The organism is Bacillus sp. NPDC093026 (assembly GCF_044754665.1).
In the GTDB taxonomy this organism is placed as follows: domain Bacteria; phylum Bacillota; class Bacilli; order Bacillales; family Bacillaceae; genus Bacillus; species Bacillus maqinnsis.
In genome coordinates this window covers 122,968-180,638 of record NZ_JBIVPN010000004.1, presented here as the reverse complement: position 1 = coordinate 180,638, position 57,671 = coordinate 122,968, and the positions used below count along the sequence as shown (strand labels likewise).

Below are 57,671 nucleotides of genomic sequence, written 5' to 3'. Positions count from 1 at the left end.
AGAGTAAGTAAGGAGACTTTTATTTAAAAAAAGAAGGAATCATTTGATCGAAAATTCAAAAAATGACAAAAATAGTTAATACGACTTATGTGAAAATGATTCCAATGCATCAAGATTGTTTCTAGGTCATTCACATATAATGGAAGAAACAAGCTTTTTTTCTTCGTTAGAGAGAATAGACCTTTTTACATGGATTATGACGGAACAGCAGAATGGCATTACAGGGGGCTGGACAGCCTGAAGTCGCTTTACTATTCTAAGGGCTTTAGGAAGGTGATGAAAATGCTGCAACAAGTCATTATTGCTTGTGCCATTGGAGGGGTCATGGGTATTCTCGGTCACGTAAAGAAAAAAGGCAGGCTAGAGAAACCCAGAATGACAAAGAAGTTTATTTATCTAGGGTTTATTGAAGAGTGGCTCGTTGGGATGATTGCCGCTACACTGCTTGTATTATCCTCAAATCCCGATTCAAGTCTGCACTTAGTCATTTTATCAATCATTTCAGGTTACGGAGGAGAAGCAGTTCTGCGAAGCTTTGATTTTGTTAGAGAACAGCGTTCACAGTATGCAGACTCCAACCGTCAAAATGGATCTCCACACGAATAATATCCTCTACTTTACCCTAGTCTAGGGTACATTCCCATTGTATACAAACCTGCTTGCACTTATGATCATAATTCTATAAAATACTACTTAGATGACGGTTACGATAAGAACAGTGAAGAGGAGTAGTAAGAAAGCAGTATTTGTCTTTAGAGAATTGACGGCTGGTGAAAGTCAATCAAATCTGTTTCTGAACTCGCCTCAGAGTTGCAGTTGCGTTAAAGCTTCTGTCGCATGTCTGCGTTAAAGATATTAAGTGAGCGTACAAACAACAAGTTACGCTAACAAGGGTGGTACCGCGGGAAACAAAAAATCTCTCGTCCCTTTCTAGGGATGAGGGTTTTTTGTTGATTTTAGAAAAGTCTGAATTCTTGCAGTGGTCACTTTAGCAGATAAAGCCGTACATATTAAAGGAGGTTTTTACATTGAGTTTTCAGCATCGGGAAATTGAAAAGAAATGGCAGGATTATTGGCTTACTCATAAAACATTTGCCACTTCTGATTCGGAAGATAAACCAAAGTTTTATGCGCTTGATATGTTTCCATACCCATCAGGAGCTGGATTACATGTAGGGCATCCTGAAGGCTACACAGCAACAGATATCCTTTCACGTATGAAGAGAATGCAAGGGTATGATGTTCTTCACCCAATGGGATGGGATGCGTTTGGTCTTCCAGCGGAACAGTATGCACTGGATACAGGAAATGATCCGGCTGAATTTACAGAAGAGAATATCAACAATTTCCGCCGCCAAATTCAATCACTAGGTTTCTCATATGATTGGGATAGAGAAATTAATACAACGGATCCGAATTATTACAAATGGACACAATGGATTTTCTTGAAATTGTATGAAAAAGGATTGGCTTATATTGATGAAGTACCAGTCAACTGGTGTCCAGCTCTCGGTACGGTTCTTGCAAACGAAGAGGTCATTGATGGAAAAAGTGAACGCGGAGGACATCCTGTTGAAAGACGACCAATGAAGCAATGGATGCTGAAAATCACTGCTTATGCGGACAGGCTGTTAGAGGATTTAGAAGAGCTTGATTGGCCTGAAAGCATCAAAGATATGCAACGCAACTGGATCGGACGTTCTGAAGGTGCTCATGTTCACTTTGAAGTAGAAGGACATGACGAACAGTTCACCGTTTTTACAACACGCCCTGACACTCTATTTGGTGCAACGTATGCCGTTCTTGCACCAGAACATGCACTTGTTAAAAAAATCACGACAGCAGACCAAAAAGAGGCGGTTGATGCGTATATCAAAGAAATTCAATCGAAGAGTGACTTAGAGCGGACAGATCTTGCTAAAACGAAAACAGGAATCTTCACAGGTGCTTATGCGATCAATCCATTAAATGGTGAAAAAATGCCAATTTGGATTGCGGATTATGTCTTAGCAAGTTATGGAACAGGTGCGATTATGGCGGTACCGGCCCATGATGAGCGTGACTATGAATTTGCCAAAACATTTGACTTGCCAATTAAAGCGGTTGTGGAAGGCGGAGACATCGAAAAAGAAGCTTATACAGGTGATGGAAAGCACATTAACTCTGACTTCTTAAACGGTTTAGGTAAAGAAGAAGCCATTGAAAAAGCCATCGCATGGCTCGAAGAACATAAAAAAGGCGAGAAGAAAGTCACATATCGTTTAAGAGATTGGCTATTCAGCCGTCAGCGTTATTGGGGTGAACCAATTCCAATCATTCATTGGGAGGACGGGACATCTACAGCTGTTTCAGAAGAAGAACTTCCACTCATCTTGCCAAAGACGACTGAAATTAAGCCAAGCGGGACAGGTGAATCACCACTAGCAAACATTCAAGATTGGGTAGAGGTAGTAGACCCAGTCACAGGTAAAAAAGGGCGACGTGAAACAAACACAATGCCACAATGGGCAGGTAGCTGCTGGTACTTCTTACGTTATATTGATCCGCATAACTCTAAAGAACTGGCATCACCTGACAAGCTAAAAAAATGGCTACCTGTTGATGTTTATATCGGCGGAGCTGAACATGCCGTCTTGCACCTTCTTTATGCTCGTTTCTGGCATAAGTTTTTGTATGATATTGGGGTTGTCCCAACAAAAGAACCGTTCATGAAACTGTTCAACCAAGGGATGATTCTTGGTGCAAATAATGAAAAAATGAGCAAATCAAAAGGAAATGTTGTCAACCCTGATGATATTGTAGAATCTCATGGTGCAGATACATTGAGACTATATGAAATGTTCATGGGGCCTTTAGATGCTTCTATCGCTTGGTCTGAAACTGGACTTGATGGGGCTCGCCGTTTCCTTGATCGTGTATGGCGTCTATTTATAAATGAAGATGGTACACTAAGTGAAAAAATAACAGAGCAAACAGACGGTGCGTTAGAACGGAGTTATCATGAAACGGTGATGAAAGTGACTGATCATTATGAAGGTTTGCGTTTCAATACAGGTATTTCGCAGTTAATGGTGTTTATCAATGATGCTTACAAGGCTGACACATTACCTAAAGAATATGCAGAAGGCTTCGTCAAACTTCTTTCTCCGATTGCGCCGCATTTAGCAGAAGAGCTTTGGAATAAACTTGGACATGAAGGCTCTATTTCTTATGAAGCATGGCCACAATATGATGAGTCAAAACTTGTCGACGATGAAGTAGAAATTGTCATACAGTTCAATGGAAAAGTGAAAGCGAAATTAATGGTTCCTGCTGATGCAACAAGAGAGCAGTTAGAAGAGCTTGCTAAAAATGATGTGCGAGTCAAAGAGCAGCTTGAAGGAAAAACAATACGTAAAGTGATTGCGGTTCCTGGCAAGCTTGTCAATATCGTCGCTAACTAATGAATCACCCATCGGTATAAGCATAAGCCGATGGGTTTTTTTATTTCCCGGGACATCATTTTGTCGAAAACAAGGTGATTGCTTGTTCGATCTCGTATTTCTAAAGTTGATCAAGAAAATTGAGGAGTGACAGCAATGGAAAAGCAAAGCAAACGTGAACAACTGCTTAGCCTTTTAGGAGAAATGCCAGATCGAACACCGGTTGAGGCATATACATTGAAAATCGAAGAACGTGAATCTTTCTTATTAGAAACACTTGTATTGTCGATCAATGGAGTGGAGGAAGTTCCTGCATATTTTGTAAAACCAAAGGATAAGGTGAAAAAAAGGCCTGTCGTATTGTTCCAGCACTCTCATGGCGGGAATTTCATCGATGGAAAGGAAGAGCTTGTCAGCGGAGCTCATTATTTGCAAGCGCCTTCATATGCGAAGGAATTTACGTCTAAAGGTTATAGTGCCCTAGCTATTGATCATACAGGCTTCGGCGAAAGAAGGGGCAGAACTGAAAGTGAAATTTTTAAGGAAATGCTTTTAACAGGAAAAGTCATGTGGGGGATGATGCTGTATGACAGCATGTGTGCCATTGATTATTTGTGTACAAGACCGGATGTGTTGAGAGACCGGCTAGCTGTTTTTGGGATGTCGATGGGTGGTTTGCTTGCTTGGTGGACGGCAGCTCTTGATGAGAGGGTCAGTGTTTGTATCGATCTTTGTGCACAGGTCGATCATCATACATTGATTGAAACGAACAATTTAGACCGGCACAGCTTTTACTATTATGTACCGAGTTTAGCAAAGTATTTTACAGCAGCCGATATACAGAAGCTGATTTTTCCAAGACCTCATTTAAGTTTGGTCGGGAAGCTAGATCACCTGACGCCTGCACAGGGAGTACACCGTATTCAAAAGGAATTAAGTCCTATGTACGATGCAGCATCATTAAAGGAACGATATCAGCTTGTTGGTCTCAATGCAGGGCATTTTGAAACGGCAGTTATGCGCCACGAAGTCACTCGTTTTTTGAAAAAATGGCTGTAATCAAATAAGCGCTAGGATATACTGCGTCAGAGGGAGGAGACGTATGAAAAAGATCACCATCATTGGCGGCTGCGGTGTCATAGGGAGTCTTTTAACGAAAGGGTTCTCTTCGGAGTATGACATCACCATTATCGATCAATTTAGATATGTAGAAGAAGTGATTCAAGCAGATGCAACAAATGAACAGGCACTATTTCAAGCCATCCCACCGCCACATACGGAATATGGATATGACGCATGACGTGATGCATTCAGAGGAGTTTACGAAAATGAATGACATTTTTTTGAAAAGCCCTTATCATATGTACCGGTCAGCCGCTCGTTTGGGTATTCAAAAAGTGATATTTGCAAGCAGTAACCATGTGACAGACCGATATGAGAAGGATGGTCATTCATTACTTGGACGAGAAATAACGACAGATGATGTGCCTGCTACGAAAAATGTGTACCGCATCTTAAAATTTGCTTCCGAACAGTTAGGTTCCTTATTCCATGATTAAGCAGGCATATCTGTGGTCAATTTACGGATTGGTACTGTCGCCTCAAATGAATTGAAAGAATTATTACAAAAGGAAAGAACGAAAAAAACACTTCTTTCACATGAAGATCTATTCGCTATCACAAAGGCTGCAATTGAAACGGAAGTCTTGTTTGGGACTTATTATGCAGTATCAGATCATGAAAAGAAGCCTTGGTCAACTGAGAACACGAAGCAGGATTGGGGCTATAGACCAGATTTGAATACAAAAGAATGACTTGAAAAAAATGATTAGACATTAGGCATAATCATCATATTAGCTCATGCTCTTATTCTTTTGTTTTATCAGCATAAAAGCACTGGTGGCATAGTTATCTTTTTAGACTGTAAAGATGATTATAGACGCTTTCTTTCCCTATTTGTTACATTTTAATCACGATATCGTCACAGGCTGCAGCTTATTTTCGGATAAAATGATAACGCTTTCAAAGGAAGGACGTGATGAACATAGATCGTTCTATTAAAGGCCGATTGTTCCATTTATTTAATTACTCTTTTCTACTCATGTTCGCATTCATATGTGTGCTTCCGTTCATCCATGTCATTGCCGCCTCTTTTGCTACGGTGGATGAGGTCATCACGAAGAAATTTATTTTGTTTCCAACGACGTTTTCACTAGAGGCATATGAGTATATTTTTTCAACAGACATTGTGTATCGCAGCCTCATTGTGTCTATTCTCGTCACGCTCGTTGGAACATCTGTCAGTATGTTTTTGTCTTCACTGATGGCATACGGGCTGTCTCGTCAGGAGTTAAAAGGTCGAAGAACACTAATGTTTCTTGTTGTGTTCACCATGCTCTTTAGTGGGGGAATGATTCCGACTTTTCTTGTCGTAAAAACGTTGGGTCTGCTTGATTCCTATTGGTCACTTATTCTACCGGTCGCCATCAATGCGTTCAATTTGATCATTTTGAAAAACTTCTTTCAAAACATTCCGGCAAGTCTTGAGGAATCAGCGAAGATGGATGGCTGTAACGATCTAGGGATTTTCTTTAAAATTGTGCTGCCACTTTCGTTACCAGCAATTGCAACAATTTCATTATTTTACGCCGTGACGTATTGGAATACGTACATGACAGCTATTTTGTATTTAAATGATTCAGTGAAATGGCCGATTCAGGTATTGTTGAGGCAAATCGTCATTGTATCTAGCGGAATGCAGGGAGATATGTCAGATATGGGATCATCCACACCGCCGCCAGACCAAACAATTAAGATGGCTGTGATCGTTGTTGCGACAATTCCGGTTCTGCTCGTCTATCCATTTATCCAGAAGCACTTCAATAAAGGCGCATTACTAGGGTCTGTAAAGGGTTAAAAAGATGGAACAACGGAGGGATCTTATGGGAAGAAAGAAATTATGGTTGATTGCGTTTGTCCTGCTGTTTGCAGCAAGCGGCATTCTTTCAGCGTGCTCAAGTAAAGGAGCAAGCTCATCAGATGAAAAGGTTGATTTAGATAAGAAAGTGAAGCTGACGTGGATGGCCATTTTGTATCACCAGCAGCCGCCGAAGGATACGGTGTTAAAAGAAATTGAAAAGTTAACAAATACAGAGCTTGATATCACTTGGGTTCCTGATGCTGTGAAGGAAGATCGTTTAAATTCAGCATTAGCCGCGGGGAATCTCCCGCAAATTGTGACGATTCAAGATATTAAAAATTCATCTGCCATTAATGCATTCAGATCAGGTATGTTCTGGGAAATCGGTCCATATTTAAAGGATTATCCAAATTTAAGTAAGATGAACAAATTGATCAATAAAAATGCCTCTATAGATGGCAAGCTTTACGGGATTTATAGAGAGAGGCCACTTTCAAGACAAGGGATTGTCATTCGAAAAGATTGGCTTGAAAATTTAAATTTGGATACACCAAACACGCTAGATGATCTTTATGAAGTAGCCAAAGCATTTACTGAAAAAGACCCGAATCAAAATGGGAAAGACGATACGATTGGTTTTACAGATCGAAATGATTTGATGTATGGAGCGTTTAAGACACTTGGTTCTTATGAAGGGATGCCAACAGATTGGAAAGAAGAAAACGGCAAATTCACGCCGGATTTTATGACAGATGAGTATATGAATACCATGAAATATATGAAAAAGCTACGTGATAATGGATACATCAATAAAGACTTCCCAGTCACAAGCAAAACGCAGCAGCAGGAATTATTTTCACAAGGAAAAGCAGGTATTTATGTTGGGAATATGGTAGATGCAGTGAACTTGAGAGATGATGCAACAGATAAAAACATAAAGGTTGATATCATTAACCGAATCAAAGGTCCAGATGGCAAAGAACGGGTGTGGGCCTCAGGTGGTCACAATGGCATCTTCGCATTCCCTAAAACAAGTGTAAAATCAGAAGCTGAATTAAAACGGATTTTGGCTTTCTTTGATCGCATTGCTGAAGAAGATGTGTATGGATTAATGACTTACGGAATAGACGGGAAGCATTATAAGAAAGAAGAAGGAAATACGTTTGTTCGTAAAGAAAGCCAGGTCAAAGCTTGGCAAACGGATGTACAGCCGCTGGTGAGTCTCGTTGGAATTGATAAGCGTTACTTGAAAAATAAAGGTGACCCCGTTCGTACAAAATATGAAGAGCTGGAAGAAGATAACAAAAACATTATTGTGGTCAACCCTGCAGAAAGTCTGTATTCAGAAACTGCATCAGAGCGTGGAAACGAACTGAAAAAAATTGTCGATGATGCAACCTATAAGTTCATTCTTGGAGATATGGATGAAGCACAATTTAAGAAAGAAGTAGAGAAGTGGAAGTCAAATGGCGGAAACAAAATCATTGAGGAATATGAGACTTCCTATGAGAAATCAAATTAAACAGAACACCCCCGCTCAGCCGAAAGAGCGGGGGTGTTTTCGTTAAAAGTCGAAATTGTCAGGGTCAGGTCCAATTCGTTTATTTTCATTTAAATCAGATAGACGCTTCATATCTTCATCAGAAATGGCAAAATCAAAGATTTGAGCATTCTCTTTTAAACGATGTGGCTTTGTTGATTTTGGAATGGTAATTACGTCTTGCTGAACATCCCAGCGTAAAATTATTTGAGCAGGTGTTTTGTTATATTTTTTGGCAAGCTCCTCAATGAGCGGGTGATGTAACAGTTCTCCTTGCATGAGCGGTGACCAAGCTTCCATTTGGATGCCATGGGCTTTCAAATACGCATGTACATTCTCTTGCGTGAGTTTTGGATGATATTCTACTTGGTTAATTGCAGGTATGATTTGAGCATCCTTTAATAATTCATCTAGATGATGTGGCTGGAAGTTGCTCACACCAATGGCTCTGACTTTTCCTTGACGATACAGTGTTTCAAGTGCACGCCAAGCTTCCTTAAATTTCCTCTCAACAGGCCAATGAATGAGGTACAAGTCAAGATAATCAAGCTGAAGCTTCCTAAGGCTTTCTTCATATGCTTTTAAAGTTGATTCATACCCAAGGTCGTCATTCCACACTTTTGACGTGATAAATAAGTCTTCGCGGCGAAGCCCAGTTTCTTTTAAGCCAAGTCGTATTCCTCGCCCAACGCCTTCCTCATTTCCATAAATAGAAGCTGTATCAATGCTACGATAGCCTAATGTGATTGCTGTTTTCACTGCTTCAATTAATTCTGCTCCGTCTTCTACTTGAAAAACACCAAGACCAAAACCTGGCATGTTGACACCATTGTTTAATGTTTTTGTACTTTGTAAGTTGTTCATATACATGACTCCTTTATATCATTTGAATGTTGTGTGATGTTTTCTTTTTGTTCAAGTTTAAAACTGATGATTGTGAGGATAGACGCCATGAGTACCATCGTGCCGCCAACCCATCCTGTATGAACTAATCCCAATGTATCTGTGACTATTCCGCCTAAAAAAGAACCAATGGCGATGCCGGCATTAAAGGCAGCAATATTAAGAGCAGAAGCCACATCAACAGCTCCCGGTGTATATCTTTCTGCAAAATCAACGACTGCTACCTGCAATCCTGGTACGTTCATGAAAGCAAACAGCCCCATGAGCATCACCGTACCGATTCCAAAGAAGGTGAACTCGGCAGTGAAGGGGAGGAGAAATAATATGATACTTTGGATGATAAACATATAAATCAGCGCCTTCATTGGCTGTCTGTTGGCTACCTTTCCGCCAATGACATTTCCAAGTGCGATGGTGATGCCGTATAAAAGTAGCATAAGGGTGACAGTTCCTGGCTGAAGACCTGTCACATGTTGCAACAGTGGTGATAAATACGTAAAGACTACAAAGGTTCCTCCATAACCTGTCGCTGTAATCACAAACAGAAGTAGAATTCTTTTGGTCTTTAATAAGGCAGCTTGATCTTTAAACGTCGTTTTCATCCCTTGTTTTAAATGAGACGGGACAAGAAAGTAGTTGGCAATCAGTGCGATTAGACCAATGATGACAATGACGCCAAATGAAGTCCGCCAACCGAATTGATGTCCGAGAAAAGTACCGAATGGCACACCAGTGACGGTTGCTACTGTTAAACCAGTGAACATAAAGGCAATGGCGCTTGCCCGTTTTTCTTTCACAACAAGGCTTGCGGCAATGGTAGAGCCGATGGACATAAATACGCCATGTGACAAGGCAGAAATGACGCGTCCTGCCAGCAACACTGAAAATGTCGGTGCAATGGTGGCAAGTGTATTTCCAACCAAGAAGACGAGCATAATGAGCAAAAGCAATGTCTTTCTTTTCATGGTTGAGGTGAGAGACGTCAGGATTGGAGCGCCAAAGGTTACACCAAGCGCATATAAGGAAACAGTCCAGCCTGCCTGACTTACGCTCACACCAAAGTCCTCTGAAATCATCGGTAGAAGGCCGACACTTATAAATTCAGTTGTTCCTATAGCAAAAGCACTAACAGCAAGTGCTAAAAGGGCAAAATGATTTTGTTGCTTTTTCATAGTAGGGTCACATCCTTCTTTTATGACATGTTGATAGACGAGCCGATCGGCAAGAGTTATTATCTAACATAGATGACGAAAAAAAAAGTACGTACTTTTTTGTAATATAGGTACTAAAAAGTGCCTATCAACATCAAGAAGGAGTGAATGGATAGATGGAAAAGAAAAAGTATAATATTTCCGTTGAAGCAACACTTGAGGTAATCGGGGGGAAGTGGAAGTGCGTGATCTTATGTCATTTGACGCATGGGAAAAAACGCACCAGTGAATTAAAACGTCTTATGCCGAATATCACACAAAAAATGCTTACACAGCAACTAAGAGAACTTGAAAGTGACGGCGTCATTAACCGCATTGTGTATGAACAGGTGCCGCCTAAAGTGGAATATGAATTAAGTGAGTATGGACAGTCGCTCGAAAAAATCCTGAATGCTTTATGTGATTGGGGAGCAGCCCATATTGAGCGAGTATACGGAGAACCGCTTTCAGTGCTGGAAGATAGCATCTTGAATGAACAATTTAAATAAAAGAATCCCGCTTCTTATGGAGAGCGGGATTCTTCCGTTATTTCTCTTTTTTCTGCTCACGATATTTGCCGGGAGTCGTGCCTTCTAACTTTTTGAATGATCGAATGAAGTTTTGCGGATTTTTATATTTCAATTTTTCCGAAATTTCTTTCACTGACATATCTGTTTCAATAAGCCAGTTTTTGGCAACATGATGCCTGTAGGACGAGAGATATTCACTAAAAGAGATGTCCATTTCCTTTCTGAAAATACTGCTTAAATAATTTGGATTGTAATGCAGGCGTGTCGCAATTTCATCCAGTGTGAGATCTGAGTCAAATTCTTGATGAATGATATGAATGATCTTCTCTGAGATATTTTTGTATTGTGAATCCTCGCGCGCACCGAGCTGATCAATAATCGGCATAATTATCTTATGTTTGAGCCATGCCTCCGTATCTTCAAATGTTTTAAACTCAAAGATCGTATCATAGAGCATTTTGTTGTCTTCTACTTCAAATAATTCAATCCCTAGTAGGTGCATCAGCTCAATTAAGTTATTTAAAAATCGGGCGAGGGCGATATGATATTCATGCGGTCCTGCATTTTTTGAGAAAATAGATTGTAAGAGCACATGTAAATAATGATCGGCTTTCCCTTGATCACCTGCTTTAATCGCATCAAATAGATCATGTTGCAACTGTTTTGGAAAATGGGTTTTAAACGTCTTCCCATGCTGGATATTTTGATAATAGATGATGGACTTTTTCTCGGCTTTGAGTCTATACTTTAAGGCTTCTTTCCCTTCGATATAAGCGTGTTTGGCCATTGTGAGGTCCGTAAACAGCCGGCTAATTCCAATACTAATGGACAGACCGAGCTCATCCTCGATACGCTGCTGAATGGTTTCAGCTAATTGATTTAAATATTCTGTAAATTCTTCTTCTGTCATCGATTGATTGAGTACAATGGTTGTTTGATGCTGCCCCACAACGGTTGGCTGCAAGTGCTCATCTTTTGGAATAATCTGCTCTATGAGCCCATTCATTGCAAATAAAAGCAAGTCTGCATCTTTTTTCTCATATGGTGTTCCTTTTAAAGTATCAATTTGTGTCACAAGCAAGGATAAATTGGACCATTGACGAGGAAAACCTAGACTTTGAAATCGGTTGTTAATTTCTTCTTCAGAAAGCTTTCCAAGTAAAAGCCGTACCATAAAATATTGCTGTAAGTGAGTGACTTGCTGTTCAATGCGTTCCTCTAAATCATTGTTTTGATCTTTCATTTGTTTAATACTCGACTCGATTAATTCAAATTCATTTTGGTAAGGTTGTTTATGCAAAGATGATTCATTACGGGCAAAGGACTCGTATAATAATCGGATCGGTTTATAAAAATGCCGGGAACCAAACCATGAACATAATAATGAAAGCGCTAACAAAAGAAAGCAGATAATAAAAGTGATCCACCCAATTGATTTCGTCTGCTGCTTCAGTTCAGGGATTGAGACAACAGATAGGTACGTCCATTCATTATAGTCTGACTTTTGAAAAGTAATTTTATAATTGAGTTTATTGATCTGCATGTCAAATTGTCCCGTTCTGTCTTCACGTGACAATACATGCTTGACGAAATTTTGGTTTTTCACGGAATCACCGATTTTTTCTTTGCGATTATGCAGCAACACTTTCCCGTTGGTATCAATTACGAACATACTATCAGATTGAGAGAAATTAGGCATATTGTCTGCAATCACGCAGCTTGGGATACTTGCGACCGCTATCCCCTTTTTTTGGACGCTGTTCATTGGAAGTTGTTTGATTAAGTTCACATTGTACTTACAAAAGGATGTTTTTCCTTCTTTTGTAGCGACGAGCGGATTATTCTCTTCAAGTGCCCAGCTAGAGTGGCTTGGAATATTGATATATGTTTTTAACGCTTTTTCTTGATCTCCAGTAGTTAAATGATAGAGACCTGAATTGTTCATGTACCATTCTTCTATCTCGCTGACGAGCGTAATATTGGATAGGTCTGTGTCGAAAGTTTGCAGGTAGTTAAGCTCCTGTTGTACTTGATTATAAAGCTGGAATTGATCTGGTTTTAAAGGTTCTGCCAGTGTTTGAAGGAGAGGCGGCGAACTGACATAGTGAGTGAGAGAATGATCAACCGTTTTTAAAATATGCTCAATATTGGATTGCGTTTGTTTGACGCTGTCCAGTTTTTCATTTGAGATATTTTCAAGTGCTATTTTTTGCGAATGCTGATAAGAAAAAAAACCGACAATGATAACAGGAATGGTGCTAAGCATGAAAAAAAACGTCACAAGCTTGTAATAAAATTTATACTGCCTTCTTTTCATAAAACCCCCCATTTCAAACGAACCCTCTTTTCCCCCCCTTAAGTTATTAATCCAAAAATCTGGTAGGTTTGTCAATAATCATTTTCTAAGATCAGGATCATAATCTTATGTTTTATGTAACATTTTGAGTAGCTCCGTATAAGAAAATATGATCTGATGATATGATTGTAGACGGATTTTTCATCCTTAAGATACATTTAACACATGCATCGTCATGAGGGGAGGCTTTATCAATGAAAACACAGGATGTCACTGCCAAGGGTGTGCCTGCGGCAGCTTTGAAAAAAGAAAAGAGAAAGCGCTTACTTAACCAATTACTTAGTCAAAAATTTTTGTATTTGATGATTTTGCCGGGGCTGATTTACTTTATCATCTTTAAATATGTGCCTATGTGGGGACTTATCATCGCCTTTCAAGATTATCAGCCGTTTCTCGGTATTCTTGGCAGTGAGTGGGTTGGATTTAAACATTTTATTCGTTTATTTACAGAACCGACATTTTTCATTTTGTTAAAAAATACGTTGATTTTATTTGCCATGAATGTTGTGATTTTTTTTCCGATTCCGATCATATTGGCACTTCTTTTAAACGAAGTCAGATTGGCTTTATTTAAGAAGTTTGTTCAAACAATGATTTATATTCCGCATTTTATGTCATGGGTGATTGTCGTGTCCTTATCTTTTGTTTTATTAACGGTAGATGGCGGTTTGATTAATGAATTGATTGCTTTTTTTGGAGGAGAAAAAATCAACTTCCTACTCAGTCAAGAATGGTTTAGACCAATGTACATTTTACAGGTCATTTGGAGAGAATCAGGGTGGTCTACAATTATTTATCTTGCTGCGATCACGGCGGTCGATCCGCAGCTATATGAAGCAGCAAAAATGGACGGCGCAGGTCGCTTAAGACAGATGTGGCATATTACACTCCCTGCAATTAAGAGCGTGATTGTCGTACTGCTTATTTTAAAAATTGGTGATACGTTAGAACTAGGGTTTGAACACGTCTACCTATTACTCAATGCAACGAATCGAGAAGTAGCAGAAATTTTCGATACGTACGTCTATACAGCGGGGTTAAAACAAGGACAATTCAGCTATAGTACTGCTGTTGGTTTATTTAAAGCAGCCGTTGGGCTTATTTTAGTCATGATGGCCAACCGTTTAGCAAAAAAATTCGGAGAAGAAGGTATTTACTAAAAAGGGAGTTGAGTGAGAATGAGTTTATCTACTGAAAAGACTTCACCACTTGAGCATGCAGAAAAATTAGCACAGACAATAATGAAAGCGTATACACCAAGTGAACTACCGCCTGCAGGAAGATGGCATTATCATCAAGGGGTATTCCTTTGCGGTGTCATGAAGCTCTATGAAGCCACAAGGAATGAGATGTATTTTGCGTATGTGAAAGCCTATGCGGATTCATTGATTGATGACTATGGGAACCTGTTATTTCGCAGGGATGAGCTCGATGCTATTCAGGCAGGGTTACTCTTATTTCCGCTTTACGAAAAAACTGGAGATGAGCGTTACGTTCGAGTAGCGGAGAAACTGCGCGGACTTTATAACACATTGAATCGTACCTCTGAAGGCGGATTTTGGCATAAAGACAAATATGCCTATCAAATGTGGCTGGATGGTCTCTATATGGGCGGACCTTTTGCGCTAAAGTATGCAAAGCTTAAAGGGGAAGAAGAGCTGATCGATATGGTCATCCATCAAGAACACTTGATGAGAAAGCATACAAAAGATGAAAATACAGGCTTATATTATCATGCTTGGGATGAACGAAAAGTGATGCCGTGGGCAAATCAAGAGACCGGCTGTTCTCCAGAGTTTTGGGCGAGGTCCTTTGGCTGGTATGTGCTGGCATTAGCAGATATGATCGAGGATTTGCCAGATCAGCATCAGGCTCGTCAAGTGTGGAAGGATACACTGGCTGCCATGCTGGAAAGTGTAGCGAAATATCAGGACGAAGAGTCAGGACTCTGGTATCAAATCATAGATAAAGGAAGTCATTCAGATAATTGGCTTGAAAGCTCAGGGTCTTGCCTGTTTATGTATGCAATGGCAAAGGCAATGAATAAAGGATATGTGAGTCTTCGTTATACTGATCAGATTGTGAAAGCCTATGAAGGATTGATCCAATATAAGACGGCGGTTAAAGAAAATGGCGATTTTGCTGTAAGTGATATTTGTATCGGAACTTCTGCTGGGTTCTATGATTACTACATTGGAAGAGATCAGAGTACAAATGACTTGCACGGGGCAGGCGCTTTTATTATGGCGTTAACTGAGCTGGAGAAGCTGTCTGTTGTTCAAAAGGCATGAGGAGGATACAAAGGGTTGCGGTGCTGATGATTGCTTTCATCGCTGTCCTTTGCATGGTCGCCTGTCAGAGAAATACAGATGGTATCAACGTACTCATTTTTTCTGATATGTCAAAGGGGATGAAAGATCAACTGATGGAAAAGGCCTTTCCTCCTAATCAGCAAAAATGGGACGTTCAAATTCTTCCCGCGATTCCAGAGAAGCTGCTTGTTGAAATTACAGCAAAAGAAGGAGACGTCATGTTCGTTCCTGAAGACATGTTTAGAACGTATGATGATCCTGAGGGCTTTAAGCTGCTTGATGAGATGGCGATAGATGAACAGGCAACGGGACCATATACAATTGAGAACCCAAAGACCGGGAAAGAAGTAGATTATGCTGTCCAAATATCAAAAGGAACGAAAGAATTAAACGGTTATACATTTCGGCTAAACCGGGATATGGTCGCCTTTATTCCAGTATATGCGGAGAAATCCGAAGAAGCGTTGTCTCTCATCAAACAACTTCGTGAAAATCGATAGAAAAAGGGGTGGGGAATGTGAAACGAGTGGTGATTTGCGGGCTGAGTCATCGCGCCTTTAATATGTTTATTAAACCGCTCACAGAGGATTTCCATGATCGTTATATGATAACAGGGCTCTTAGATATTGATAAAAAGAGGTATACACTTTGTCAGGAACGCTTTCCATCACTAAGAGGGGTTCCGTTTTTCTGCGAGGATGAATTCGATCAGATGGTAAAGGAATCTAGACCGGACATCGTCATTGTCGCAGGGCGTGATGATACACATGTCACCTATATATTAAAGGCGCTTGATCATGATCTAGATGTCATCACTGAAAAGCCGATGGTGACAACAGCAAAAGATGCCAAAAAAGTGTTGGAAAAAGAGGCTAAAAGCAAAGGGAAGGTTACTGTCACCTTTAATTATCGCTACAATCCATTCCACCGGAAAATGAAAGAACTGATTTTAGAGGGGAAGATTGGAAAGGTCACATCAGTTGAATTAAGCTGGCTCATTGATACGTATCATGGAGCCAGTTATTTCAAAAGATGGAACCGCACACGACAATTCTCGGGCGGGCTTTCTATTCATAAGTCGACCCATCACTTTGATTTAGTGAACTGGTGGATTGATCAAAAGCCTAGGCAAGTATTTGCTTACGGTGCTCTGAATTATTATGGAAAAAGAAGTCAGTGGAATCCATTGCAGGATGAAGAAAACAGATATTGCGGGACGTGTCAGGTGAAAGATCAATGCCATTATGAAGCACGATGGAATCCGCGGGTAGAGCGCTCGATGGTGGAGGATGATCATATTCGATTAGGACAAGAGCAGTCAGAGCTTTATTCAAATTACCGTCCTGATGCGTGTATTTTTGATGAGGAAATTGACATTGAAGATACATACGTGGCGTCTGTCATTTATGATCAAGGTGCACTGCTGAGTTACTCAATTCAATTCTCAGCTCCATATGAAGGATACCGACTAGCCATAAATGGGACGAACGGGCGAATTGAAACTAATGAGTTTCACGTGCCTTCGAGAATACCTTTTCAATACCCTGAACAAACCATTTCTTACTACCCAATGTTTGGCTCTAAAGAGACAATTGAAGTAGTGAAGCAGCCAGGCGGACATGGGGGAGGAGATCCGCTTTTATTGGCTGATTTATTTTTAGGAAAAGATCCACTCATTCACTATGACATCTCTGCAGGAGCAGAGGCTGGTGCTTATTCGATTGCCCTTGGAGAAGGAATGTGGCGTTCAGTCGCAGAAAAACGTCCGATCGAAATAGAAGAACTGTTTCAGAAAGAGAGGGTGTAACGAGATAGAGAGGAGGGAAAGAGATGGATTATGATGGATCAATGAGCAGAATGCTGAGAATGTGTGAATGGGTAATGCGGCTTGCGTATACGAATTTGCTTTGGCTTTTGTTCACATTGCTAGGACTAGGTTTCTTTGGAGTGATGCCAGCGACGACAGCGCTATTTTCAGTGATGAGAAAGTGGATACAAGGACATGAACAAGTAAAGGTATTCCGCATGTTTTGGAAGGTATACCGAGAGGAGTTTCTTCGGTCGAATCTGATTGGAGTGGTTCTTCTCATGATTGGAACCATTATTTATGTGGACTTGGCTTATATTTATCCAACTAGCTTTTTCTTACATGCTCTCCGTTTTGCCATTTATATATTTGGTTTCCTGTATATTGTCAGCTTGTTTTATATTTTCCCACTGCTTGCTCATTTTGATTGGAAAAAACGACTATATTTGAAATTTTCCCTTCTGCTCGGTATCTCATATTTACAATATACACTCTCAATGCTTGCTTTCTCGGTATTGGTGTTTTTCCTATTTGCTTATTTGCCAGGGATCGTTCCATTTTTCAGCATGAGTATCCTTGCGTATGGTCACATGTGGCTAGCCTATCAAGTATTTAAAAAGATCGCATTTGATAGCGAGCAAAAGACAGTAGATGTGAAGAAACGACTGCCGTCTTTCCTGCAATCAAAGCAGGTGAATACTCATTAATTCAACTTTATGTTGATGATTTGCTATAATGAGGTCATCTCGTATAGAAGGAGAGATCAACGACGTGTCAGTAAAAGAGATTTCAATAGAAGATTTAAAGCAAAAGCTAGAGCAAGGAGAAACAATACAGTTAATAGATGTTCGTGAAGATGAAGAGGTAGCAGAAGGAATGATTCCAGAGGCGGTCCATATTCGTATGGGGGATATTCCAAAGAAGCTGGATGCGTTCGATCAGAATCAAGAATATTTTATCATTTGTCGTTCTGGTCAACGCAGTGAAAATGTCTGCTATTACTTAGAAGATCAAGGTTATCAAGCGACAAATGTTGTAGGCGGAATGCTTGCATGGACAGGAGAAACAAAACCAAAACTGTAAAAAGGAGTCCTTTCATCAACGAGATGAAAGGTTTTTTTGTTCATATGCCCGTATCACAGCGCATAAAGATAGAGTAGCGAGAGAAGGGAGAGTGGCATATGTGCTAAAGGTAGCTGTATTTGATGAAGAACACGAAAAAGACTTGCAGAGTGAAATCAATCTGTTTTTAAGAGGAATGGATGAGGACCAAGTCATTGATATCAAGTACAATGTGGCGGTGGTCTGTGACCAAGGAGGAGAACAGCTATACTGTTTTTCTGCACTTATTTTATATAAAAAATAAAGAAAAATGCCGTTCGGATGAGAAGCAGGCATTTTTCTTCTTTATTATTTGGTTTATTGACCTTACCCCTAGCTCATCACTTCTCAAACAGAAAAGAGGCGAGTTTCTCACTCGACCTTTGTAACATGTTTTCATTCACTTTTTCAACCGTCCATATGTGATGAAGATTTTTCTTCGATACGCTTTCGAAGGCGGTATATATATTCTTTTAAACAAACGGCAAAAATAGTGAATGCCAGAACAATCGCCATCTTTAAAGGGGTGATCGAAAGCTTCAAGAAAAAGGCTGCTGTCAAACTGATCACGACAGCTAGGATAATTGGGAGTTGTCGTCTCATCATTTACAATCTCTCCTTTGCTTCTAGTGCAGCGTATTTGCCGGCAAGCCGGCCTGTGACAAGTGCTGATGTGATATTGTAGCCACCTGTGTAACCGTGAATGTCTAATATTTCTCCGCAGAAGTACAGACCAGGCATTTTTTTAGAGGCCATTTTCTTTGGTTCAATCTCTTTAACAGATACCCCACCGCCCGTGACGAAAGCCTTGTCTAAGGAAAGGGTGCCATTTACGTGGACCACGAAATGTTTACAGTCATGGGCAAAAGCACGCAGTTTCTCCTTTGTAAGACGAGAAAATGTTTCTTGAGGATCGATCTGGTGTCGTTCTAAAAGAAATAGTAAATAGCGTTCTTGCATCCAAGGTTTTAGCACATTTTTAATAGATTTCTTAGGTGATTCCTTTAAATCCTGCTGAAGCTTTTGAAATAATTCCTCGTCATGAAGTGTTGGATATAAATCGATTTGCAGGCGAACCGTCGGCTGCTTTTTCAGCTCTTTGACAACAAATCCACTGCACCGAAGTATAGCTGGGCCTGATAAGCCAAAATGAGTGAAAATCATATCCATCACATGTGTGACAACAGGTCTCCCTTTTTTGTTCAATACACTGACCGCCACATTTCTTAAGGAGAGCCCTTGAAGCACTTTTTCTTTAATAAAACGTTCATCTGATGTGACCGGTACTTCTGTTGGGAAGAGTTCTGTGATGGTATGGCCGGCAGCCTCTGCCCAAGCGTACCCGTCTCCGGTTGAGCCAGTGTGCGGCACACTTTTACCGCCAACAGCAACCACCACAGCTTTGCTTGAAATTTTTTCATCATGATTTGTAACAATTCCGGCTGCTTGTCCGTCTTGATACAGAACGGTTTGAATCTTTTCATTTGTTCGGATGGTGACGTTCAGTGCACGGAGCCTGTTTAAAAGGGCATCAACAACAGATTGGGCTTTGTCTGAAACAGGGAACATCCGCCCATGATCTTCTTCTTTTAATTCAATGCCTAGGTTCTCAAAAAACGCAATAATATCTTCGTTATTGAACTCAGAAAATGCACTATATAAAAAACGGCCGTTTCCGGGGATATGCTTGATGATTTCTTCTACTGGAAGGCGATTGGTCACGTTACAGCGTCCACCGCCGGAAATGGCTAATTTTCTGCCAAGTTTGTTCCCTTTGTCAATTAACAGAACAGATGCACCGTGCTCTGCTGATGCAATCGCAGCCATCAGTCCAGAAGGTCCACCGCCAATGACAATGACATCATAATGTTTCATGTTTCATTCCTCTTTCTTCTTCAGTCATCACTCTATTATAACGAAGAACAGAGAAGGCTGAAATATGAATTGATTGGTTTTGTGACTTCTGTGTTGGAATTGTTACCTGTGCGAGGAAATGATGTGGTAAAATAGTTAAGTTGAATATTCATTAGAAAAATGGTGGTTAAGCGCATGTCTAATAAACTGCTTCGAGGTACGTTGGTTTTAACGATTGGGACTTATCTCTCTCGTATTCTTGGTATGATTTACTTAATTCCATTTAGCGCAATGGTTGGAGCTACTGGTGGTGCGCTATTTCAATATGGATACAATCAGTATACGATCTTTTTAAGTATTGCTACGTTAGGGTTTCCAACAGCGGTATCGAAATTTGTCTCAAAATATAATGCAATAGGCGATTATGAGACAACAAGAAAAATGTTCAGGGCGGGTATGTCGGTCATGCTTGTCACCGGTATCATCGCCTTTTCTATTTTATATTTGACCGCACCGATTTTTGCCAAGATTCAGCTTGGCGGATCGAATGAAACGGGCGGTTTGACCGTCGATCAAGTGGTATACGTGATTCGTATGGTGAGTTTAGGTCTTTTGGTTGTGCCGATTATGAGTCTTGTGCGAGGATTTTTCCAAGGACATCAAATGATGGGACCGACAGCCGTTTCCCAAGTTATTGAGCAGCTTGTCAGAATCATCTTCTTACTAACGGCTACATTTATTATTTTAAAGGTTCTAGACGGCGGGCTTGTCATTGCGATCGGATATGCGACATTTGCGGCGCTTATTGGGGCGTTTGGCGGGTTATTTACCCTCTATCTATATTGGTTGAAGCGGAAGGATCGGCTCCTTTCCATGCAACCTAATACAGGGACTTATTCGAATTTGTCCTATAAGCAAATGTTTACAGAGCTGTTTAGCTATGCCGCACCGTATGTGTTTGTTGGACTAGCCATTCCGATTTATTCTTATATTGATACCAATACAATTAACAGAGCCATGATTGCATCGGGACATCAGGATATTAGTACAGCGGTACTGTCAATTGTGACACTATACTTACCAAAATTGGTCATGATTCCTGTGTCACTTGCAACAGCTTTTGGTTTAACGTTAATTCCTACAATTACGGAATCATTTACAGCACGTAATTTTAAACTGCTCAATCGTCAAATTGATCAAACAATGCAGATGATATTATTCTTCGTGCTCCCAGCTTCATTTGGAATCTCTGCTTTGGCTGGACCGGTTTATTGGTTTTTCTATCCGTCTGTTCATCCTGAGATTGGGATATCCATTTTGTTCTGGTATGCACCTGTTGCCCTATTGTTCTCTATGTTCACCATTAACGCAGCCATTCTGCAAGGGATTAATAAACAAAAATTTGCCATTGTTAGCTTAATTTTAGGAATTTTGATTAAAACCGTATTGAATATTCCGCTGATTAGCTGGCTTCAAGGAAATGGTTCCGTGCTTGCCACAGCACTTGGCTATAGTGCGTCTATTTTATATATGTTCATCATGATTAAGCGTCATGCAGGTTACTCATTCCGCAGGATCTTCAAACGTTTTATTCTCATTAGCATTTTAACGGCTATTATGGTTGTGGTAGCTTTTGCGACAAGTCAACTTGTGAGTCATTTTATTTCTTATGAAGGCGGAATTGTCCAAGCTGGTATTGTTATTTTGATTTCGATGTTAACTGGCGGCGGTGTGTATATGTTCTTATCTTACAAGGTTGGATTGCTAAAGCGTGTACTTGGCAATCGATTACCGAAATTTATGCGTAAAAAAGTTTAAGAAGAGGTGGGTGTTCATGAGGCTTGATAAATTGCTTGCAAATAGCGGCTTTGGTTCAAGAAAAGATGTGAAAAAATTGGTCAAGGCCCGGGTCGTCACAGTGAATGGTGAAGTGGCAAAGCAGGTGAGAGATCATGTTGATCCATCGAATGATGAAGTATTCGTACACGGAGAGCGAGTGGAGTATAAAGAGTTCATTTATTTAATGATGAACAAGCCAGATGGTGTGATTTCTGCAACAGAGGACCTTCGAGATGAAACGGTTGTAGATTTACTTGAGCCGGAAGATATTGCAAGACAGCCTTTTCCTGTGGGGAGACTGGACAAGGATACGGTCGGTCTCTTGCTCCTGACAAATGACGGACAGCTCGCTCACCAATTGCTTTCTCCAAAAAAGCATGTGCCTAAAACGTATGAAGTCCATTTAAAATATCCTTTAGGAGATCAAGATATTAAACGTCTCGAGCAGGGGGTTGTCATTTTAGACGATTATGTAACAAAGCCGGCAAAAGTTGAAGTTGATGCCAATCTAGAGTCAGATACACGAATTCGTTTAACGATTACTGAAGGGAAATACCACCAAGTAAAGCTAATGGCTCAAGCAGTGGGAAATGAAGTCATCTTTTTAAAGCGTCTTTCTATGGGAGCCATATTATTGGATGAAGACCTTGAGCCTGGAGAATATCGAGAATTAACTGATGAAGAATTAGATAATCTAAGAGAATAGAAAAAGAACCGGCATATCGCCAGTTCTTTTTATTATATGGAAAATTCATTATACTCAAGAAGATATTTTTACTTTTTTTCTCGTTGTTTCCCATTTGCCTCTGCTTGGACTATGAACAAGATCATTATAGGCAAGCACGTTTAAGTCTCTTTGGATGGTTCTAGGTGTGATCCCGAATTCATCAACCAGCTCTTGTGTCGTCACAAGACCTTTTTCTTGAATGAACATATAAACTGATTTAATTCGAGTCATCATACGGTTTGTTGAAGGTTTCAAAAAACCACTCCCTATCAATAAGATCGAATGGACTTGACTAACCACAACTTACTACACTAAAACTGCCATGCAACAATGGTAAATGTTCGTGTTTCTTAATGTTTTATTTTATTATACACATTATTATGCATGGAGTTCCACCAAAAAGTCAAATTTACGTTTTTTTAAACATATCTACATATTATATAACATGAGTTGAATTCGGTTACAACCCAATATCCATAAGGGATATGGGGGTGATTTCTTCCGTAAAAAGAAACACAGAAAATTTACACATTATCCTTCTAAGAAAAAGAGTTGAATGAAAAATAATAATGCAAAGACGAGAACAAGGACGTGTACCTCTCTCCATTTTCCTTTTGCCAATTTCACTAGTGGATATGAAATAAATCCAAGTGAAATCCCTGTAGAGATACTTGATGTCAGCGGCATTGATAGAATGACGAGAAAAGCAGGAAATGCTTCATCAAGCTCGTTCCAGCGAATGCGAGAAACTGAGTTCATCATCAAACAGCCAACAATAATCAATACAGGTGACGTGATGGCAGGAAGTGAAGAAATGGCTTCAACTAATGGACCAAAAAACAAAGCGACAATAAACAGTGCAGCCACCGTTAAAGAAGTAAGACCTGTTCTTCCGCCAGCTGCAACCCCTGACGATGATTCAATATATGCTGTCGTTGGGCTTGTTCCAAACATGGAGCCGGCGGTTGTCGCAACAGAATCAGCAAGCAAGGCTCTGCGTACCTTTGGTAGCTGACCATTTTTCATTAATCCTGCTTGTTCTGCAACCCCGATCATCGTCCCAGTCGTATCAAATATCGTCACAAGTAAGAATGAAAAAACGACTGCATACAAATGATGTGAGAAAACGTCACCGAAGGCAGCGAATGGGTTCGTAATCAGTATCCTTTCAGGTAGTGCAGGAACATCCATGAGTACTTTAGGGAAATGAAGGTGGCCAGTCATGAGCGCAAGCACAGTTGTGGCTAGCATACCAATAAACAGTGCACCATTCACTTGAAGAACCATTAAAATTACTGAAATCATTAAACCGATCAGTGTTAACACGACAACAGGAGAGGTCAAGTGACCGAGTTTCACAAGATTCTCTGGATCAGCGGCAATGATGCCAGACTGCCTGAGACCGATGAACGCAATAAAAAGTCCAATCCCCGCTGTAATTCCATACTTTAAGTTATCTGGAATGGCTTCAATCAGTTGTTTTCTTAAGGGTGTTAACGATAAAATAATAAAGAGTATCCCAGCCACAAATACTGCACTGAATGCCGTTTGATAGCTGATACCGCCGCCTCCAACAACTGTGAAGGTGAAATAGACATTCAGCCCCATGCCTGGTGCGATGGCGATTGGATAGTTTGCAAAGAGTGCCATCCAGAGCGTACCGACGACAGCGGCGATAATTGTTGCAGTAAAGACTTGGTCAAAAGGAATACCTGCTTTTGAAAGGATTCCTGGGTTAACAGCTACAATATATACCATTGTAAAGAATGTTGTCATTCCAGCGATTAATTCTTTCTTTATGTTGGTTTGGTTTTCTTTTAACTGAAACATAAAATCCTCCATTTACGAACGTTATTGCAAAACAATTAATATAATATTCGTTTTGAGGGTGAATTGCAACCTTTTTTCAAGGAGGAATGAAAAAATGAATTGGGAATTTGAAGTCATAAGAAAAAAAGAGGATCTGATTAAAGACACACAATCTTTTTTGCAAATTGAAAGTGTCCTTGATGAAGAGGGTAGAAAAGAAGGAAAGCCGTTTGGGGAAAAAGTCAATGAGGCTCTTCAGTATATACTGAAAAAAGGGGAAGACGAAGGTTTTACTGTCAAGAATGTCGATGGATATGCAGGTCATATTGAATATGGACGAGGTGAAGACATTGTAGGTGTGCTATGCCATGTGGACGTCGTGCCTGCAGGCGATGGTTGGACATCCCCTCCATTTTCAGCGGATATAAGAGAAAATAAAATCTTTGCACGAGGTGCCATTGATGATAAAGGACCAACCATGGCTGCCTTTTATGCGCTTAAGATTTTAAAAGATGCAGGACTGCAGTTATCGAAAAAGATTCGTTTAATCATTGGAACAGATGAAGAAAGTGATTGGCGTTGTGTGGAGCATTATTTCAAACATGAGGCCATGCCGACTGTCGGCTTTGCGCCAGATGCAGATTTTCCAATCATTCATGCTGAAAAAGGGATTATTGATGCGATTGTGTCATTTACTTATCCAGAATCAGAGGGGAATACGCGTTACAGCCTGAAGCATTTTACATCAGGTATGCGGCTTAATATGGTGCCAGATGAGGCCATCGCAACAGTGACAGCAACACAAGAAGATGCAGAGGCGTTAAAAGTAGCGTTTGAAGAATATCTCGTAGAAAACAAATTATCAGGTGAAACGAAGGAAACAGTTAACGGTCTGCATTTTACATTAAAAGGGGTTTCAGTTCATGCAATGGAACCGGCGCATGGCGTCAATGCAGGAATTCATATGGCGAATTTTTTATGTAAGCATGAATTAGATGAACATGGGCTTGCCTTTACATCACAATTGAACGCTTTATTTGATCAGGACACACGAGGTCAAAAACTAGGAATTGCATGCCGAGATGATATGAGCGGAGAGCTGACTCTCAATGTAGGAACAATCCGTTATACGCAGCACGAGGAAGCGAAGCTTGGCTTCAATGTCCGTTATCCAGTGACAGCAGACGGCAAGGACGTAAGGAAAGGGATTGAAAGCATTAAAGGAGCAACGCTTGAAAAATTTGATGACAGCCCTCCGCATCATGTGTCAAAAGACCATCCACTTGTGAAAACATTGCAACGTGTGTACGAGGAACAAACAGGAGATCCAGCGTCCCTTATGGTCATTGGAGGAGGAACGTATGCAAGGTCTTTAGAAGCAGGTGTTGCCTTCGGTCCTCTATTCCCTGGAAGACCAGACTGTGCACATCAAAAGGACGAATATATAGAGATTGATGATTTACTGAGAGCAACTGCTCTGTATGCTCAAGCAATGTATGAACTAGCAAAGTAAGACAGAAAAGAACACACAGGCTCAAAGGGTGACCTGTGTGTTCTTGACATGCTCCATTATGCTTTAAACACATCACTTGATAAATATCGTTCGCCCGTATCTGCTGTCATACAGATGACGATGTGCTCTTTAGGCATTTGCTTGGCCGTTTCAATGGCTGCATAGCACGCTGCGCCAGATGATGGACCGACTAAAATCCCTTCAAGCCGAGCAAGCTGCTGTGTGATGTGATAAGCATCTTCATCGCTGACTTGCATTATGTCATCATAGACATCCTTATTAAGGATGTTAGGAATAAAGCCTGGACTTGTTCCAACAAGTTTATGTTTACCAGGTTTTCCGCCAGACAAGACAGGAGATCCTTTCGGTTCGGCGACACGTATTTTCAAAGAGGGGAATGCTTTTTTTAATTCCTCACCTGTACCTGTAATCGTACCACCAGTACCGGCTGTTGCCACAAATGCGGCAAGTGGCTGGTCGATCTGTTTCACAGCTTCAATGATTTCAATAGCCGTAGTTCCTCTATGGGCATTGGGATTGGCCTCATTATCGAATTGCATTGGAATAAAGCTATTCGGAATCTGTTTCGCTAATTCTTCTGCCTTTCGAATGCAACCAGGCATTTTTTCATCTCCTGGGGTCAGCACAACCTGTGCACCATAAGCCTTTAAAATATTCATCCTTTCCTTTGTCATCGTATCAGGCATGACGAAAATGGCCTTGTACCCTCTTGCCGCTGCATTCATCGCTAAGCCAATTCCTGTATTACCGCTTGTTGGTTCAATGATGGTTGCCCCTTTTGTCAGCGTCCCTTTCCTTTCAGCCTCAATGATCATATGATAGGCGGCTCTATCTTTCACACTTCGACTAGGATTAAATGATTCAAGCTTTACATAAACCGCAGCCGCATCCTCTGGCTGAAGACGGTGTAATTTGACAAGTGGTGTATCGCCAATGAGCTCAGCGATGTTTTGTGCAACTTTCAACATTTGACACCCTTTCTTCTCATTCCGCATTTCTTTAGTTATACTATCAACAATAGGATTCGTAAAGTTTGTTAAAGAAGGACGGGTGATCATATGACTGGAAGCCGTCATTATTTTATTGGGATTCAAATACCTGAACAGCTTGCGCATCAAATCAAAAAAGACGTAGATGCAAGGAGTGGGCTGTATTTTCAAAAATGGACAGCTCCTGCTGATTACCATGTGACCCTTGTGTTTTTAGGTGCTATTGTAAAAAAGCGCTTGGAGCATATCATCGAGCTGTTGGAGAAGCTTTCTAAAGACACCGCTGCATTTCCACTAGAGCTGTATCATTTAGATAGCTTTGGTCAAAAGGAGAAACCGAGAGTCTTTTTTGCAAAGCCAAATGAAAGCACTCCGCTTATGCAATTGAGAGAAAAGGTGAAAGAGGCCGTCGTAACAACTGGTCATCCTGTCGAAACGAGATCATTTCATCCGCATATGACCATTGCACGTAAATGGAATATGGATCAGCCTTTTGTGGAACAAGCGCCTTTACGAGAAGTGCCATATACGATGGATGTTTCAAGTATCGCTTTGTTTGAAATACGTCCAGAAGAAACACCACGTTATCACGCAATCAAACGATTTACACTACATAAATGATTCTAGAAGTTGGAGTGAGCATCATATGGCACAAATTATCAAAATCCAAGATTATATTTCTCGATATGAGCAAGACCCGCATCATTACATCAACCAATTTATTCGATTGAAAAAGCAAAGATGGGAAGAACTAAAGCAGGCATCAAAAGAGCAAGTGCAGAAAATTCAGTTTGACCAAATGTCTGAACAAGCATCCGAGCAAGAAGATGAAAAGAAAAAGACATTCTCCTTAAAGAGAAAGCAGAAACAAGCCGATATGAAAAAGGAACGTGACTTGAGACTTTTTCATGAGCCAACAGACATAGAACAAGGTGTATTCCGAAATGTTCCAACTGATGAAGCGAAGCTGATTCACTTTTTCAAGGATCATCTTTACGATGTTCAATTAAAATGGGCGAGTTCAACCATTTCACAAATTTCAACGGTCTCGCATCACATTCGGTATGACGAAAAGCTGCGTATGCTGGCGAGACAGCTTCCAGATTCATATTTTGTGATGTATAAGCCGGTGCTGCTGATTCAAAAAGCTGAAATGGAATTATGTCCGGTTCTCATTACGCCGCTAGAAGTGATTTGCTTATCCTTCTTAGAGGCAGAGCCAGACAGTGTGTATATCGGATCAAAGGAACGTTTCTGGGAGAAACGTGCGACTGGGAAAGCTGTACAGTCGGTCTTGAATCCTTGTGCGCATCTTTTGCGTTCTGGAAACGTGGTGTCAAAAATTCTTGATCAAAACGGTATAGATTTTCCGGTGAAGAAAATTCTCATCAGCCGTACCTCTTATATTGATCTACCAGAAGTTCCTTATGGAATAGAGGTTATTGATAAGAAGAAGGCAGAAGGATGGTTTGAAAAGCAACGGAATAATACGGCACCTACAAAGCATCAACAATTTAAGGCAACAAAGGCATTGCTTGCTTATGGTGAATCAGTTAGCAAAAGAAGGCAGGAATGGCTCGATTAACATGGATCAAGGTTGCGAATAACGAGACTTGAGTGGAGCCTATATATGAATGAATGGTATTTTATCATCAATCCAGTAGCAGGACATGGAAAAGGACTCTGTACTTGGAGGAATATAGAGAAAGAATTGCAAAAGATGGAGATCTCATATCGCTCTTTTCTTACCCAGCATGAAGGGCATGCAGAAGTATTGGCAAGACAAATTGCCACAATGCAGGATGACAGGCTGAAGCGTCTTATTGCGATAGGCGGTGATGGCACCATTCACGAAGTGCTAAATGGCTTAAAAGAAACAGAGCATGATGTTCAGCTTAGCTTTGTGCCGACTGGTCATTGGAATGACGCTGCTAAGGGACTTGGAATCCATCGACATGATGTATTAAAAGAAGTGAGAAAGCAAAAGAGACTGCTCACTAAAACATTTTCTCTCGGCTCATTTCAAGATCATGCAGAAAGCCCGCAGTCTGTTCTGTTTATTAATCATATAGGGATTGGGTTTGATGCGCACGTCCTAAAAAAGACTGCCCATTTCAAAGGGAGAAAATGGCTGATTCGTCTCAAATTAGGGTTTATCATATATCTTATGTCGTTTCTCCATTCTCTATGGTCATTTAAGCCTTTTGACCTTGCTCTTTTTATTGAGAATGAGAAAAAAGTCTTTCGTCAAGTGTGGTTTGTCATCGTATGCAATCACCCTTTTTATGGCGGTGGACTGCAAGCAGCACCTGAAGCTACTTCTCGGCAACCAGGATTTCAAACGATGGTTGTCACGAATTTAAATCCATTTAAAGTCTTCGTGTTTTTAAGTGCTATGGTATTTCGGAAGCATATCACAATGGATGGTGTCACCCTTTTTCACCATGAGGAAGCTTATTTAGAAGCAGATGAAAAAATTCTGTTTCATGCAGACGGTGAAGTCATCGGTGCAACCCCTGTCTTTGTGAAGGCAAGTGAACGATCCTTAAAATTACGTGCTTAAAAAAAGCAACTAGACCAGCGCCTCGTCAAAAGAACCAAATAGCTCACCCGATTTTGAAAAAGCCATGCTTCGGTCGTGTTCTTGTCCTGATTTTTTAGTTTTGCTTGACGAGTATAAGAAGGTAGCGATAAAATCTATAGGACGGCTATTGTTTAGCATCTCAATTTCAATAGCTGTCCTTTTTGTTTTTATGATCATATAAATAAAAAAAGCAGCCAATTGATCTTCAATCGGCTGAATTTTGTTGACTAAAAAAGCGTGATTCAAAATATTTTAAGAAATGATGGGTTGAAAATTGATATGAACTGGTTGGGACAAATATTAGGTAGCGAATGGCACATCTCTCCTGCTGGAGGCGCTACGGGAGATGCGTACTTCGCAACACACAATGACCAAAAGCTATTTTTAAAACGCAATACATCACCGTTTCTTGCGGTTTTGTCAGCTGAAGGCATTGTGCCAAAGCTTGTCTGGACAAAACGAATGGAAAATGGGGATGTCATTACAGCACAACATTGGCTCAGTGGCAGAGAGCTAAAGCCTAAGGACATGAATGAACGTCCTGTTGCGGAACAGCTAAGAAAAATCCACACATCAAAAGAATTGCTCGATATGCTTAAAAGGTTAGAAAAGCACTCGCTTGACCCAGCATCCATTCTGATGCACATCAAGCAGTCTATTTTAAAAGAGCAAATTGATTCCAATGACATAAAGCGTGCCATTCAGTACTTAGAGAAGCATGTAGATGCGGTCCATTACGAAGATAAGGTCGTGTGCCACTGTGATCTCAATCATAATAACTGGCTACTGACAGATGAAAATCAGCTCTATCTCATTGATTGGGATGGTGCCATGATTGCGGACCCAGCGATTGATCTAGGACCTCTTTTGTATCATTATGTCGAAGAAGAGAATTGGGAAAACTGGCTCTCCATGTATGGCGCTCCGCTAACGGACAATTTGCGAAAACGCATGGCTTGGTACGTGCTTGCAGAAACGGTATCCTTTGTCATATGGCATAAAAGAAAAGGAAATGAGAAGGCACTAAAAGAGGTGCAAGCCGAACTAAGCGCATTGCTCAAACGGTTAAACATTCATTAAGATAGTGGAATGTTCTCGACCCACTCAGACAGATGAGATTGATGCTCCTCGATATGCGCATCAATTGAACTGACGGACACTCCTTTTTGGCTATATTCATAAATATCGGTTAAAAGCTGACGGATATCCGCATCGAGATCCTCTTTTGCCAGCATTAATTGAATCACACGTCCCACCTGTTCATATTCTGCAACAGTACCACAGCAATCAAGCTGATGATCGGTTAAAATATCTTTGATTAATTGAAGCTGATGTTGACGGTTTAATCCCATACGTATGCTCCTTTTTGAGTATCGTTTATGTGGTTAAACTGTGCATCAAGCTTTTATTTTATACATGCGACAGATCAGCTCAGCGAGAGGCTGGTCTTTTTTCGTATACGCGTATCAGATGCTGTCTTGCGGCTCTTCATGTTTCATGATATCTTGATAAAATGTAAAGAAAATAGAGGTGTATCAAATTGAGAATGCGGCATAAACCATGGGCTGATGATTATTTAGCTGAAAATGCTCATATTGTCCTAGCAAACCCTGAACAGTATAAAGGAAAATGGCACGAGTTGTTTGGAAATGATCATCCAATTCATATCGAAGTCGGTACAGGAAAAGGGAGCTTTATTGCTGGAATGAGCAAGCTTCATCCTGACATCAACTATATTGGCATTGAATTGTTTAAGAGCGTCATTGTAACAGCTGTAGATAAAATCAAAGAAACAGATGTCCAAAATGTGAAGCTACTCAATATTAACGCAGACACGCTTACAGACGTGTTTGCCGAAGGTGAGATAGATCGAGTGTACTTAAATTTCTCTGATCCATGGCCAAAAACAAGACACGAAAAACGTAGATTGACCTTTAAAGCATTTTTAGAGCGATATGAACATATCCTCTGCCCAGGCGGTGAATTGCATTTCAAAACAGATAATCGCGGATTATTCGAATATTCCTTGAAGAGCTTTTCTGCCTACGGACTCCTCTTAACATATGTGAGCCTTGATTTACATGCGGATGGACTAGAAGGAAATGTGATGACCGAATATGAAAAGAAATTCTCTTCTATGGGACAGCCCATCTATCGATCAGAAGTAAAGTTCCCAGAATAACATGTGAAAAAAGCTGGCTACAACAAGGTGTTGTGGTCAGCTTTTTTTCATGACAAGAGCCGATTGGTACATGCGATTTCTGGGCGTATTTGCTACGATAGAAGTAGGAGGGATGACAGCAGTGGAAACAATGAAAATAGGTGAAATTGAGTTGTTCTGGTTAAACGGGGGAGATACCCACATGGACGGCGGTGCTATGTTTGGTGTGGTGCCAAAGCCTTTATGGTCGAAAAAATACCCTGTAAACGATCGAAACCAAATTGAGTTGCGATGTGACCCCATTCTCATTAGATGGAATGGTCTTCATATGTTAGTAGATTCAGGCATCGGATCAGGTAAACTGACTGATAAACAAAAACGAAATTATGGTGTCACAGAGGAGACAAAAGTTGAAGAATCACTTGCCACTCTAGGCCTTCAGCCAACAGATATCAATAAGGTATTAATGACACATCTACATTTTGACCATGCTAGCGGGTTAACCAAATGGGAGGGAGACAAGCTCGTTTCTGTCTTCAAAAATGCAGAGATTATCACGTCAGCTATCGAATGGGATGAAATGAGACAACCGAATATCCGTTCAAAAAATACATATTGGAAAGAAAACTGGGAGCCAGTATCTGATCAGGTGGTCACATTTGAGCAGAGTCTCGACGTGACAGACGGTATTCAAATGCATCATACAGGCGGGCATAGCAACGGACACAGTATCTTAACACTGACAAGTAACGGAGAAACAGCCATTCATTTAGCTGATATCATGCCGACACATGCGCATAGAAATCCACTTTGGGTGCTTGCATATGATGATTATCCAATGACCTCAATACCAGCCAAACAAAAGTGGCAAGCATTTGCTGAAGAAAAAGATGCGTGGTATTTGTTTTATCATGATGCCATTTATCGCGCTGTCAAGTGGGATCAAGAAGGACACCTCACACATAAAGTCAAAAGAGCAAAAGGGGTATAAAAGATGATCTGCATGTTTTTTCGCCTTTCACACAAAATAACCACAAAATGAACTTGTGAAAGGAAGAGTGCAGGTGAATCAATTTTATCGAGTACATGGTCAAATCATCGAGACGACATTAAGAGGGATGGAAGTCATGTCTGTCCCTTATTTAAACAAAGGGGTCGCGTTTACAAAGGAAGAGCGGGAGGAGCTTGGTCTAAAAGGATTCCTACCGCCGAAGGTATTAACATTAGAAGATCAGGCAAAGCGTGCATACGAGCAGTTTAAAGCCCAGCCGGATGCGCTTGGCAAAAACATTTATTTAACGGCTCTTCACGACAGAAACGAAGTGCTGTTTTATAAATTATTAAATGAACATTTAGCTGAAATGCTTCCAATCGTATACACACCGACAGTCGGCACTGCCATTCAGCGTTATAGTCATGAATATCGAAAACCAAGAGGTCTATATTTATCCATTGATGACCTTGACGAGATGGAAGATATTTTCGCCTCATATGGTGTGGATGAATCCATTGATTTAATCGTGGCAACGGATGCTGAAGGCATATTAGGCATCGGAGACTGGGGAGTCGGCGGAATTGCGATTTCTGTTGGGAAATTGGCTGTTTACACTGCGGCAGCAGGCATTGATCCTAGCCGTGTACTGGCGGTTGTACTTGATGCAGGAACGAATCAAGAGAGCCTGTTAAATGATCCGCTTTATGTCGGAAACCAGCATTCTCGTGTACGCGGTGAGCGCTATGACCAGTTTATTGATCGATATGTAGAGCTTGCACGAGCGACTTTTCCAAATGCCCTGCTTCACTGGGAAGACTTTGGCACAAAGAATGCACGCGCTATTTTGGAAAAATACAAGGATCATATATGTACATTTAATGATGATATTCAAGGAACTGGAGCGGTTTCACTTGCAGCAGTGCTATCTTGTGCAAAAGCATCAAAGATCCCGCTGAAAGACCATCGAATTGTCATTTTTGGAGCAGGTACAGCAGGAATAGGAATTGCTGAACAAATTCGTGATGCCATCGTGAGAGAGGGTGTCAAAGAAGAGGAATCATACGGGCGTTTTTGGTGCATTGATAAAAATGGATTACTCACAGATGATTCGACTGAAATACTACCGTTCCAAAAGCCATATGCAAGAACTTCTGAGGAAGTAAAGGACTATGCCCGTAATGGTCCAAAGCATTCGATTGATTTATTGGAGGTAGTGAAGCAGGCTAAACCAACCATTTTAATTGGAACATCTACAGTGGGCGGAGCATTCACTGAGGAAATCGTGAAAGAAATGGCGTCACACGTCGAGCGCCCAGCTATTTTACCAATGTCTAACCCGACACCTCTTTCAGAAGCGAAGCCAGAAGATCTGATCGAGTGGACAGAAGGACGTGCACTTGTGACAACAGGAAGTCCATTTGATCCTGTTGAATATAATGGGGTTACCTATGAAATTGGTCAGGCAAATAATGCTCTTGTCTTTCCTGGCCTTGGTCTTGGAACCATTGTGTCTAGAGCCCGTCTGATGACAAATAGCATGTTTGTTGCGAGTGCTGAAGCCATTGCCAGCATGGTGAATATCGGAAAACCGGGTGCGGCGATGCTGCCAAGTGTCGATCAGCTTCGAACGGTTTCAGCCACAGTGGCTGTCCGTGTGGCGCAAGCGGCCATTGACGAAGGCGTTGCACAAGAGACACCTGATGATTTAATACAAGCTGTACAAGATGCAATGTGGCATCCAGTTTATAAAAAAATCAAAGCCATATAAAAAGAAGCTTCGCAAGGATTATTTCTTTGCGAAGCTTTTTTATCAAGCGACAGAATCAATGACATCAACGATCATACCGGTTTTTGCATCAATCATCACTTCGTACTGTTCAAGCTCGCCAAAGGCAGAGCGGGTAATGCCAGATTTGTATACATCAATTGTTTCACCATTTACGGTATACGGCTCTGGTACAGTATAAATCCAAGAGCCATCAATCGGGCCGCGCTGTTTAAAAGCAGATTTTACAATTTTTAACGCTTTTTCAGACGAGATATACGCAGGGAAACATACTTTTTTTGCAACAATTGCAGCGGCTACGCCAATACTCGCACCAATCAGAACATGTTTTAACTTCAACGTGCTGCACCTCCGTATTGCTGTTTTTTCCATTATACAAAACTTGTCCATTGATGTTAAGGAATCCGAATACTTGAGAGCATATTCAAAATTTCTGGACAGATACTTGGAAAACCGAAAGAATTCTTATAGTATAAAGTGAGTGTTATTTTTATAGGAATATATATGGTCATGTCATAGAAAAGAGGTCAACGATAGAATGAACGAAGAGACATTGTCGCTTTTCCGAAATTTAACAGAATTACAAGGAACCCCAGGTAATGAGCACCATGTGCGTGCTTTTATGAAACGCGAACTTGAGAAATATGCAGATGAATTGATCCAAGATCGACTTGGTGGTGTGTTTGGTATTCGGAAAGGACAAGAAAAAGCACCTGTCGTGATGGTTGCTGGTCATATGGATGAAGTTGGTTTTATGGTATCGTCGATTACAAAGAACGGAATGATTCGGTTTCAAACCCTTGGTGCCTGGTGGAGTCAGGTGATGCTTGCTCAACGTGTTGACGTCCACACAGATCACGGACCGATTCCAGGTATCGTGTCAAGTACACCTCCTCACCTTCTGACACCAGAACAAAAAAGCAGATCTGTAAAGCCTTCAGATATGCTCATAGACATTGGTGCCGATAGTGCAGAAGAGGCAAAAGAGCTCGGCATTCGGCCAGGTCAGCAAATTGTGCCTGCTACTGTCTTTACCCCAATGGCCAATCCGAAAAAGATTTTAGCCAAGGCATGGGATAACCGCTATGGCTGCGGACTCGCTATTGAATTATTAAAAGAGTTAAAAGACGAAACGCTCTCATGTCAGTTGTATTCAGGAGCAACTGTGCAGGAGGAAGTGGGATTAAGAGGTGCAGAAGTTGCTGCCAACATGATTAAGCCAGATCTTTTCTTTGCTTTAGATGCGAGTCCAGCAAATGACGTTACTGGTGATAAAACACAATTTGGACAGCTTGGAAAAGGCACACTTCTTCGTATTTTTGATCGAACGATGATGACGCACCGGGGCATGAGAGACTTTGTGCTCGATACAGCAGAAACGTATAACATTCCATATCAATACTTCGTATCGCCTGGCGGTACTGATGCTGGACGTGTGCATATCTCTAACCATGGAGTACCGTCTGCTGTGATTGGTGTATGTGCCCGTTATATCCATACAAGTCACTCTGTTTTGCATGTGGATGATTATGCGGCAGCGAAAGAGTTAATCGTTCGTCTTGTAAAAAGCTGTGATCAAAGCACTGTGGATACCATTTATCAAAACGTTTAATGACTTTTAGAAACAAGGGCTGCCTTCTTGAATGCGGGCAGCCTTGTTTCTTATTGTTGTTCGAAGACATATGATAACGCCTTGATTGCTTGATTCACTGTTTCGACGGTGATATTGGCTTTGTTTGACAACTCTTTTAATGGATGGTGCAGTTCTTTTGGGCGTATCAAAATGAGCGGCTTCCCTTTGGCGATGGCAGATGACGCATCCATTGCGGTATTCCACTGTTTATATTTTTCACCGAAGCGAGCAATGACGACATCTGCCTTGTTTAACAAAATTTCTGTACGAAAATTGTTTAAATCAGAAGCGGCATCATCTTTCAATATTGCATTTGGCTGCTCTCCTAGGATTTCTTCGCCGATGTTGTCTGAACGATCGTGATGTTCCATTGGACCAACGAATGTAACTGGTAGCTTTAAAGATTGACTTTTCTCCTTGATTTCATCACGCCATTGGCTATGAATTTCTCCTGCTAAATATACGGTTAATTGCATAACGATATCCTCCTTGTGGACAAACTTAGTAAAGGTTTCCCTTGTTTCTTTTCATGTTACACAAGAAGTGCTTGATAAAGCAAAAAAAATATGATTATGATATTGATGGTAGAGGCTATTTTTCATCGTAAGAAAACTACATATGATAGGAAGGACAAGCAATTTCGTCTTTCCTATGAGAAAGCAGGAAAACGACATTGATGACTTATTTGAAAAGAAAGGGAGTTTCCCTTTCGCCAAAGGTGTATTTCATTGATGCACTTTCTTATATGGCTTTAGGCTTATTCGCTACATTAGTGGTAGGGCTCATCTTAAAAACAGCAGGCGGGTTGTTATCGCTTTCGTTCGTCGTTAAAATGGGGACGCTGGCGATGGGGCTAATGGGACCAGCCATTGGCGTAGCGGTTGCCTATCGCTTGAATGCTTCTCCGCTGATCATTTTTGCGAGTGTTGTCTCAGGTGCCGCAGGAGCTGAGCTTGGTGGGCCTGCTGGTAGCTTTGTTGCTGCCTTAATTGGTGTAGAATTAGGCAAAGTTGTAAGTGGTGAGACAAGAATAGATATTATTTTAACACCGCTTATCACCATTATGACAGGGTTTATGACCGCTACTTTTATCGGACCAGGCATTGAGGCCATGATGACAGGACTAGGTAGACTCATCATGTGGGGAACAGATCAAAGCCCGCTTATCATGGGCATGCTTGTGGCAACTATTGTAGGGCTCGCCCTTAGTTCACCGATTTCAAGTGCTGCGCTTGCGCTCATGCTTGATTTAAGCGGAACAGCTGCAGGTGCTGCAACGATTGGCTGCTGTGCTCAAATGATCGGCTTTGCTGTTGCAGGATTTAGAGAAAACCGCTTTGGCGGTCTCGCTGCTGTTGGCATTGGAACGTCAAAACTTCAGCTTCCGAACATTGTGAGAAATCCCCTCATATTAATACCGCCGACGATTGCAGGCATCATTCTTGCGCCAATTGGTATTATTGGTTTCGGTATGGTCAATAATGCGGCAGGAGCGGGCATGGGGACAAGCGGTCTTGTCGGACAATTAATGACACTCACTGTGATGGGGTTTCATCCGTCCGTCTTACTCGCGATTGCTCTCTTGCATATCGTTGGTCCGGCAGTGATTAGTTTGGTAGTATCAGAATGGATGAGAAAAAAGGGCTATATTCAATTCGGAGATTTGACCATACAAACAGGAGGAATCAAACATGAAAAAAATTGAATCAAACGAACAATTACAAAAAGTTATTCAAGAAGACTTAACCGTATTACTATTCTCAGCTGACTGGTGCCCGGACTGCACATTTATTGAACCATTCTTGCCTGAGATTGAAGCAAATTATCCTGAATTCGAATACTTCTATGTCGACAGAGATCAGTTCATTGATACGTGTGCAGAGTGGGAAATTTACGGAATCCCAAGCTTTTTGGTCTTTAAAAACGGACAAGAGATCAACCGGTTTGTCAGCAAAGACCGTAAGACAAAGGAAGAGATTGAAGCATTTTTGAAAGATTCTCTTGCAAAATAGACGAAAGGAGAGTCTGATAGATGGCTAACATCACATCGAGACAGCTTGCCAATCAATTGAAAAGCCGTCTTGCCAATGACAACTGGTCACATCAGTTTGACCGGGAAAAAGATACACTTCGTATTGAAGATAAACAAACAGGTAAAGGCATCACGCTTGAGCTCCCACCTATTATTGCGAAGTGGGAAGTGAAACCGGATGAAACGATGGATGAAATCGTCTATTATGTCAAAGAGGCACTGAGCGCAATGAAAGGCGAAGCTCAGCACATTTCAGGCAAAGAGAAACAAATTTATCCGGTCATTCGTTCGACTTCCTTTCCAGAGACATCAAGTGAAAATATTCCGCTCGTTTATGATGAGCATACAGCTGAAACAAGAATCTATTATGCACTTGATCTTGGAAGCACCTATCGGTTAATTGATGAGAACATGCTTCAAAAGGAAAACTGGACAAAAGAGCGAATCAGGGAAACCGCAAGCTTTAACGTCCGCTCACTTGAAACCGTGGTGAAAATGGATGAAGTGGCAGGCAATCGCTTTTATTTCTTCCGTGCGAATGACGGATACGATGCAAGCAGACTTTTAAATGAATCAATTTTACAAGAATACGCGCAAAAAATAGAGGGGCAGATGGCCATTTCTGTTCCCCATCAAGATGTATTCATTATTGCAGATGTTCGCAATGATTCAGGCTATGATATTTTAGGGCAAATGTCGATGAGCTTTTTTGCAAGCGGGACTGTTCCGATTACCGCACTGTCATTTTTATATGACGAGGGAAAGCTTGAACCGATCTTTATCCTTGCGAAAAAAAGACCAAAACAGCAGTAGAAGGGAATTTTGAGGGATGAACGTTTTTTATAATGCAGAGGGTGTGGGTGATACACTCCTCATTTCGATCAAAGATGTGACAAGAGAACAAGTTGATTTTGAGAGATTTGGAGATGTTGTAAGAATTTTCAATCAAGACACAAAAGAAACGACCGGTTTTAATATTTTCAATGCTTCAACGTATATGAAAATGAAAGAAAATGGATCTGTGCCACTATCTGAGACACTTGTTCAAGATATCAATGAAATTTTAAGCCGTAACGGTGTGAGTGAAACATTAACGGTTGATTTATCACCAAAGTTTGTGGTCGGTTATGTGAAAGAAAAGGAAAAGCATCCTAACGCAGATAAATTAAGCATTTGTCAAGTGGATGTCGGCCAAGAAACACTGCAAATCGTGTGCGGTGCACCAAATGTAGATCAAGGTCAATATGTAGTGGTTGCGAAAGTCGGTGCAGTGATGCCTAGCGGCTTGGTGATCAAAGATGCTGAGCTAAGAGGTGTTGCTTCAAGCGGAATGATCTGTTCAGCAAAAGAATTAGGTCTTCCTGATGCACCATCAGAAAAAGGAATCCTTGTACTAGAAGGAAGCTATGAAGCTGGAGAGCCTTTTGAAGGGTAACCTCCCATAAACGGGCAGATACGAGCGAAGAATGTGTTATATCAAAGTCACTAAGTGCGTACTTAGTGACTTTTTTTCATCTACATAAATGACGAACGACCAAAAGCGGTGCTTTTCTCGCTTTTCTGCTTGAAAAAGCAATGGTATACTAAAAATCGCCCAAGAAAATGTAAGGGGAGTTAAAGTGAGTGATAAATCATGAGTTGGTTAGATAAATTTTTTAGTGTATTTTTAGGAGAAGAAAAAGCTGACAGGCAGCAAGAAGGACGACCCGTTGTGCCAAGACAGCAATCTCTTGATCATAATAAAGAATATAAAAAGATTGAAGAGACAAAAGTCTACTATGAGTATCCGAAAGGCAAATTCCGCTTTCCTCTCGTTCCAGATGAACCTACACGTGATGGAGTTTATCAGCAGGAGAGAAGGCGAGTCCGCCAAGAAAAGCCAAAAGCAAAGCAGACTACATATCAGTCGAAACAAAAGATCCAGCCTGATGTGAATAAAAAGCCGTTTAAAACGGAGCAAATTCCATCACCCATCTATGGCTATCATCAAGATATGCGCCCGAAACGAACGGGACCGAAGAACGATGCAGCCTCTGTTCAAATGAAGTCATCTGAAGAAGCGACGCAGCGTGTGACGCTTTTATCTGAAGAAGCGGAACGTGAACGAAATGTCAGACAGCAAATGAATATTCCGTCCATCCGTAAAGAAAATCGTGTCAAAGCAGCATATTCCGCTTCTGCTGAAGAAAAAGAGGAGACGCCGTTTACAGTGCAAGAGGAATTCTCCCAACAGGATTTTGTTCAAACAAATATGGAGCGTTCAGAGCACGATCATCTCATGTCAACAAATGAAACTGATCAAATAAGGCCTGAATCTCAAGAACATAAGCAGGCTTACCTGCATGAGGAGAAAAAAGAACCTGCATATGATGATCAACCGATTGAGCATCAACCAGTCAAGGCGGCAATAGAAGAACAAGAAGAATGGCGACAAATAACCAACGATCCTATGAATATAACTGATTCTGAAGATCAGGTTGAGGCAGTGGGAACGTTAGACCTTGGCGAAGCAGCCGATAATGCATCGGTAGCGATCGACATGGTGAGAGAAAGGCTAGCAGCAGACGAGACGGGGACAGAAGAAATAATAGAAGTAGATCTTGAGGAGAAAGAGTCAGTTCCAACAGAAGAGAGACAAGAAGAAATATCGGTAGCGGATTCTACAGAACATGAGCCAGTTTTACAAAACAACATTCAAGATAACCTGCTAGAAGATGACGTGGTCGCTAAAGAGCAAGAATCAGTAGCAGAACCTGTACGGGCACAAGAGCTTCCTGCATCTCAGCCAGAGGAAACAACGAATGAAATGCATGAACAAGTGCAACAAACATCAGTTGATGCGAAGCAGGATGATGTAAAAGAGGCTTCTCTGCAATCGAAGCGTTCAAGCGGTCAAACATCAACCGTTCCTTTTAACGTCATGATGTTCAAAAGTGACAAGCGTATGCAGCAGAAAAAAGCACGACATCAACAAGGGTATGTATTTCCTAGTTTAGCCCTTTTGGACGTTCCGCCAGCACAAAAAGAAGAGGATGGTACATGGGTGAAAGAGCGGGCAGACTTGCTCAACGCAACTTTAAAGAATTTCAATGTGAGGGCAAGTGTGGTCCATGTCACACAGGGGCCATCTGTCACAAGATTTGAAGTGCATCCCGAACCAGGCGTGAAAGTGAACAAAATCACCAATCTGTCGGATGATATTAAACTCAGTTTGTCAGCAAAGGATATTCGAATTGAAGCACCCATCCCAGGTAAGAACACGATCGGAATTGAAGTGCCCAACCTCCACAGTAAAATGGTATTTCTAAGGGAAATGGTGAGAAGCAGTGCATTTAGAGATAATCCTTCCCCTTTGACGGCAGCTCTTGGGTTAGATATCTCAGGTCAGCCTGTCGTTGTTGACTTGCAAAAGATGCCGCATGGCTTAATCGCTGGGGCGACGGGTTCTGGAAAGAGCGTATGCATTAACACAATTTTAGTGAGCTTGATGTTTAAAGCATCACCAGATGAAGTGAAAATGCTCCTAATCGACCCTAAAATGGTTGAACTTGCCCCTTATAACAAGATTCCGCATCTCGTAAGTCCCGTTATTACGGACGCCAAGACAGCAACAGCTTCCCTAAAATGGGTTGTAGATGAAATGGAAAGACGCTATGAACTGTTCGCTCACTCCGGCGTAAGAGAAATTAAACGATTCAATGAGCTCGTGAAAGAAAAACAAATGGGTGAAAAACTACCGTATCTCGTCGTTGTCATTGATGAGCTCGCTGATTTAATGATGGTGGCACCGAATGAAGTAGAAGAAAGCATTTGCCGTATTGCACAAAAAGCAAGAGCATGCGGTATTCATTTACTAATTGCGACACAAAGACCATCCGTTGATGTCATCACAGGTCTGATTAAAGCCAATATCCCAACAAGAATTGCCTTCTCTGTCTCAAGTCAAGTTGATTCAAGAACCATTATTGATATGGCAGGTGCAGAAAAGCTTCTAGGAAAAGGGGATATGCTCTTTTTAGAAAATGGTTCTGGCAAACCAACAAGGCTACAAGGAAACTTTGTCTCTGACCGTGAGATTGATCGAGTGGTGGCCCATGTCAGAAAACAACGCAAGCCGGTTTATCTTTTCGAACAGGAAGAATTGATGCTCCAAGGTTCGGCGATTACAGATGAGGATGAACTGTTTGTGGATGCCTGCCGATTTGCGATAGAGCAGAATAGTGCAAGTACATCTAGTTTGCAAAGAAGATTTAGAATTGGCTATAATCGTGCAGCAAGGCTGATTGACATGATGGAGCGAGAAGGCATGATTTCTGGTGCGAAAGGAAGTAAGCCAAGAGAGGTCCTCATGACACTCAGCGATTTAGAGAAATTGATCTAATCAAACCGCTTCATTTTTTTGATAAACATGGTATGATAGCACATAGGTGCAATTTTGTAATTGGACACTTTTTGCATGCCTGTCTGAAAGCATTTCACATAAAATACGCTGAAACAGGTGTAAGAAATAGGGAATTTGTTGGATACTAATCATAGTGAATATTGATTAGAATAGGAAAATCGGAAAAAATTTAATTTGGAGCTGCGATTTGTGATCATCAACAGACGAAAATCACAAGTTGCAAATTGAAATGAGCGTCATATACTGAAAGTCAGATAGACGTTTGTTGGAGGTACAATTATGACTGTTTATCATTTTGTTGGAATAAAAGGGACAGGTATGAGTCCACTGGCCCAAATTCTTCATGATACTGGGCATACTGTCCAAGGATCGGATATCGAAAAACATATCTTCACACAGAAGGCGTTAGAAGAAAGAAACATTACAATTCTACCATTTGATGCAGATAATATTAAGCCAGGGATGACTGTTATTGCAGGAAATGCATTTCCTGATACACATCCTGAGATCGAACGTGCCCTTTCTGAGGGGATTCCTGTGATTCGCTATCACAAATTTCTTGGAGAATACATGGATTCATTTACAAACATTGCGGTTACTGGTGCTCATGGTAAGACATCCACAACAGGACTGCTTGCACATGTGATGCAATCTGCAAAACCTACTTCGTACTTAATCGGTGATGGATCTGGTATGGGGAAAGAGAACAGCGAGTATTTTGTGTTTGAAGCTTGCGAATACCGTAGACATTTTCTGAGTTACCATCCAGACTATGCGATCATGACAAATATTGATTTTGATCACCCTGATTATTTTTCAGACATTAATGACGTATTTGATGCGTTTCAAAACATGGCACTTCAAGTAAAGAAAGCAATTATCGCTTGTGGAGACGATGAGCATTTGCTTAAGATTCAAGCAAAAGTACCTGTTGTATACTACGGATTGAATGAAGAAAACGATTTTCAAGCTAGAAATGTTGTGAAAAGTACGGAAGGCACCACATTTGATGTATTTGTACGCAATACGTTTTATGATACCTTCTCCATTCCTGCTTACGGAAATCATAATGTCCTCAACTCTTTAGCTGTTATTGCGTTATGTCATTATGAAGCCATTGATGTAGAGCTGATCAAAGCTTCACTTATGACATTTGGCGGTGTGAAAAGACGCTTTAATGAAAAAGTCATCGGTGAGCAAGTGTTAATTGACGATTATGCGCATCATCCAACTGAAATTCAGGTTACCATCGAGGCTGCCCGTCAAAAATACCCAGACCGCGATATTGTGGCTGTCTTCCAGCCGCATACCTTTACACGAACACAGCAGTTTTTAAATGAATTTGCAGACAGCTTAAAAAAAGCTGATTATGTGTATCTGTGTGATATCTTTGGCTCAGCCCGTGAAAATATTGGAAAACTGAGCATTGCAGATTTACAAGAGAAAATCCCACAAGCACAGCTAATTGATGAAAAAGATACATCTGTGCTTAAAGCTCATAAAGATGCCATTTTGATCTTTATGGGAGCTGGAGATATTCAAAAATATTTGCGTGCTTATGAAAAAGTAGCTGTATAATATGTAAAAAAGTGCCGATTGTACCGGCACTTTTTTATGTCGACTTAAATGTGACAAAGGGGCTAAATGTGTCAGGATATGCTGCTTTTTTTCTTCGCTGTGGACAGGAATTAACAAATAAGTGTAGAATTATTATTCAATCGGTCATTCTAGGTGAGGTTTGAATGATACAACGAGAGGGTATTGAATTAAATATGCCCGCAGCAAAGGAGGTATCAGATGATGATTATTCTATATTTAAGCGTTGCATTGATTGCGATTGCTTTCCTCATTCTTGTCATCTATTTGTCCAAAACATTAAAAACTTTACAGTTGACGTTAAAGAATGTTGCATCAACTTTAGAAAGTCTTGAAGGACAGATGCAAGGCATCACCACAGAGACAGCGCAGTTGCTACATAAGACAAATCAACTTGCTGAAGACATTCAAGACAAATCGACAAAACTAAACACAGTTGTGGATGCGGTGCAGGGAATTGGCGGCTCTATCAACCAATTTAATACAAGCATAAAGCAGGCAGCCAGAGCGGTTTCTTCATCCGTTGAGAGGAATCAAGAAAAAGTAACGGATGTGGTGAGTTGGAGTAATGCAGCACTTGAAATTTATAAAAAGTGGAAAGAACGTAAAAAACAAAAATAAACCATTTTCGCATAGGAGGAATAATCATGAGCAAAGACGGAATGAATAGCAAAGACTTTTTGTTCGGAACACTAATTGGTGGCATTATTGGTGCAACAACAGCACTCTTTTTAGCACCGAAGTCAGGAAAAGAGCTCCGCGGTGATTTGAACACCCAAGCGAATGCTTTAAAAGAAAAAACAGATCGACTCACAACAGATGCAAAAGAAAAAGGCACTGAGTATGTGACGATTGCGAAAGATAAAACATCTGAACTATCACAGCTAGTGGTGGAGCAATCAAACCAGATTTTAGAAAAAGTGAAAGACATAAAAGAGCGTGCAACTGGAAAAGCTAATCAAGTAAAAAGTGATGCAGAAGAGGCTGTATCAGATGTGGCCAGCGAAGTGTCAGATGTGGCAGATGAAGCAAAAGTAAGAGTAGAAGAAACAAAATCAGAGATTGAAGAGGGCATCAAAGATGTCCAAGAAAAAATCGATCAATCAACAAAAAGTTAACGAACTGTTCAATTTAGAGAGGAGCACATCATGTCAAAGCAACTCATTGAAACAGAAGATCAGTTTAATCAACTAACGAATCAAGACGGAACATTTATCTTATTTAAGCACAGTTTAACATGTCCAATTAGCCAAGCCGCTTTTCAAGAATTTGAAGCATTTGCGTCTGAACACGAAGATATACCTTCTTATTTCTTGCAAATTCAAAGCGCAAGAGAGCTTTCGTCATATGTGGCTGAAGAGACAGGGGTAAAACACGAAAGTCCACAAGCACTCATCTTTAACGGTGGAAAAGTGAAATGGCATGCGTCTCACTCCAACATTACAAAAGAGGCGCTCGAACAAAATATTTAGAAACACGTCAACAATCTGACGTCAGCTTATGCTGACGTTTTTTTGATCAAAAAATGTACATAAATTAAAAGTGTGCTATTATCTTACACATATTACTTTATCGCTTAAAAGCGTTTAGGTAATAAAGAATTTTTTCGTGACAATTCCGAAATCTTTGTTTATAATAAACCCTATCATAGGAGAATGAAAAATAAAAAGCGAGAGCAGGCAGAGGAAAGGATGACAAAAATGAGCAACAATGAATTAGAACAATTGAGACAGCAAGCAGATGAGCTGAATCTTCAAATCTTAAAACTGATCAATGAAAGAGGAAACATTGTAAAAGAAATCGGTAAGGCGAAGGAAGCGCAAGGTGTTAATCGTTATGATCCTGTCAGAGAGCGCACAATGTTGAATCGAATTCTTGAGGAAAATGATGGACCATTTGAAAACTCAACCATCCAACATATTTTCAAAGAAATTTTCAAAGCAGGCTTAGAACTTCAAGAAGATGATCATAGCAAAGCGCTTCTTGTCTCTCGTAAGAAAAAACCAGAAAACACAATTGTGAACATTAATGGTGAAGCAATTGGTGATGGAACACAACGTTTTATCGTTGGACCATGTGCTGTTGAAAGCTATGAGCAAGTAGCAGAAGTCGCAGCTGCTGCTAAAAAGCAGGGGCTGAAACTTCTTCGCGGGGGCGCATTTAAACCTCGCACAAGTCCATACGATTTTCAAGGGCTTGGTGTAGACGGTCTAAAGATTCTAAAGCGTGTTGCTGATGAATATGGTCTTGCTGTCATTAGTGAAATTGTTAATCCTGCTCATATTCAAGAGGCCATTGAACATATTGATGTCATTCAAATTGGTGCACGTAATATGCAAAACTTTGAACTATTAAAAGAAGCCGGCTCTGTTAAGAAGCCAGTCCTTTTAAAACGTGGCCTTGCAGCAACCATTTCAGAATTCATCAATGCAGCTGAATACATCATCGCTCAAGGAAATGACCAAATTATTCTTTGTGAGCGTGGTATCCGCACATACGAAACAGCCACTAGAAATACACTGGATATCTCTGCAGTGCCAATCTTAAAACAAGAGACGCATTTACCAGTCTTTGTTGATGTGACGCATTCAACTGGACGTAGAGATCTTCTTCTTCCAACCGCTAAAGCAGCTCTTGCCATTGGAGCTGATGGTGTCATGGCGGAAGTGCATCCAGACCCATCTGTTGCTTTATCTGATTCAGCGCAGCAAATGGACATTCCTCAATTTGAGAAATGGTTAGACGCGCTAAGACCGCTTGTGAACATTCACGCGTAAGAATAGGTAGAAACCGCCGGATAACAACCCGGCGGTTTTTTAATGGAAAAAATAAGATGACATTGGGAATGAAAGCAAAGGGGCATATTGCAATATCAAAAAACACTGTTCACAATGTTTTCATTTTTAAAATTCGACAGAATCTGCTAAGATCATTGTCATAGCTGACGTTCACGACTATTTTTATAAAATATGATTCAATATACAGGTAACAAGCTGATGAAAGTTTGTTTAATTTAATTATAAAAAGAAAGGGAACGTTTTCATATGGCAAAAAAACGTGTATAATTTCATAAAAGAATGTCATTTTGATGTAGATTGAAAAATTATGTGTCTCTTTTCATCTTTTTGATGACAAATAGGATATTATTTTCCTCGTATCTGACATGTCTCTATCCAATTGGTGAATGCTATAGATATGAACTGTATTTGAAGGAGTGATTTATGTGAATAATGTTACAATATATGATGTAGCGAGAGAAGCAAATGTAAGTATGGCAACGGTATCACGCGTTGTAAATGGAAACCCGAATGTGAAACCAACGACAAGGAAAAAGGTGCTTGAAGCGATTGATCGCCTTGGCTACCGTCCAAATGCAGTAGCGCGGGGGCTTGCAAGTAAAAAGACGACAACTGTTGGTGTCATCATCCCTGATATATCTAGTGTTTTTTACTCTGAGCTTGCACGTGGAATTGAAGATATCGCCACAATGTACAAGTACAACATCATTTTAAGCAACTCAGATCAAAATACAGATAAAGAGCTTCATTTGTTAAATACGATGCTAGGTAAACAGGTGGATGGTATTGTCTTTATGGGCGGTAACATTACGGATGTGCATGTAGAAGAATTTAAGCGCTCTCCTGTACCGATTGTACTTGCAGCATCTGTCGAAGAGCAGGGAAAAACACCATCTGTAAACATTAACTATGAACAAGCGATTTATGATTCAGTACAATTATTGGTAGAAAAAGGACATAAACGCATTGCGTTTGTATCTGGTCCTTTGTCAGAACCAATTAACTCTGTTAGGAAGCTTGCAGGTTATAAGCGTGCGCTTGAAGAAGCGGGCATTGCTTTTGACGATAGGCTAGTCGCAGAAGGTGATTACTCTTATGACTCTGGGATTGAAGCGATTGCAAATCTGCTTGAGCAATCAGATCGGCCGACCGCTGTCATTGCAGCAACTGACGAAATGGCCCTTGGCGTCATTCACGGTGCACAGGATCGGGGAGTGTCAATTCCTGAAGACCTTGAGATCATTGGCTTTGATAACACAAGATTGTCCCTCATGGTGCGTCCTCAGTTGACAACCGTCGTGCAGCCAACATATGATATCGGTGCAGTGGCTATGAGACTACTCACAAAGCTAATGAACAAAGAACAAGTGGATGATCAAATTGTTGAACTGCCACACAGAATTGAAGAAAGACAATCAACGAAATAACAATGACACTAAGAAAGCAGCCCACATGATTTGTGGAGGTCTGCTTTCTTTTTATGATATTGAATTGAACCTTTTCTTGTTTATATGTTTCTGTATGATGGCCTTGTGTCTTCTTGTCAAAAGAATATAACGGTAATATATTCGATTGAGGTAAAAACGAATAAGAACATAAGCGAATTGTTAGAACGCACGAGATCCCTTATTGAGTGAAAAAAGGATCATCTATATTCCCGAAGACGTTTTGACTTGTTTAAAACTATTGTTGTTTGTAAACATTTTTATGCATTTTTCTTTTCTCTTCTTACAGGCATCAGCACTTTTTCAACCGTTTGCGCATTTTTTTCTGTAATCTCAGCTCTTCTTGGTATAGGAGCATATAAATCGTCAGGGTCTGACCATGTGTCAGGGAGCGTGACAGGCGATTGCTTGTTCCATGCAGTAATCCAGTCCTGAGGAATAGCAGATGGAGGTGTGATGCCTTTCATTTCAAGCCAAATGCGGCTCCATGCTCTTGGCACAACCCGCCAAATATCATAACCACCTCCGCCAACTGCAATCCATCTCCCGTCACAATATTGATGGGCAAGCTCATGTGCCAGTTTTGGAATTTCCTCATAAATTTTCATTGTGGCTGATAAATGTGTCAATGGGTCGTAATAATGAGCATCTGCCCCATTCTGCGTCAAAATCACATCTGGTTTAAAAAAAGCAGCAATCTCTGTCACTGCCGTTCGGTATGCATCAAGGAACGATTCATCTTCTGTAAATGCATCGAGCGGGATATTATAAGCATATCCATAGCCTTTATCGTGACCTCTTTCCTGTACTTGTCCAGTTCCAGGAAATAGGTATCGACCCGTTTCATGAATGGATACCGTACAAACCTCTGGATCATCATAAAAACTAAATTGTACACCATCTCCGTGATGAGCATCTGTATCAATATATAAAATTCTCGCACCATATTTTTTTTGAATATATTGAATGGCAACGGAGCTATCATTATAAATACAAAAGCCAGACGCACGCCCTTTAAATCCGTGATGAAGTCCGCCTCCAAGATTGACAGCATGCTGCGCATTTCCCATCATGACTTGATCGACAGCTGTTAATGTACCACCGACAAGAAGAGAAGCGGCTTCATGCATGCCTAAAAACATAGGTGTATCTTCTGTTCCAAGTCCATATCGTTCGCCCTCTGCTGTAGACAGCTTTCCTTCGCTTGCACGCTGAACGGCTTGGATATAATCCGCTGTATGCACGAGCTTTAATTCCTCAATCGTGGCTATACGCGGCGCAATGATCTCATCATCTGTTAATGCCTTCATTTTTTGAAGGAGATCAAATGTTAAGTAGACGCGTAGCTGATTGAAGGGATGATCTTGGTGGAATTGATACGTTTGAAAAGAAGGTGAAAAAACAAAGATCGCTTCTTTCATCTGATCGTCTGCTCCATTGGCCAGATCACTTTGTATCCTTTTGCACGAATGATTCTTGTCACATGATCCGCATGAATGGTTCTAAGGCGGAATACGAGCACTTTAGATGCCTCGTTTGCATGCGGATATACAAGTACGCTTAATATCTGAATATGATGCTCTTTTAAAATGGCCGTAATGTCTGCCAGCCCTTCCGTCATTTGTTCCACTTCAATCTCTAAGTGTGATCCCGGTTTGTCTGCACCTGTCAGTCTGACAAAGGTACGAAGTAAATCCGTTTTTGTGATAATCCCTACAAGTTTGCCGCGTCTCACAACGGGAAGGCAGCCAATTCCATGTTCAAGAAAGACATTCGAAATTTCCTCGACGAAATCAAGCGGGTGAGCCGTGACCGTTTCGAGCACCATAATCTCTTCAACCGGTCGCTGAATAAAAAGCTGTCTTTTTTCTGTTTCAAAAATACTTGGACTGGCATTTTTAATATCCCGATCTGTTACCATCCCAATGACAGAACCTTGATCAGATACGATTGGAATATGCCGAACGTGATGTGCTCTCATTTTTTGAATGGCTTCTTCAATCGTATCGGTTTTTCGCAATGTGATCACATTGCGCTGCATAATTTGTTCAATCATCATGTTTACCAATCCCCTTTGCCAAAAAACGAATGGAATGTTAATACATAAAGCGTTGATGGAAGCGAAGACGATCAAACTGTTCGATCGATTCAGGACTTACCTTACTGCCGATCCTTGCCATCAAGCAATTGGCTGGATGAGAGCTGATTTCCGGATCGTCGGTTGCAAACCAAACAAGACCTCCTGCATTCATCATTTTCTCCATCATTTTTCGATATTCCCAGACGTTTTTCTTTGTCCCCTTTAAGTCCCAATGCCAGTAATACTCGGTTGTCATAATGATGTAGTTCTCCATTTGCTCATCCATCATGCTCACATCAAGTAAATGCTTGCCTAATGAATACCCTCTAAAAGGAGGCGTGACCTCAATCGCACCAAGCTCAATTAAATTCTCCATATTGCCTTCTGACCAACGCTCAAGCGGATCAGGATACAAAAACGTCACATAGCCAACGACAAGCTTGTCATCTCTCGCAATGATAATGCGTCCTTCGGGAAGATCTGCTATTTCAACAAGTGCTTGTTTCTGTTCTTCAGGCGTGCGAAATGCCGTTAGTCCTTCATGAAACGTATAGTTCGCAAGCTCTGATGCAGGTACTGGTCCTTCAATGAGAATGTTGCCTGTTTCTCGTTCAATTGTTTTTGAATAATAAGTTTTAGGATGATCCACGTATCCACCGCCTCAAATTCTAGTGAGTCGTTTCTATTTTATCTTAAATCTTGCAGAAATTAAAACGGTTTCATTACAAGTTTTTTAAAAATTGAGAAAAAAATTCATCTATACTATAATGGTCATTGTAAACGTATGCAAAGGGGGACTGTTTGATGAAAGTCGAAACGCTACCATCAGTAAAAGGGGACTATCATTTAAAAGATTATGAAAAGGCATACAAAGAATTTAAATGGGAGGAAGCGAGAAAAAATTTCTCTTGGTATGAAACTGGAAAAGTAAATGCAGCATATGAAGCAATTGACAGACATGTGGACTCATTTCGGAAGAACAAGGTGGCGCTTCACTACAGAGATGCACAGCGAGATGAAAAGTATACGTTCTGGGATATGAAAGTAAACACAAATAAAGCGGGAAATATTCTAAGGGAAGAAGCACATGTTCAAAAAGGTGATCGAGTCTTTATCTTTATGCCAAGATCTCCTGAGCTCTATTTTATTTTGCTCGGCGCAGTCAAAATTGGTGCAATCGTCGGTCCATTATTTGAAGCATTTATGGAAGGTGCAGTCAAAGATCGTCTAGAGAACAGTGAAGCAAAGGTGATTGTCACAACACCTGACCTGTTAGAGCGAATTCCATTTGCGGAGCTCCCAATGCTTGAATCGGTCGTCATTGTCGGTGGTGAGCCTGAAGCCATTGATGGTGTGCGTACCATTTATTATGGAGAGGCATTTCAGCAGGCGTCAAAGGAACTCGAGATTGAATGGGTGGATGAAAAAGACGGGTTCCTGCTTCATTATACATCAGGTTCAACCGGTACGCCAAAAGGTGTTTTACATGTCCATGGAGCTATGGTGCAGCAAGGTCAGACTGGAAAATGGGTGCTTGACCTGAAGGAAGAAGACGTCTACTGGTGTACAGCAGATCCAGGTTGGGTGACAGGTACGGTTTACGGAATCTTTTCACCATGGTTAAATGGTGCAACAAATGTCATTTTAGGTGGACGGTTTAACCCTGAAACTTGGTATGAAACCATTGAATCACTAGGCGTGACGGTTTGGTATAGTGCACCAACAGCTTTCCGAATGTTGATGGGAGCTGGTGATGATCTTATCCAAAAATATGATCTTCGCTCACTTAGACACATATTAAGTGTAGGAGAACCTCTCAATCCGGAAGTGATTCGCTGGGGAGATGCTGTTTTTGCTAAGCGTATTCACGACACGTGGTGGATGACAGAAACAGGTGCACAGCTCATTTGCAATTATCCATGCATGGACATTAAGCCAGGTTCTATGGGAAAACCGATTCCAGGTGTGCAAGCAGCGATTGTGGATCATGCAGGGAATGAACTTCCTCCGTACCGGATGGGGAATCTTGCGATAAAAAAAGGGTGGCCGTCCATGATGCATGCGATCTGGAACAATCCTGAAAAATATGAATCTTACTTTATGCCGGGAGATTGGTATGTTTCAGGGGATTCAGCTTATATGGACGAAGATGGTTACTTTTGGTTCCAGGGACGTGTAGACGATGTCATCATGACATCAGGAGAGCGAGTCGGCCCATTTGAAGTAGAGAGTAAACTGGTCGAACATCCGGCAATCGCAGAAGCAGGTGTCATTGGGAAGCCAGACCCTGTCCGCGGTGAAATCATTAAAGCATTTATCGCTCTTCGAAGCGGCTATGAGGCAACAGATGAGCTGAAAGAAGAGATTCGAACCTTCGTGAAAAAAGGACTAGCGGCACATGCGGCTCCGAGAGAAATCGAGTTTAAAGACAAACTGCCAAAAACACGAAGTGGGAAAATTATGAGACGTGTGCTGAAAGCGTGGGAGCTGAATTTACCTGCTGGCGACCTTTCAACAATGGAAGATTAATCTCTTCGCCAGTTGACTTGATATCAAAAGTATGTTAAAAATGACTTTAGTTGAATATAAAAAGGTTTTGACTGAGATACAGTAGAATGATCTTTCCCTGTCCAAGAGAACTGACGGCTGGTGCGAGTCAGTACAAAGAGATATTCGAATTACCCTCACGAACCGCTTTTACGAAAAGGAGCAAAGAGTCTCTCTGATTAGTGAAAGAACGGATCTATCCGTTATCAGTGTAAGTGAAAAGACGTGATGTTTTGTCTTTTAAGCAGGGTGGTACCGCGATATATATCGTCCCTTCGTTCATTCGAAGGGGCGTTTTTTATGTTGAAATGAAAAAAAGGAGATTTGAATATGAGTCAACTGATTGAAGATTTATCGTACAGAGGATTAATTCAGCAACAAACAGACGAAGAAGGTCTGAAGAAATTATTATCAGAAGAAAAAATTAAGCTCTACTCTGGCTTTGATCCAACAGCAGACAGCTTGCACATTGGTCACCTATTACCGATTTTAACATTACGCAGATTCCAGGAAGCAGGCCATCACCCGATTGCACTTGTTGGCGGGGCGACTGGACTGATCGGCGATCCTAGCTTCAAAAAAGCAGAACGCTCGCTAAACCCTGCAGAAATCGTGCAAGAGTGGTCAGAGAAAATCAAAGGACAGCTGTCTCAATTTCTTGATTTTGAAGCAGGTGAAAACCCAGCCGTCATCGTAAACAACTATGACTGGATCAGCCAAATGAATGTCATCACATTCCTTCGTGATATTGGAAAAAACTTCGGTGTGAACTTCATGCTCGCAAAAGATATCGTCAGCTCCCGTATCGAGACAGGGATTTCTTACACAGAGTTCAGCTACGTGATTCTGCAATCTTTAGATTTCTTAAACCTTTACAGAAATGAAAACTGTAAGCTGCAAATCGGTGGAAGTGATCAGTGGGGAAATATCACATCTGGACTTGAGTTGATCCGTAAGTCTGAGGCAGAAGGCGCAAAAGCATTCGGTCTCACAATGCCGCTTGTCACAAAGGCAGACGGCACGAAGTTTGGTAAAACAGAAGGCGGCGCCATCTGGTTAGATAAAGAAAAAACGTCACCATATGAATTTTACCAATTCTGGATCAACACAGATGACCGTGATGTCGTGAAATACTTAAAATACTTTACGTTCTTATCAAAAGAAGAGATTGCATCGTACGAAGAAAAAGTGCAAACAGCTCCTGAAAAACGTGAAGCACAGCGCCGTTTAGCAGAAGAGGTCACGACACTTGTCCATGGTCGTGAGTCACTAGAGCAAGCCGTGAATATCTCAAATGCTTTATTTAAAGGAGATATCAAATCTCTTTCAGCAGAAGAAGTGAAAGTAGGCTTTAAGGATGTTCCATCAATGGAGAAAAGCAGTACAGAAGCATTAACACTAGTCGATGTACTAGTTGAATCAAAGCTGTCTCCATCAAAGCGTCAAGCACGTGAAGATATTACAAATGGGGCCGTCTATATCAACGGAGAGAGACAAACCGATAAAGACTATGTTCTTTCAGCTGAAGACCGAATTGAAAACCAATTTACCGTCTTAAGAAGAGGCAAAAAGAAATACTTCCTTGTGACTTACAAGTAAGAATGTGTGCAGCCGGTCTGCGAAAAACCGGCTGCTTTTTTTATGCAAATTGAGAGATGAGAGCCCTCATAGATCCTAATAGACTCTTAGAAGAGAGGTTGTCTAGTCTTTTGGCATTGGCCTCTGCGAAAGTCAAAGGTGCTTTTTTATTATTTAATGTCTATAAAATGATTGGACAAACAGTGCCTTGTTCACTTTTTTGTCATATTTTTCTTGTTTAAAATAAAGACGAACAAGATAAATAAGGGGGAATGAACGTGTCACTATTGATGAAAAGGAGTTTGCAGATTCTCGTTGCATTTGCATTGGTAGTTGGTTCAATGGTTTTTATCCAGCCGAAAGAGGTCAAAGCGGCTGAGCATAATCCGGTCGTGATGGTACATGGCATGGGCGGTGCTTCTTATAACTTTGCGGCGATCAAAAGATACCTGGTGTCACAGGGCTGGGACCGAAACCAATTATATGCAATTGATTTCATAGACAAAACAGGTAATAACCTGAACAATGGTCCGCGTTTATCCAGATACGTCAAAGATGTGTTAGCCAAAACGGGCGCCAAAAAAGTAGATATTGTGGCACATAGCATGGGCGGAGCCAACACGTTATATTATATTAAGAACCTAGACGGCGGAGATAAAATTGAAAATGTCGTCACACTAGGTGGAGCGAACGGACTCGTTTCACTCAGAGCATTACCAGGCACCGATCCAAATCAAAAAATTCTTTACACATCCGTCTATAGCTCAGCCGACCTCATCGTCGTCAACAGCCTCTCTCGCTTAATAGGCGCAAGAAACGTCCTCATCCATGGTGTTGGACATATCGGTCTATTAGCCTCAAGCCAAGTCAACGGCTATATTAAAGAAGGGCTGAACGGCGGGGGACAGAATACGAATTAAAAAAATGAAAAAAAGACAGCGAAACTGCTGTCTTTTTTGATGTCACCGAACATATTGAACTGCTAGATGATCAAAGATGCTTTGAAAGCATGAATGTCTTATTGATATAGGAGACACAGCGATGAAGCAAAAACTTAAACAATATTTCTTAGGATACTTTCTCTATTTTCCCTATTTATTTCTCATCATCTATTTCATTTAGATGAGTATCGTCAAATCAGTTCAAATAGGTAAGGTAACCTCTAACTGTACAACAATCATCGGGATCTATTACATCATAGCCAGTGGGTGGTTTGTCTTTTTGATGCAAAATCAGACAAAACATCGGTAAAAGCATGTACAAATTGACCACTATTCCTTACACTACATGTAGTGAACGAGAATCTTTGGAGGTGGGCGTTTGTGCAAACGAATCAAAAGGCTTTGATCATTGTAGATGTCCAAAAGGCGTTCGAGCATGAAAAATGGGGAGAACGAAATCATCTAGATGCAGAGAAGAATATCAGTCAACTTTTGACGTTTTGGAGAGAGAAAGGCTGGAAAGTGCTTCATATTCAGCATACCTCTGACAAGCCGGACTCTTTATTTCATCCGGCAAATGAAGGGCATCTTTTCAAAGAGATCGCCAAACCGCTAGAGGGAGAAACGGTGATACGAAAGAAAGTCAACAACAGCTTTATTGGTACAAACTTAGAGGAACAACTAAGAGCAAACGAGATCGACACTGTTGTGATCGCGGGATTAACAACCCCTCACTGCGTATCAACAACAACAAGAATGAGCGGGAATCTTGGCTTTGACACGTATCTCATTTCAGATGCAACCGCCGCCTTTGGACTAACAGATCAAACCGGTACATATTATGATCCGGAAACGATTCATCGGCTTTCGCTTGCCACACTGCATGATGAATTTGCGACTGTCATGACAACCGAACAATTGATTAGGGAATGGGAAAAATAATAGATAATGGCTTACGTTACGATAATAGTTGAGAGAAATATGGAACAAAAAATCCTCTGGAATTCCAGGGGATTTTTTCATTACTATAGATAACATGGATTTGAATGGGTTCTTAAGACTTGAGCGTTCTCAATAAAATATAATAGATGACCTTAGCAAAAATCAACTAAATTTTCACAACTAGAAGGCTTTTAAAAGAGTCTAGGAGATTATCTTTGTTCCATGCTTATTTTTATTCTTTATGCATTTAACTTATCACCTATTTATAGATTCAACATATGAATAATAATAAAGGAGATGAACAACTGATGAGTTGTGATAAGTATAAAAAATGCCCTCATTGCAAACAGAAACTATCAAAATCAAACTGTTGCGTCATTTGTAAGACAAAAGTTATTGTAGGACGACGAGGATTACGGGGATTAAGGGGAGCTACTGGGGCCACCGGTCCAACAGGTCCAACCGGAGCAGGAGCAGGAACTACCGGAGCCACTGGAGCTACCGGAGCCACTGGAGCTACAGGAGCTACAGGAGCCACCGGTCCGACCGGTCCAACCGGAGCCACAGGAGCCACCGGAGCCACCGGAGCCACAGGAGCTACGGGAGCCACAGGAGCCACCGGAGCTACGGGAGCCACCGGTCCGACCGGTCCAACTGGAGCCACGGGAGCCACCGGAGCTACGGGAGCCACCGGTCCAACAGGTCCAACCGGAGCCACAGGTGACACTGGAGCCACGGGAGCCACCGGAGCTACGGGAGCCACCGGTCCAACAGGTCCAACCGGAGCAACAGGAGCCACCGGAGCCACCGGAGCCACCGGAGCAACAGGAGCCACCGGAGCCACCGGAGCTACGGGAGCAACAGGTCCAACAGGTCCAACCGGAGCCACAGGTGACACTGGAGCCACGGGAGCCACAGGAGCAACAGGAGCCACCGGAGCCACAGGAGCAACAGGAGCCACCGGAGTTACAGGAGCCACCGGAGCTACGGGAGCCACCGGTCCAACAGGTCCAACCGGAGCCACAGGTGACACTGGAGCCACGGGAGCCACCGGAGCTACGGGAGCAACAGGTCCAACAGGTCCAACCGGAGCCACAGGTGACACTGGAGCCACCGGAGCCACCGGAGCCACCGGAGCCACCGGAGCTACGGGAGCAACAGGTCCAACCGGAGCCACAGGTGACACTGGAGCCACCGGAGCCACCGGAGCTACGGGAGCAACAGGTCCAACAGGTCCAACCGGAGCCACAGGTGACACTGGAGCCACGGGAGCCACCGGAGCTACGGGAGCAACAGGTCCAACAGGTCCAACCGGAGCC

53 protein-coding genes, 2 pseudogenes and 2 other annotated features are annotated in these 57,671 nt (G+C 41.3%); of the genes and pseudogenes, 41 read left to right on the top strand and 14 right to left on the bottom strand.

Annotated features, from left to right (window positions below; genetic code table 11):
- The first annotated feature begins 276 nt into the window (after positions 1-276).
- The 6 genes and pseudogenes from ACIQCE_RS11660 to ACIQCE_RS11635 all read left to right on the top strand — a co-directional run bounded on the left by ACIQCE_RS11660 (position 277) and on the right by ACIQCE_RS11635 (position 7,864).
- Positions 277-606, top strand: a complete 330-nt coding sequence (locus tag ACIQCE_RS11660) for a DUF4257 domain-containing protein (protein ID WP_353856714.1) — start codon at positions 277-279, stop codon at positions 604-606.
- Between the two features lie 103 nt (positions 607-709).
- Positions 710-931, top strand: a binding site (T-box leader).
- A 97-nt stretch (positions 932-1,028) separates the two neighbouring features.
- The gene (leuS, locus tag ACIQCE_RS11655) at positions 1,029-3,443 is read left to right on the top strand and encodes a leucine--tRNA ligase (RefSeq protein WP_400495144.1); all 2,415 of its coding nucleotides are present in this window, start codon (positions 1,029-1,031) and stop codon (positions 3,441-3,443) included.
- Positions 3,444-3,578: 135 nt separating this feature from the next.
- Positions 3,579-4,481, top strand: coding sequence for a dienelactone hydrolase family protein (locus ACIQCE_RS11650; protein WP_400495143.1), 903 nt, complete (start codon positions 3,579-3,581; stop codon positions 4,479-4,481).
- A gap of 43 nt (positions 4,482-4,524) precedes the next feature.
- Positions 4,525-5,236, top strand: a pseudogene (locus ACIQCE_RS11645) (NAD-dependent epimerase/dehydratase family protein).
- A 242-nt stretch (positions 5,237-5,478) separates the two neighbouring features.
- Positions 5,479-6,339: a carbohydrate ABC transporter permease gene (locus tag ACIQCE_RS11640; RefSeq protein ID WP_400495182.1), complete on the top strand. Its 861-nt coding sequence runs from the start codon at positions 5,479-5,481 to the stop codon at positions 6,337-6,339.
- A gap of 25 nt (positions 6,340-6,364) precedes the next feature.
- Positions 6,365-7,864, top strand: coding sequence for an extracellular solute-binding protein (locus ACIQCE_RS11635; RefSeq protein ID WP_400495142.1), 1,500 nt, complete (start codon positions 6,365-6,367; stop codon positions 7,862-7,864).
- Positions 7,865-7,906: 42 nt separating this feature from the next.
- Here the strand turns inward: ACIQCE_RS11635 and ACIQCE_RS11630 are convergent, their stop codons facing one another.
- A complete protein-coding gene (locus ACIQCE_RS11630) occupies positions 7,907-8,746 on the bottom strand; it encodes an aldo/keto reductase (RefSeq protein WP_400495141.1) in 840 nt (279 codons plus the stop codon).
- A complete protein-coding gene (locus ACIQCE_RS11625; RefSeq protein ID WP_400495140.1) occupies positions 8,743-9,957 on the bottom strand; it encodes an MFS transporter in 1,215 nt (404 codons plus the stop codon). The genes ACIQCE_RS11630 and ACIQCE_RS11625 overlap by 4 nt, the downstream gene beginning before the upstream one ends.
- A 155-nt stretch (positions 9,958-10,112) precedes the next feature.
- On the opposite strand from ACIQCE_RS11625, the gene ACIQCE_RS11620 reads away from it, so the two are divergent.
- Positions 10,113-10,484, top strand: a complete 372-nt coding sequence (locus ACIQCE_RS11620; protein ID WP_060697681.1) for a winged helix-turn-helix transcriptional regulator — start codon at positions 10,113-10,115, stop codon at positions 10,482-10,484.
- Between the two features lie 37 nt (positions 10,485-10,521).
- Here ACIQCE_RS11620 and ACIQCE_RS11615 read toward each other — a convergent pair whose 3' ends face one another.
- A complete protein-coding gene (locus ACIQCE_RS11615; protein WP_400495139.1) occupies positions 10,522-12,822 on the bottom strand; it encodes a helix-turn-helix domain-containing protein in 2,301 nt (766 codons plus the stop codon).
- A 233-nt stretch (positions 12,823-13,055) separates the two neighbouring features.
- Between ACIQCE_RS11615 and ACIQCE_RS11610 the strand changes: the two genes are divergently transcribed.
- The 7 genes from ACIQCE_RS11610 to ACIQCE_RS11580 all read left to right on the top strand — a co-directional run bounded on the left by ACIQCE_RS11610 (position 13,056) and on the right by ACIQCE_RS11580 (position 18,346).
- A complete protein-coding gene (locus ACIQCE_RS11610; protein ID WP_353854887.1) occupies positions 13,056-14,021 on the top strand; it encodes an ABC transporter permease in 966 nt (321 codons plus the stop codon).
- Between the two features lie 18 nt (positions 14,022-14,039).
- Entirely contained in the window at positions 14,040-15,152 is a 1,113-nt protein-coding gene (locus ACIQCE_RS11605) for a glycoside hydrolase family 88/105 protein (RefSeq protein ID WP_400495138.1), read from the top strand.
- Complete coding sequence (locus ACIQCE_RS11600; RefSeq protein WP_400495137.1) at positions 15,149-15,673, top strand: lipoprotein YteS; 525 nt, start codon at positions 15,149-15,151, stop codon at positions 15,671-15,673. Before ACIQCE_RS11605 ends, ACIQCE_RS11600 begins: the two co-directional genes overlap by 4 nt.
- A gap of 17 nt (positions 15,674-15,690) precedes the next feature.
- Positions 15,691-16,980 (top strand): Gfo/Idh/MocA family protein, encoded by a 1,290-nt coding sequence (locus ACIQCE_RS11595; protein ID WP_400495136.1) that lies wholly within the window; start codon positions 15,691-15,693, stop codon positions 16,978-16,980.
- 23 nt (positions 16,981-17,003) lie between these two features.
- Positions 17,004-17,687, top strand: coding sequence for a YesL family protein (locus ACIQCE_RS11590; RefSeq protein ID WP_400495135.1), 684 nt, complete (start codon positions 17,004-17,006; stop codon positions 17,685-17,687).
- Positions 17,688-17,751: 64 nt separating this feature from the next.
- Positions 17,752-18,063: a rhodanese-like domain-containing protein gene (locus tag ACIQCE_RS11585; RefSeq protein ID WP_400495134.1), complete on the top strand. Its 312-nt coding sequence runs from the start codon at positions 17,752-17,754 to the stop codon at positions 18,061-18,063.
- Positions 18,064-18,163: 100 nt separating this feature from the next.
- Positions 18,164-18,346: a sporulation protein Cse60 gene (locus ACIQCE_RS11580; RefSeq protein ID WP_353854892.1), complete on the top strand. Its 183-nt coding sequence runs from the start codon at positions 18,164-18,166 to the stop codon at positions 18,344-18,346.
- A 143-nt stretch (positions 18,347-18,489) separates the two neighbouring features.
- Here the strand turns inward: ACIQCE_RS11580 and ACIQCE_RS11575 are convergent, their stop codons facing one another.
- A complete protein-coding gene (locus ACIQCE_RS11575) occupies positions 18,490-18,687 on the bottom strand; it encodes a hypothetical protein (RefSeq protein WP_353854893.1) in 198 nt (65 codons plus the stop codon).
- A complete protein-coding gene (locus ACIQCE_RS11570; protein WP_400495133.1) occupies positions 18,688-19,956 on the bottom strand; it encodes a BaiN/RdsA family NAD(P)/FAD-dependent oxidoreductase in 1,269 nt (422 codons plus the stop codon).
- A gap of 174 nt (positions 19,957-20,130) precedes the next feature.
- Here ACIQCE_RS11570 and ACIQCE_RS11565 point away from each other — a divergent pair, with 174 nt between their 5' ends.
- Both ACIQCE_RS11565 and ACIQCE_RS11560 read left to right on the top strand, forming a co-directional pair.
- Positions 20,131-21,753 (top strand): putative polysaccharide biosynthesis protein, encoded by a 1,623-nt coding sequence (locus tag ACIQCE_RS11565; protein ID WP_400495132.1) that lies wholly within the window; start codon positions 20,131-20,133, stop codon positions 21,751-21,753.
- A gap of 16 nt (positions 21,754-21,769) precedes the next feature.
- Positions 21,770-22,480, top strand: a complete 711-nt coding sequence (locus tag ACIQCE_RS11560; RefSeq protein ID WP_400495131.1) for a pseudouridine synthase — start codon at positions 21,770-21,772, stop codon at positions 22,478-22,480.
- 54 nt (positions 22,481-22,534) lie between these two features.
- Here ACIQCE_RS11560 and ACIQCE_RS11555 read toward each other — a convergent pair whose 3' ends face one another.
- Entirely contained in the window at positions 22,535-22,756 is a 222-nt protein-coding gene (locus ACIQCE_RS11555; protein ID WP_008356419.1) for a DeoR family transcriptional regulator, read from the bottom strand.
- 276 nt (positions 22,757-23,032) lie between these two features.
- Positions 23,033-24,331, bottom strand: coding sequence for an NCS2 family permease (locus ACIQCE_RS11550; RefSeq protein ID WP_400495130.1), 1,299 nt, complete (start codon positions 24,329-24,331; stop codon positions 23,033-23,035).
- 94 nt (positions 24,332-24,425) lie between these two features.
- Between ACIQCE_RS11550 and pepV the strand changes: the two genes are divergently transcribed.
- A complete protein-coding gene (gene pepV / locus ACIQCE_RS11545; RefSeq protein WP_400495129.1) occupies positions 24,426-25,823 on the top strand; it encodes a dipeptidase PepV in 1,398 nt (465 codons plus the stop codon).
- Positions 25,824-25,879: 56 nt separating this feature from the next.
- On the opposite strand, the gene cysK is transcribed toward pepV, so the two are convergent.
- Positions 25,880-26,812, bottom strand: a complete 933-nt coding sequence (gene cysK, locus ACIQCE_RS11540) for a cysteine synthase A (RefSeq protein WP_400495128.1) — start codon at positions 26,810-26,812, stop codon at positions 25,880-25,882.
- A gap of 90 nt (positions 26,813-26,902) precedes the next feature.
- Here cysK and thpR point away from each other — a divergent pair, with 90 nt between their 5' ends.
- The 4 genes from thpR to ACIQCE_RS11520 all read left to right on the top strand — a co-directional run bounded on the left by thpR (position 26,903) and on the right by ACIQCE_RS11520 (position 30,497).
- Positions 26,903-27,454 (top strand): RNA 2',3'-cyclic phosphodiesterase, encoded by a 552-nt coding sequence (gene thpR, locus ACIQCE_RS11535; protein WP_400495127.1) that lies wholly within the window; start codon positions 26,903-26,905, stop codon positions 27,452-27,454.
- A gap of 25 nt (positions 27,455-27,479) precedes the next feature.
- Positions 27,480-28,418, top strand: coding sequence for a hypothetical protein (locus tag ACIQCE_RS11530; protein WP_400495126.1), 939 nt, complete (start codon positions 27,480-27,482; stop codon positions 28,416-28,418).
- 45 nt (positions 28,419-28,463) lie between these two features.
- On the top strand, positions 28,464-29,396 hold the full coding sequence (locus ACIQCE_RS11525) for a YegS/Rv2252/BmrU family lipid kinase (RefSeq protein ID WP_400495125.1): 933 nt from the start codon (positions 28,464-28,466) through the stop codon (positions 29,394-29,396).
- 300 nt (positions 29,397-29,696) lie between these two features.
- Positions 29,697-30,497, top strand: a complete 801-nt coding sequence (locus ACIQCE_RS11520) for a phosphotransferase family protein (RefSeq protein WP_400495124.1) — start codon at positions 29,697-29,699, stop codon at positions 30,495-30,497.
- Here ACIQCE_RS11520 and ACIQCE_RS11515 read toward each other — a convergent pair.
- On the bottom strand, positions 30,494-30,769 hold the full coding sequence (locus ACIQCE_RS11515) for a YtzH-like family protein (protein WP_400495123.1): 276 nt from the start codon (positions 30,767-30,769) through the stop codon (positions 30,494-30,496). The two genes, ACIQCE_RS11520 and ACIQCE_RS11515, sit on opposite strands and share 4 nt — an antisense overlap.
- 188 nt (positions 30,770-30,957) lie before the next feature.
- Between ACIQCE_RS11515 and trmB the strand changes: the two genes are divergently transcribed.
- From trmB to ACIQCE_RS11500, 3 genes are all read left to right on the top strand, one after another.
- Positions 30,958-31,599, top strand: coding sequence for a tRNA (guanosine(46)-N7)-methyltransferase TrmB (gene trmB / locus ACIQCE_RS11510; protein ID WP_400495121.1), 642 nt, complete (start codon positions 30,958-30,960; stop codon positions 31,597-31,599).
- A 121-nt stretch (positions 31,600-31,720) separates the two neighbouring features.
- A complete protein-coding gene (locus ACIQCE_RS11505) occupies positions 31,721-32,569 on the top strand; it encodes a YtnP family quorum-quenching lactonase (RefSeq protein ID WP_400495120.1) in 849 nt (282 codons plus the stop codon).
- A gap of 73 nt (positions 32,570-32,642) precedes the next feature.
- On the top strand, positions 32,643-34,340 hold the full coding sequence (locus ACIQCE_RS11500) for an NAD-dependent malic enzyme (RefSeq protein ID WP_400495119.1): 1,698 nt from the start codon (positions 32,643-32,645) through the stop codon (positions 34,338-34,340).
- Positions 34,341-34,382: 42 nt separating this feature from the next.
- Here ACIQCE_RS11500 and ACIQCE_RS11495 read toward each other — a convergent pair whose 3' ends face one another.
- Positions 34,383-34,697: a PepSY domain-containing protein gene (locus ACIQCE_RS11495; RefSeq protein ID WP_400495118.1), complete on the bottom strand. Its 315-nt coding sequence runs from the start codon at positions 34,695-34,697 to the stop codon at positions 34,383-34,385.
- A gap of 199 nt (positions 34,698-34,896) precedes the next feature.
- On the opposite strand from ACIQCE_RS11495, the gene ACIQCE_RS11490 reads away from it, so the two are divergent.
- Positions 34,897-35,970 (top strand): M42 family metallopeptidase, encoded by a 1,074-nt coding sequence (locus ACIQCE_RS11490; protein WP_400495117.1) that lies wholly within the window; start codon positions 34,897-34,899, stop codon positions 35,968-35,970.
- Positions 35,971-36,020: 50 nt separating this feature from the next.
- Here the strand turns inward: ACIQCE_RS11490 and ACIQCE_RS11485 are convergent, their stop codons facing one another.
- Positions 36,021-36,467, bottom strand: a complete 447-nt coding sequence (locus tag ACIQCE_RS11485; RefSeq protein WP_353854907.1) for a YtoQ family protein — start codon at positions 36,465-36,467, stop codon at positions 36,021-36,023.
- Positions 36,468-36,667: 200 nt separating this feature from the next.
- Here ACIQCE_RS11485 and ACIQCE_RS11480 point away from each other — a divergent pair, with 200 nt between their 5' ends.
- The 11 genes from ACIQCE_RS11480 to ccpA all read left to right on the top strand — a co-directional run bounded on the left by ACIQCE_RS11480 (position 36,668) and on the right by ccpA (position 48,246).
- Positions 36,668-37,696: a PTS sugar transporter subunit IIC gene (locus ACIQCE_RS11480; RefSeq protein WP_400495116.1), complete on the top strand. Its 1,029-nt coding sequence runs from the start codon at positions 36,668-36,670 to the stop codon at positions 37,694-37,696.
- Positions 37,683-38,003 (top strand): thioredoxin family protein, encoded by a 321-nt coding sequence (locus tag ACIQCE_RS11475; RefSeq protein ID WP_400495115.1) that lies wholly within the window; start codon positions 37,683-37,685, stop codon positions 38,001-38,003. Before ACIQCE_RS11480 ends, ACIQCE_RS11475 begins: the two co-directional genes overlap by 14 nt.
- A gap of 20 nt (positions 38,004-38,023) precedes the next feature.
- Entirely contained in the window at positions 38,024-38,836 is an 813-nt protein-coding gene (locus tag ACIQCE_RS11470; RefSeq protein WP_400495114.1) for a DUF1444 domain-containing protein, read from the top strand.
- Positions 38,837-38,852: 16 nt separating this feature from the next.
- On the top strand, positions 38,853-39,458 hold the full coding sequence (gene ytpR / locus ACIQCE_RS11465) for a YtpR family tRNA-binding protein (RefSeq protein WP_400495113.1): 606 nt from the start codon (positions 38,853-38,855) through the stop codon (positions 39,456-39,458).
- A 195-nt stretch (positions 39,459-39,653) separates the two neighbouring features.
- Positions 39,654-42,404: a DNA translocase FtsK gene (locus tag ACIQCE_RS11460; protein WP_483861790.1), complete on the top strand. Its 2,751-nt coding sequence runs from the start codon at positions 39,654-39,656 to the stop codon at positions 42,402-42,404.
- 300 nt (positions 42,405-42,704) lie between these two features.
- Positions 42,705-44,003: a UDP-N-acetylmuramate--L-alanine ligase gene (murC, locus tag ACIQCE_RS11455; protein ID WP_400495111.1), complete on the top strand. Its 1,299-nt coding sequence runs from the start codon at positions 42,705-42,707 to the stop codon at positions 44,001-44,003.
- Between the two features lie 219 nt (positions 44,004-44,222).
- Positions 44,223-44,642 (top strand): DUF948 domain-containing protein, encoded by a 420-nt coding sequence (locus ACIQCE_RS11450; RefSeq protein WP_400495109.1) that lies wholly within the window; start codon positions 44,223-44,225, stop codon positions 44,640-44,642.
- Between the two features lie 26 nt (positions 44,643-44,668).
- Positions 44,669-45,139, top strand: a complete 471-nt coding sequence (locus ACIQCE_RS11445; protein WP_400495108.1) for a YtxH domain-containing protein — start codon at positions 44,669-44,671, stop codon at positions 45,137-45,139.
- A 30-nt stretch (positions 45,140-45,169) separates the two neighbouring features.
- Positions 45,170-45,493 (top strand): bacillithiol system redox-active protein YtxJ, encoded by a 324-nt coding sequence (gene ytxJ, locus ACIQCE_RS11440; protein ID WP_400495107.1) that lies wholly within the window; start codon positions 45,170-45,172, stop codon positions 45,491-45,493.
- A gap of 228 nt (positions 45,494-45,721) precedes the next feature.
- Positions 45,722-46,798: a bifunctional 3-deoxy-7-phosphoheptulonate synthase/chorismate mutase gene (locus tag ACIQCE_RS11435; RefSeq protein WP_353856720.1), complete on the top strand. Its 1,077-nt coding sequence runs from the start codon at positions 45,722-45,724 to the stop codon at positions 46,796-46,798.
- Positions 46,799-47,244: 446 nt separating this feature from the next.
- Complete coding sequence (gene ccpA, locus ACIQCE_RS11430; protein ID WP_400495105.1) at positions 47,245-48,246, top strand: catabolite control protein A; 1,002 nt, start codon at positions 47,245-47,247, stop codon at positions 48,244-48,246.
- A gap of 278 nt (positions 48,247-48,524) precedes the next feature.
- Here the strand turns inward: ccpA and ACIQCE_RS11425 are convergent, their stop codons facing one another.
- From ACIQCE_RS11425 to ACIQCE_RS11415, 3 genes are read right to left on the bottom strand one after another with little or no spacing between them, the layout of a single operon-like run.
- Entirely contained in the window at positions 48,525-49,685 is a 1,161-nt protein-coding gene (locus ACIQCE_RS11425; RefSeq protein ID WP_400495104.1) for an acetoin utilization protein AcuC, read from the bottom strand.
- Positions 49,682-50,323 (bottom strand): CBS and ACT domain-containing protein, encoded by a 642-nt coding sequence (locus tag ACIQCE_RS11420; RefSeq protein ID WP_400495103.1) that lies wholly within the window; start codon positions 50,321-50,323, stop codon positions 49,682-49,684. Before ACIQCE_RS11420 ends, ACIQCE_RS11425 begins: the two co-directional genes overlap by 4 nt.
- Positions 50,324-50,360: 37 nt before the next feature.
- The gene (locus ACIQCE_RS11415; RefSeq protein ID WP_400495102.1) at positions 50,361-50,993 is read right to left on the bottom strand and encodes a GNAT family N-acetyltransferase; all 633 of its coding nucleotides are present in this window, start codon (positions 50,991-50,993) and stop codon (positions 50,361-50,363) included.
- 155 nt (positions 50,994-51,148) lie between these two features.
- Between ACIQCE_RS11415 and acsA the strand changes: the two genes are divergently transcribed.
- The 5 genes and pseudogenes from acsA to ACIQCE_RS11390 form a co-directional block, all read left to right on the top strand.
- Complete coding sequence (gene acsA, locus ACIQCE_RS11410; protein ID WP_400495101.1) at positions 51,149-52,873, top strand: acetate--CoA ligase; 1,725 nt, start codon at positions 51,149-51,151, stop codon at positions 52,871-52,873.
- A gap of 58 nt (positions 52,874-52,931) precedes the next feature.
- Positions 52,932-53,169, top strand: a binding site (T-box leader).
- A gap of 52 nt (positions 53,170-53,221) precedes the next feature.
- Entirely contained in the window at positions 53,222-54,490 is a 1,269-nt protein-coding gene (gene tyrS, locus ACIQCE_RS11405) for a tyrosine--tRNA ligase (RefSeq protein WP_400495100.1), read from the top strand.
- Between the two features lie 320 nt (positions 54,491-54,810).
- Complete coding sequence (locus ACIQCE_RS11400) at positions 54,811-55,389, top strand: esterase/lipase family protein (protein ID WP_257213675.1); 579 nt, start codon at positions 54,811-54,813, stop codon at positions 55,387-55,389.
- A gap of 402 nt (positions 55,390-55,791) precedes the next feature.
- A complete protein-coding gene (locus ACIQCE_RS11395) occupies positions 55,792-56,352 on the top strand; it encodes a cysteine hydrolase family protein (RefSeq protein ID WP_400495099.1) in 561 nt (186 codons plus the stop codon).
- Between the two features lie 308 nt (positions 56,353-56,660).
- Positions 56,661-57,671: pseudogene (locus ACIQCE_RS11390) on the top strand (hypothetical protein); the annotation flags it as partial.

Bases quoted from the DNA above. Each gene is read 5' to 3' on its own strand.
- ACIQCE_RS11660 (WP_353856714.1), top strand. From the start codon at position 277: ATGAAAATGCTGCAACAAGTCATTATTGCTTGTGCCATTGGAGGGGTC.
- ACIQCE_RS11650 (WP_400495143.1), top strand. From the start codon at position 3,579: ATGGAAAAGCAAAGCAAACGTGAACAACTGCTTAGCCTTTTAGGAGAA.
- ACIQCE_RS11635 (WP_400495142.1), top strand. From the start codon at position 6,365: ATGGGAAGAAAGAAATTATGGTTGATTGCGTTTGTCCTGCTGTTTGCA.
- ACIQCE_RS11630 (WP_400495141.1), bottom strand. From the start codon at position 8,746: ATGAACAACTTACAAAGTACAAAAACATTAAACAATGGTGTCAACATG.
- ACIQCE_RS11625 (WP_400495140.1), bottom strand. From the start codon at position 9,957: ATGAAAAAGCAACAAAATCATTTTGCCCTTTTAGCACTTGCTGTTAGT.
- ACIQCE_RS11620 (WP_060697681.1), top strand. From the start codon at position 10,113: ATGGAAAAGAAAAAGTATAATATTTCCGTTGAAGCAACACTTGAGGTA.
- ACIQCE_RS11615 (WP_400495139.1), bottom strand. From the start codon at position 12,822: ATGAAAAGAAGGCAGTATAAATTTTATTACAAGCTTGTGACGTTTTTT.
- ACIQCE_RS11610 (WP_353854887.1), top strand. From the start codon at position 13,056: ATGAAAACACAGGATGTCACTGCCAAGGGTGTGCCTGCGGCAGCTTTG.
- ACIQCE_RS11605 (WP_400495138.1), top strand. From the start codon at position 14,040: ATGAGTTTATCTACTGAAAAGACTTCACCACTTGAGCATGCAGAAAAA.
- ACIQCE_RS11600 (WP_400495137.1), top strand. From the start codon at position 15,149: ATGAGGAGGATACAAAGGGTTGCGGTGCTGATGATTGCTTTCATCGCT.
- ACIQCE_RS11590 (WP_400495135.1), top strand. From the start codon at position 17,004: ATGGATTATGATGGATCAATGAGCAGAATGCTGAGAATGTGTGAATGG.
- ACIQCE_RS11575 (WP_353854893.1), bottom strand. From the start codon at position 18,687: ATGATGAGACGACAACTCCCAATTATCCTAGCTGTCGTGATCAGTTTG.
- ACIQCE_RS11570 (WP_400495133.1), bottom strand. From the start codon at position 19,956: ATGAAACATTATGATGTCATTGTCATTGGCGGTGGACCTTCTGGACTG.
- ACIQCE_RS11565 (WP_400495132.1), top strand. From the start codon at position 20,131: ATGTCTAATAAACTGCTTCGAGGTACGTTGGTTTTAACGATTGGGACT.
- ACIQCE_RS11560 (WP_400495131.1), top strand. From the start codon at position 21,770: ATGAGGCTTGATAAATTGCTTGCAAATAGCGGCTTTGGTTCAAGAAAA.
- ACIQCE_RS11550 (WP_400495130.1), bottom strand. From the start codon at position 24,331: ATGTTTCAGTTAAAAGAAAACCAAACCAACATAAAGAAAGAATTAATC.
- pepV (WP_400495129.1), top strand. From the start codon at position 24,426: ATGAATTGGGAATTTGAAGTCATAAGAAAAAAAGAGGATCTGATTAAA.
- cysK (WP_400495128.1), bottom strand. From the start codon at position 26,812: ATGTTGAAAGTTGCACAAAACATCGCTGAGCTCATTGGCGATACACCA.
- thpR (WP_400495127.1), top strand. From the start codon at position 26,903: ATGACTGGAAGCCGTCATTATTTTATTGGGATTCAAATACCTGAACAG.
- ACIQCE_RS11530 (WP_400495126.1), top strand. From the start codon at position 27,480: ATGGCACAAATTATCAAAATCCAAGATTATATTTCTCGATATGAGCAA.
- ACIQCE_RS11525 (WP_400495125.1), top strand. From the start codon at position 28,464: ATGAATGAATGGTATTTTATCATCAATCCAGTAGCAGGACATGGAAAA.
- ACIQCE_RS11520 (WP_400495124.1), top strand. From the start codon at position 29,697: ATGAACTGGTTGGGACAAATATTAGGTAGCGAATGGCACATCTCTCCT.
- ACIQCE_RS11515 (WP_400495123.1), bottom strand. From the start codon at position 30,769: ATGGGATTAAACCGTCAACATCAGCTTCAATTAATCAAAGATATTTTA.
- ACIQCE_RS11490 (WP_400495117.1), top strand. From the start codon at position 34,897: ATGAACGAAGAGACATTGTCGCTTTTCCGAAATTTAACAGAATTACAA.
- ACIQCE_RS11485 (WP_353854907.1), bottom strand. From the start codon at position 36,467: ATGCAATTAACCGTATATTTAGCAGGAGAAATTCATAGCCAATGGCGT.
- ACIQCE_RS11480 (WP_400495116.1), top strand. From the start codon at position 36,668: ATGACTTATTTGAAAAGAAAGGGAGTTTCCCTTTCGCCAAAGGTGTAT.
- ACIQCE_RS11475 (WP_400495115.1), top strand. From the start codon at position 37,683: ATGAAAAAAATTGAATCAAACGAACAATTACAAAAAGTTATTCAAGAA.
- ACIQCE_RS11470 (WP_400495114.1), top strand. From the start codon at position 38,024: ATGGCTAACATCACATCGAGACAGCTTGCCAATCAATTGAAAAGCCGT.
- ytpR (WP_400495113.1), top strand. From the start codon at position 38,853: ATGAACGTTTTTTATAATGCAGAGGGTGTGGGTGATACACTCCTCATT.
- murC (WP_400495111.1), top strand. From the start codon at position 42,705: ATGACTGTTTATCATTTTGTTGGAATAAAAGGGACAGGTATGAGTCCA.
- ACIQCE_RS11450 (WP_400495109.1), top strand. From the start codon at position 44,223: ATGATGATTATTCTATATTTAAGCGTTGCATTGATTGCGATTGCTTTC.
- ACIQCE_RS11445 (WP_400495108.1), top strand. From the start codon at position 44,669: ATGAGCAAAGACGGAATGAATAGCAAAGACTTTTTGTTCGGAACACTA.
- ytxJ (WP_400495107.1), top strand. From the start codon at position 45,170: ATGTCAAAGCAACTCATTGAAACAGAAGATCAGTTTAATCAACTAACG.
- ACIQCE_RS11435 (WP_353856720.1), top strand. From the start codon at position 45,722: ATGAGCAACAATGAATTAGAACAATTGAGACAGCAAGCAGATGAGCTG.
- ACIQCE_RS11425 (WP_400495104.1), bottom strand. From the start codon at position 49,685: ATGAAAGAAGCGATCTTTGTTTTTTCACCTTCTTTTCAAACGTATCAA.
- ACIQCE_RS11420 (WP_400495103.1), bottom strand. From the start codon at position 50,323: ATGATGATTGAACAAATTATGCAGCGCAATGTGATCACATTGCGAAAA.
- acsA (WP_400495101.1), top strand. From the start codon at position 51,149: ATGAAAGTCGAAACGCTACCATCAGTAAAAGGGGACTATCATTTAAAA.
- tyrS (WP_400495100.1), top strand. From the start codon at position 53,222: ATGAGTCAACTGATTGAAGATTTATCGTACAGAGGATTAATTCAGCAA.
- ACIQCE_RS11400 (WP_257213675.1), top strand. From the start codon at position 54,811: ATGGTTTTTATCCAGCCGAAAGAGGTCAAAGCGGCTGAGCATAATCCG.